Annotated in this window: 28 protein-coding genes; 12 read left to right on the top strand and 16 right to left on the bottom strand. The window is 66.2% G+C overall.

The genetic code is table 11. The features are described from left to right. Positions 1-452 precede the first annotated feature (452 nt). From QZ709_RS17780 to zapE, 4 genes are all read left to right on the top strand, one after another. On the top strand, positions 453-3,308 hold the full coding sequence (locus QZ709_RS17780) for a 2-oxoglutarate dehydrogenase E1 component (protein WP_294638798.1): 2,856 nt from the start codon (positions 453-455) through the stop codon (positions 3,306-3,308). A gap of 97 nt (positions 3,309-3,405) precedes the next feature. Further along, entirely contained in the window at positions 3,406-4,689 is a 1,284-nt protein-coding gene (gene odhB, locus QZ709_RS17785; protein WP_294638799.1) for a 2-oxoglutarate dehydrogenase complex dihydrolipoyllysine-residue succinyltransferase, read from the top strand. A gap of 119 nt (positions 4,690-4,808) precedes the next feature. Beyond that, the gene (lpdA, locus tag QZ709_RS17790; RefSeq protein ID WP_294638800.1) at positions 4,809-6,236 is read left to right on the top strand and encodes a dihydrolipoyl dehydrogenase; all 1,428 of its coding nucleotides are present in this window, start codon (positions 4,809-4,811) and stop codon (positions 6,234-6,236) included. Positions 6,237-6,410: 174 nt separating this feature from the next. After that, the gene (gene zapE / locus QZ709_RS17795; RefSeq protein ID WP_294638801.1) at positions 6,411-7,523 is read left to right on the top strand and encodes a cell division protein ZapE; all 1,113 of its coding nucleotides are present in this window, start codon (positions 6,411-6,413) and stop codon (positions 7,521-7,523) included. 1 nt (position 7,524) lies between these two features. On the opposite strand, the gene QZ709_RS17800 is transcribed toward zapE, so the two are convergent. Continuing rightward, entirely contained in the window at positions 7,525-8,292 is a 768-nt protein-coding gene (locus QZ709_RS17800; RefSeq protein ID WP_294638802.1) for a protein phosphatase 2C domain-containing protein, read from the bottom strand. Positions 8,293-8,394: 102 nt separating this feature from the next. Here QZ709_RS17800 and QZ709_RS17805 point away from each other — a divergent pair, with 102 nt between their 5' ends. Beyond that, entirely contained in the window at positions 8,395-8,598 is a 204-nt protein-coding gene (locus tag QZ709_RS17805; RefSeq protein ID WP_294638803.1) for a DUF465 domain-containing protein, read from the top strand. 12 nt (positions 8,599-8,610) lie between these two features. On the opposite strand, the gene QZ709_RS17810 is transcribed toward QZ709_RS17805, so the two are convergent. Further along, the gene (locus tag QZ709_RS17810; protein WP_294638804.1) at positions 8,611-11,202 is read right to left on the bottom strand and encodes a [protein-PII] uridylyltransferase; all 2,592 of its coding nucleotides are present in this window, start codon (positions 11,200-11,202) and stop codon (positions 8,611-8,613) included. An 89-nt stretch (positions 11,203-11,291) separates the two neighbouring features. Next, entirely contained in the window at positions 11,292-12,113 is an 822-nt protein-coding gene (map, locus tag QZ709_RS17815) for a type I methionyl aminopeptidase (RefSeq protein WP_294638805.1), read from the bottom strand. A 152-nt stretch (positions 12,114-12,265) separates the two neighbouring features. Between map and purL the strand changes: the two genes are divergently transcribed. Further along, complete coding sequence (gene purL / locus QZ709_RS17820) at positions 12,266-16,300, top strand: phosphoribosylformylglycinamidine synthase (RefSeq protein WP_294638826.1); 4,035 nt, start codon at positions 12,266-12,268, stop codon at positions 16,298-16,300. 2 nt (positions 16,301-16,302) lie between these two features. Here purL and QZ709_RS17825 read toward each other — a convergent pair whose 3' ends face one another. The 5 genes from QZ709_RS17825 to QZ709_RS17845 form a co-directional block, all read right to left on the bottom strand. After that, complete coding sequence (locus QZ709_RS17825; RefSeq protein WP_294638807.1) at positions 16,303-18,390, bottom strand: hypothetical protein; 2,088 nt, start codon at positions 18,388-18,390, stop codon at positions 16,303-16,305. A 121-nt stretch (positions 18,391-18,511) separates the two neighbouring features. Further along, positions 18,512-18,832 carry a DUF2322 family protein gene (locus QZ709_RS17830; RefSeq protein ID WP_294638808.1) on the bottom strand — a complete coding sequence of 107 codons (321 nt, stop codon included), beginning with the start codon at positions 18,830-18,832 and terminating at the stop codon, positions 18,512-18,514. 32 nt (positions 18,833-18,864) lie between these two features. Continuing rightward, positions 18,865-19,788 (bottom strand): ribose-phosphate diphosphokinase, encoded by a 924-nt coding sequence (locus QZ709_RS17835; protein WP_294638809.1) that lies wholly within the window; start codon positions 19,786-19,788, stop codon positions 18,865-18,867. 3 nt (positions 19,789-19,791) lie between these two features. Further along, positions 19,792-21,321 (bottom strand): thymidine phosphorylase family protein, encoded by a 1,530-nt coding sequence (locus tag QZ709_RS17840; RefSeq protein ID WP_294638827.1) that lies wholly within the window; start codon positions 21,319-21,321, stop codon positions 19,792-19,794. A 140-nt stretch (positions 21,322-21,461) separates the two neighbouring features. Then, entirely contained in the window at positions 21,462-22,385 is a 924-nt protein-coding gene (locus QZ709_RS17845; RefSeq protein WP_294638810.1) for a UDP-2,3-diacylglucosamine diphosphatase, read from the bottom strand. A gap of 196 nt (positions 22,386-22,581) precedes the next feature. On the opposite strand from QZ709_RS17845, the gene QZ709_RS17850 reads away from it, so the two are divergent. After that, positions 22,582-24,990 (top strand): TonB-dependent receptor, encoded by a 2,409-nt coding sequence (locus QZ709_RS17850; RefSeq protein ID WP_294638811.1) that lies wholly within the window; start codon positions 22,582-22,584, stop codon positions 24,988-24,990. A gap of 49 nt (positions 24,991-25,039) precedes the next feature. Here QZ709_RS17850 and QZ709_RS17855 read toward each other — a convergent pair whose 3' ends face one another. The 3 genes from QZ709_RS17855 to QZ709_RS17865 are packed head-to-tail and all read right to left on the bottom strand — an operon-like array spanning position 25,040 to position 28,633. Further along, positions 25,040-25,690: a response regulator transcription factor gene (locus tag QZ709_RS17855; RefSeq protein WP_294638813.1), complete on the bottom strand. Its 651-nt coding sequence runs from the start codon at positions 25,688-25,690 to the stop codon at positions 25,040-25,042. Beyond that, on the bottom strand, positions 25,687-26,652 hold the full coding sequence (locus tag QZ709_RS17860; protein WP_294638814.1) for an ATP-binding protein: 966 nt from the start codon (positions 26,650-26,652) through the stop codon (positions 25,687-25,689). The genes QZ709_RS17855 and QZ709_RS17860 overlap by 4 nt, the downstream gene beginning before the upstream one ends. Positions 26,653-26,668: 16 nt before the next feature. Further along, positions 26,669-28,633 carry a U32 family peptidase gene (locus QZ709_RS17865; protein WP_294638815.1) on the bottom strand — a complete coding sequence of 655 codons (1,965 nt, stop codon included), beginning with the start codon at positions 28,631-28,633 and terminating at the stop codon, positions 26,669-26,671. Between the two features lie 76 nt (positions 28,634-28,709). On the opposite strand from QZ709_RS17865, the gene QZ709_RS17870 reads away from it, so the two are divergent. Together QZ709_RS17870 and rpiA are read left to right on the top strand one after the other, a co-directional pair. Further along, entirely contained in the window at positions 28,710-29,510 is an 801-nt protein-coding gene (locus tag QZ709_RS17870; RefSeq protein ID WP_294638816.1) for a DUF1624 domain-containing protein, read from the top strand. Between the two features lie 35 nt (positions 29,511-29,545). Next, entirely contained in the window at positions 29,546-30,217 is a 672-nt protein-coding gene (gene rpiA / locus QZ709_RS17875) for a ribose-5-phosphate isomerase RpiA (RefSeq protein ID WP_294638817.1), read from the top strand. A gap of 50 nt (positions 30,218-30,267) precedes the next feature. Here the strand turns inward: rpiA and QZ709_RS17880 are convergent, their stop codons facing one another. The 5 genes from QZ709_RS17880 to QZ709_RS17900 form a co-directional block, all read right to left on the bottom strand. After that, entirely contained in the window at positions 30,268-30,930 is a 663-nt protein-coding gene (locus QZ709_RS17880) for a DUF4124 domain-containing protein (RefSeq protein ID WP_294638818.1), read from the bottom strand. Positions 30,931-30,956: 26 nt separating this feature from the next. Next, complete coding sequence (locus tag QZ709_RS17885; protein ID WP_294638819.1) at positions 30,957-33,008, bottom strand: M3 family metallopeptidase; 2,052 nt, start codon at positions 33,006-33,008, stop codon at positions 30,957-30,959. An 82-nt stretch (positions 33,009-33,090) separates the two neighbouring features. Further along, positions 33,091-33,954 carry a bifunctional methylenetetrahydrofolate dehydrogenase/methenyltetrahydrofolate cyclohydrolase FolD gene (gene folD, locus QZ709_RS17890; RefSeq protein WP_294638820.1) on the bottom strand — a complete coding sequence of 288 codons (864 nt, stop codon included), beginning with the start codon at positions 33,952-33,954 and terminating at the stop codon, positions 33,091-33,093. A 114-nt stretch (positions 33,955-34,068) separates the two neighbouring features. After that, positions 34,069-34,701, bottom strand: a complete 633-nt coding sequence (locus QZ709_RS17895) for a response regulator transcription factor (RefSeq protein WP_294638821.1) — start codon at positions 34,699-34,701, stop codon at positions 34,069-34,071. Further along, positions 34,698-37,286, bottom strand: a complete 2,589-nt coding sequence (locus QZ709_RS17900; RefSeq protein WP_294638822.1) for a PAS domain S-box protein — start codon at positions 37,284-37,286, stop codon at positions 34,698-34,700. Before QZ709_RS17900 ends, QZ709_RS17895 begins: the two co-directional genes overlap by 4 nt. 195 nt (positions 37,287-37,481) lie before the next feature. Between QZ709_RS17900 and aceE the strand changes: the two genes are divergently transcribed. From aceE to QZ709_RS17915, 3 genes are all read left to right on the top strand, one after another. Then, on the top strand, positions 37,482-40,181 hold the full coding sequence (gene aceE, locus QZ709_RS17905; RefSeq protein WP_294638823.1) for a pyruvate dehydrogenase (acetyl-transferring), homodimeric type: 2,700 nt from the start codon (positions 37,482-37,484) through the stop codon (positions 40,179-40,181). A gap of 111 nt (positions 40,182-40,292) precedes the next feature. Then, positions 40,293-41,966, top strand: a complete 1,674-nt coding sequence (gene aceF, locus QZ709_RS17910; RefSeq protein ID WP_294638824.1) for a dihydrolipoyllysine-residue acetyltransferase — start codon at positions 40,293-40,295, stop codon at positions 41,964-41,966. Positions 41,967-41,979: 13 nt separating this feature from the next. Beyond that, on the top strand, positions 41,980-42,263 hold a 284-nt coding region (locus QZ709_RS17915; RefSeq protein WP_294638825.1), incomplete at its 3' end, for a biotin/lipoyl-containing protein.

Here is a 42,263-nt window from a genome sequence, read left to right on the forward strand (position 1 = left end):
CCCTGATCAAGCGACCTATCTCTATATAAACCGAGCCGCCGCCTTCACGCAACACACGCGAAATCAATCTAGGGTTTGCCTCCTCCTCTGTGTTGCACCGTCGCTCGTAGACTACTCCATCCTGCTCGCCAGCATGCACCGGCGATCGGGACATGAGAAAGCCGGGCAACGCCCGGCTTTTTCTTTGGGCCTCTCCGAAGGGGATTCGCTCCAATGCTCGGGCGTTCTCAGGATTTCCGCGGGGGCCTGTGTCAAGCACTGGCTTCGGTGGTACAGTCGCGTTGGTTTTTGTTTACGGCCCTTCCCGTCGCCCTTGCTGGCGGAGCCCAGCGCCCTCACAGGCGCATGGCATTCAGCAAGGCGGGTCGCAATCCGCCAACCGGTCAAGCCGTGTCGCGGAAGGTTTTTTAACCAGCCAATGTCCCAGGAAACCTGGGAGTGAGGTGAGCGAAATGATGCAGCAGTTCAGGTCGAACTCGTACCTGTTCGGGGGCAATGCCCCGTACGTAGAAGAGTTGTACGAGGCCTACCTCGACAACCCGGGCTCGGTGCCCGACAACTGGCGTTCGTACTTCGACGCCCTCCAGAACGTTCCCGCGACCGACGGCTCCGACAGCCGCGATGTGGCCCATGCGCCCGTGGTCGAGTCGTTCGCTCAGCGTGCTAAGGCCAACGCCTTCATGGTCAAGACCAGCTCGGCTGATCTGGCTGTGGCGCGCAAGCAGGTGCACGTTCAGTCGCTGATTGCTGCTTATCGCTTCCTCGGTTCCCGCTGGGCGGATCTCGATCCGCTCAAGCGCACGGAACGCCCCAAGATCCCCGAACTCGAGCCGTCGTTCTACGACTTCACCGAGTCGGACATGGACATCACGTTCTCGGCCACGAACACCTATTTCACCAAGGCCGAGCACATGACCCTGCGCGAGATCGTGCAGGCCCTGCGTGAAACATACTGCGGCAGCATCGGCGCCGAGTACATGCACATCACCGACCCGGCCGAGAAGCGCTGGTGGCAGGAGCGCCTGGAAAGCTCGCGCTCCAAGCCCGTGTTCACGGCCGAGAAGAAGAAGCACATCCTCGATCGCCTGACGGCCGCAGAAGGCCTCGAGCGCTTCCTGCACACCAAGTACGTGGGCCAGAAGCGCTTCTCGCTGGAAGGCGGCGAGAGCTTCATCGCCGCGATGGACGAGGTGATCCAGGGCGCTGGCGCCAAGGGTGTGCAGGAGATCGTGATCGGCATGGCCCACCGCGGCCGCCTCAATGTGCTGGTCAACACGCTGGGCAAGATGCCGCGTGACCTGTTCGCCGAGTTCGAGCACACCGCGCCGGAAGACCTGCCTGCTGGCGACGTCAAGTACCACCAGGGCTTCAGCTCCGATGTGTCGACGGCCGGTGGCCCGGTTCACCTGTCGCTGGCGTTCAACCCGTCGCACCTGGAAATCGTGAACCCGGTGGTGGAAGGTTCGGTGCGCGCGCGCATGGACCGCCGCGGCGACACCCGCGGTGACACCGTGCTGCCCGTGCTGGTGCACGGCGATGCGGCCTTTGCCGGCCAGGGCGTGAACCAGGAAACCCTGGCACTGGCCCAGACGCGTGGTTACACCACCGGCGGCACGGTCCACATCATCATCAACAACCAGATCGGTTTCACCACCTCGGATCCGCGCGACCTGCGTTCCACGCTGTACTGCACGGACATCGTGAAGGGCGTCGAATCGCCGGTGCTGCACGTCAACGGCGACGATCCCGAAGCCGTGGTGTTTGCCACGCAACTGGCGCTCGAGTACCGCATGACCTTCCGCAAGGACGTGGTGCTCGACATCGTGTGCTTCCGCAAGCTGGGCCACAACGAGCAGGACACTCCGAGCCTGACCCAGCCGCTGATGTACAAGAAGATCGCGGCCCACCCCGGTACCCGGAAGCTGTATGCCGACAAGCTGGCCGCTCAGGGCATGGGCGAGACGCTGGGCGACGATCTGGTGAAGGCCTACCGTGCCGCCATGGACGAAGGTCGCCACACGGTGGACCCGGTGCTGACCAACTTCCAGCGCAAGTACGCGGTGGACTGGACGCCGTTCCTGGGCAAGAAGTGGACGGACGGTGGCGACACCGCCATCCCGCTGGCCGAGTGGAAGCGTCTGTCCGAGCGCATCACCACGCTGCCGGAATCGATCACCCCGCACCAGCTGGTCAAGAAGGTCTACGCTGACCGGGCCGCCATGGGTCGGGGCGAGATCAACGTCGACTGGGGCATGGGTGAGCACATGGCGTTCGCCTCGCTGGTGGCTTCGGGCTATCCGGTGCGCCTGTCCGGTGAGGACTGCGGCCGCGGTACCTTCACCCACCGTCACGCCGTGATCCACGATCAGAGCCGCGAGAAGTGGGACGAAGGCACGTACGTGCCCCTGCAGAACGTGGCGGAAAACCAGGCACCGTTCGTCGTCATCGACTCCATCCTGTCGGAAGAGGCCGTGCTGGCCTTCGAATACGGCTACGCCGGTTCGGACCCCAACAGCCTGGTGGTCTGGGAAGCCCAGTTCGGCGACTTCGCCAACGGCGCTCAGGTGGTGATCGACCAGTTCATCGCCTCGGGCGAAGTGAAGTGGGGCCGTGCCAACGGTCTGGTCATGATGCTGCCGCACGGCTACGAAGGCCAGGGCCCCGAGCACAGCTCGGCCCGCCTGGAGCGCTTCATGCAGTTGGCTGCCGAAAACAACATGCAGATCGTGCAGCCGACCACGGCCAGCCAGATCTTCCATGTGCTGCGCCGTCAGATGGTGCGCATGTTCCGCAAGCCGCTGGTGATCTTCACGCCGAAGTCCCTGCTGCGCAACAAGGACGCCACCTCGCCGCTGACAGAGTTCACCAAGGGTGAATTCCGTACGGTGATCGGCGAACTGAACGCCGACATCGACGCCAGCAAGGTCAAGCGCGTCATCGCGTGCTCGGGCAAGGTGTATTACGACCTGGTCAAGAAGCGCGAAGAGAAGAAGGCGAATGACGTGGCCATCATCCGCGTCGAGCAGCTGTACCCCTTCCCGCACAAGGCGTTCGCGGCCGAGATCAAGAAGTATTCCAACGCCACCGAACTGGTGTGGTGTCAGGACGAGCCCCAGAACCAGGGCGCCTGGTTCTTCGTCCAGCACTACATCCACGAGAACATGAGCGAAGGCCAGCGACTGGGCTACGCGGGTCGTCCCGCTTCGGCATCGCCGGCCGTGGGTTATGCCCACCTGCACCAGGATCAGCAGAAGGCTCTGCTGGATCAGGCGTTCGCCAAGCTCAAGGGCTTCGTTCTCACCAAGTAAGGTTCACGTGATCGGCGGCGCCCGCTGTCGTCTGGATCCGGCCCTTTGAAGCGGCCGGGTAGGGCAGACGCGCGCCGATCCCCAGGAGATACACATCATGGCTATTCTTGAAGTCAAGGTTCCCCAACTGTCCGAATCGGTCGCCGAGGCGACGCTGTTGCAATGGAAGAAGAAGCCCGGCGAAACCGTCGCGGCCGATGAAATCCTGATCGAGATCGAGACCGACAAGGTCGTGCTGGAAGTGCCGGCACCCGCCGCGGGCGTCATGGCCCAGATCGTGAAGAACGACGGCGAGACCGTGGGTTCCGATGAAGTGATTGCCCGCATCGACACCGAAGGCACGGCCGCCGTCAGCCCGCTGCCGGTGAAGGCCGTCGAAACCACGCCGGCCGCCGCCGCGCCGGCTCCGGCCGCTGCCGCTGCCACCGGTGGCAGCAAGGGTGACGTGGCCATGCCGGCTGCCGCCAAGCTGCTGGCCGACAACGGCCTGAGCACCGCTCAGGTGGCTGGCACCGGCAAGGACGGCCGCGTGACCAAGGGCGACGTGCTGGCCGCCGTGGCCGGCGGTGCCAAGCCGGCCGCGGCCCCTGCTGCAGCACCGGCTGCCGCCATCCCGACGGGTGTGCCGACCAAGGCCCTCCCGGCTGTCCAGGCCCCGACCGGCCCGCAGAACCTGGGCGATCGCCCCGAGCAGCGTGTGCCGATGAGCCGCCTGCGTGCCCGTGTGGCCGAGCGTCTGCTGCAGTCGCAGGCCACCAACGCCATCCTGACCACGTTCAACGAAGTGAACATGGCGCCGGTGATGGAGATGCGCAAGAAGTTCCAGGAGAAGTTCGAGAAGGAACATGGCGTCAAGCTGGGCTTCATGAGCTTCTTTGTGAAGGCTGCCGTGCATGCGCTCAAGAAGTACCCGGTGCTGAACGCCTCGGTCGATGGCAATGACATCGTCTACCACGGCTACTTCGACATCGGCGTGGCCGTGGGCTCGCCCCGTGGCCTGGTGGTGCCGGTGCTGCGCAACGTCGACCAGATGACCTTTGCCGAGATCGAAAAGAAGATCGCCGAGTTCGGTGTGAAGGCCCGTGACGGCAAGCTGGGCATCGAAGAGATGACCGGTGGCACGTTCTCGATCTCCAACGGTGGCGTGTTCGGTTCGATGCTGTCGACCCCGATCATCAACCCGCCCCAGTCGGCCATCCTCGGCGTGCACGCCACCAAGGATCGCCCGGTGGTGGAGAACGGCCAGATCGTGATCCGTCCGATCAACTACCTGGCGATGTCGTACGACCACCGCATCATCGACGGCCGCGAAGCCGTGCTGGGCCTGGTCGCGATGAAGGAAGCGCTGGAAGACCCGGCTCGCCTGCTGTTCGACATCTGATCGCCACGACGACCAGACATCCGTTTTTTGCGGCCGGGCGGGCCTCACGAGGGCTCGCCTGGCGTCTGCAAACCTGAAGAACGCCCGGAACTGCGACCGGGCAACCCCAGGAGACTCTCATGTCCCAACAATTCGACGTCATCGTGATCGGTGGCGGCCCCGGCGGCTACATCGCTGCCATCCGTGCTGCGCAACTGGGTTTCAAGGTTGCTGCGATCGACGAGTGGAAAAACAGCAAGGGCGGCCCCGCACCGGGCGGTACCTGCACCAACGTCGGCTGCATCCCATCGAAGGCGCTGCTGCAATCGTCGGAGCACTTCGAGCACGCATCGCTGCACTTCGCCGACCACGGCATCTCGGTCAAGGGACTCGAGATGGACGTCGCGAAGATGATTGCCCGCAAGGACAACGTCGTCAAACAGAACAACGACGGCATCCTGTACCTGTTCAAGAAGAACAAGGTCACGTTCTTCCACGGCCGTGGCTCGTTCGTGAAGGCCGCCGATGGCCAGTACGAGATCGCGGTGGCGGGTGACAAGCCCGAAACGCTGCAAGGCAAGCACATCATCGTGGCCACCGGCTCGAACGCCCGTGCGCTGCCGGGTGCGGCCTTCGACGAGAAGCTGATCCTGTCGAACGACGGCGCGCTGCAGATCAACGACGTGCCGAAGAAGCTCGGCGTGATCGGCGCTGGCGTGATCGGCCTGGAAATGGGCTCGGTCTGGCGTCGTCTGGGTGCCGAGGTCACCATCCTGGAAGGCCTGCCGACTTTCCTGGGCGCCGCCGACGAGGCCGTCGCCAAGGAAGCGCACAAGCTGTTCACGAAGCAGGGCCTGAAGATCGAGATGGGCGTCAAGATCGGCGACATCAAGACGGCCAAGAAGGGCGTGACCGTGGCGTACACCAACGCCAAGGGCGAAGCGCAAGAGCTGGCTGTGGACAAGCTGATCGTTTCGATCGGCCGCGTGCCCAACACCATCGGTCTGAACACCGAGCCGGTGGGCCTGCAACTCGACGAACGCGGTGCCATCGTGGTGGACGCCGACTGCAAGACCAACCTGCCCAACGTGTGGGCGGTGGGTGACGTGGTCCGCGGCCCCATGCTGGCGCACAAGGCTGAAGAAGAAGGTGTGGCCGTGGCCGAGCGCATTGCCGGTCAGCACGGTCACGTCGACTTCGACACGATTCCCTGGGTGATTTACACCAGCCCGGAGATTGCCTGGGTCGGCAAGACCGAACAGGCACTGAAAGCGGAGGGCCGTGCCTACAAGGCCGGTTCCTTCCCCTTCCTGGCCAACGGGCGCGCACGTGCCCTGGGTGACACCAATGGTTTCGTGAAGTTCCTGGCCGATGCGACGACCGACGAGATCCTCGGCGTGCACATCATCGGCCCGTACGCTTCCGAGCTGATCTCGGAAGCCGTGGTCGCCATGAACTTCAAGGCCAGCGCCGAAGACATCGCGCGCATCTGCCACGCTCACCCGAGCCTGAGCGAAGCCACCAAGGAAGCCGCCCTGGCGGTGGACAAGCGTACGCTGAACTTCTGATTCGGTGACGCATCAGGCCGTCAAGGGCGCGTCCAGCGCCTGTGGCGGGCCTGTCCGGCTCATGAAGCAAGGGGTGGTCTTGGCCACCCCTTTTTCTTGGGCGCCCCTCAGCGCGTTCGGCGGTTCTCGTTTACGCTGCGCGCTTTCGTCGAAGAACCTGCTGTCGTCTGCGCCATGCCCGCACCCGCCATCTCCGTCACCGAGCTCTATCAGCAAAGTCTGGCCGAACGCGGCTACAAGGCCGACGAGGCCCAGCTCAAGGGCATTGCCGCCCTGCAGCGCTGCCAGGACGAGTGGGCCAATTACAAGGCCAAGCGCGGCAATGCGCTGACCAAGATGCTGCGCTACCCGGATCTGCCCAAGGGCGTCTACATGTACGGCGGAGTGGGGCGGGGCAAGAGCTTCATCATGGACTGCTTCTTCAACGCGGTCCCGCTGGAGCGCAAGACGCGTCTGCACTTCCACGAGTTCATGCGCGAGGTGCACCGCCAGTTGCATGAGCTCAAGGGCGTGCAGGACCCGCTGGACGTGCTGGCCAAGCGCATGTCGCGCAAGCACCGCCTGATCTGCTTCGACGAGTTTCATGTGGCCGACGTGACGGACGCGATGATCCTGCACCGACTGCTGGACGCGATGTTCCGAAACCGCATGAGCATCGTCACGACCTCGAACTTCCATCCGGACGGGCTGTATCCGAACGGCCTGCACCGCGACCGCATTCTTCCGGCCATCGAGTTGCTGAAGCAGCAGCTGGAGGTGATCAACGTGGACAGCGGCACGGACTACCGACGCCGCACGCTGGAGCTGGCGCGGCTGTACCTGACGCCACTGAGCGACCAGACCGACACCGAGATGGCGCAGATCTTCTCGCAGCTGGCCGAGACGGCCGACGACAGTCCGGAGCTGCACATCGAGCACCGGGTGCTGAAGGCGCGTCGCCGCGCCGGTGGCGTGGTGTGGTTCGACTTCCAGACGCTGTGTGGCGGGCCGCGCTCACAGAACGATTACCTGGAGCTGGCTTCGCAGTTTCATACACTGATGCTGAGCAACGTGCCGCAGATGCCGGTGCGCATGGCGTCGGAGGCGCGGCGCTTCACCTGGCTGGTCGACGTGCTGTACGACCGCAAGTGCAAGTTGGTGATCTCGTCCGAGGTGCCGCCGGAGCAGCTCTACACCGAGGGGCCGATGTCGCACGAGTTCCCGCGCACGGTCTCGCGCTTGAACGAGATGCAGTCGAAGGAGTACCTGAGCGAGGAGCGCCGGGTGGTCGACACCTCGATCACCTGATTCAGGGGCGTGCCTCTACCCGGACGAGGGCCAGCGACAGGTTGTCGCCGCCGCCCCGGGCGCGATGTCGGGCCTTGCTGACCAGCATCTCGGCTGCCTCGCGAGGGGGCAGGGTGTGGACGATGGCCCCCAGCTCCTTGGGGGTGAAGTAGTGCCACAGGCCATCGGAGCACGCCAGCAGGCTGTCTCCCACAGCCAGGTCGCGGATGCGATGGACACTGACCGGGGGATCCTGCTGGGTGCCCAGGCAACCCGTCAGCAGGTTGGACTGCGGATGGACGTTGGCCTCTTCCTCGGTGATCTGGCCTTCGTTGACGAGCCGCTGCACGAAGGAGTGGTCCATCGTGCGGAACTGCATGTCCGGACCGCGGAAGTGGTAGATCCGGGAGTCGCCCGCATGCAGCACATCGGCCGACAAATCCGGGTTGACGATGAAGGCCGCGAGGGTGCTGTGCGGCTCTTCTTCGAAGGCGATGGCCGTGAGCTTGATCATGAGGTGGGCCTCATGCAGCAGCTGGGAGAGGATGGTCGCCCCTTCGTCTTGCGCCGGCACATAGCGGTCGAAGACCTGGCGCGCCGTGAGCACCACCTGATCGGCCGCCTTGCGACCGCCACTCTTGCCCCCCATGCCATCTGCCACCACGGCCATCACGCAGCCGGCTGCACGGGGGTGGGGCAGCATGCCGACCTGGTCTTGTTGGTAGGGCCGGTCTCCGCGGTGGATGCCTGTGGCCGCCACCAGGCGGAAACTGGTTGGTGCAGCAATCATGGGGAAAACTATAATCTGTAAAAGACCGTGTTCGAGGTCGGGCGATGCCTCGAATCATCCCTTGTTCACGCGCCCACACAGCGCGCCGCCGTGGCATCCCTGATGCAAGAAAACCTGCATTCTCCTCATCGCCAGTTGATCGAGCTGCGCATCGAACACGCCGACCTCGACAACATGATCGACCGTCTGGCTGAGCAGTCGCCCGTGGATGAGCTGTCCCTGCGTCGACTGAAGAAGCGCCGCCTGCTGCTGCGCGACCAGATCACCCGGCTGGAAACACTGCTCGATCCGAAAGAGCCCGCCTGACGGCGGGCAGGCTCAGGATTCGAGCGCAGCCAGCAGCTCGGTTTCGACCTTCAGCTGGGCCTTGTCCTGGCGCAGCACGTCGCCGGTCACCAGGAAGGTGTCCTCCACGCGCTCGCCAAGCGTGCTGACCTTGGCCAGTTGCACGTTGATGTGGTGGCGGGCCAGCGTGCGCGCGATGACGTACAGCAGGCCGGAGCGGTCACTGGCGGACACGGTCAGCAACCATCGTTGCGCGCGCTCGTCGGGACGAAGGCTGACGCGGGGCTGCACGGGGAAGGACTTCACGCGGCGCGACAGCCGGGCGCGTGACGGCTCATGCAGATCGGCACTGGACGCCACCGATTCGGCCAGCTGGGTTTCCACCAGCGCGATCAGATCGCGGTAATGCACGCCCTCGAACTGAACGGCACCGCCCGTGAGGATCTGGAAGGTGTCGATTGCGTAACCGGTCTTCGAGGTGTGGATGCGCGCGTCCTGGATGCTGAACCCGGCGCGATCGAAGTAGCCGCAGATGCGAGCGAACAGGTCGGGCCGGTCGGGCGAGTAGACGAGCACCTGCAAGCCTTCGCCGACGGGCGACAGGCGGGCGGCCACCACAGGCTTCTGGGTCTCGACGTGGCGCCACAGCATGCGGGTGTGCCAGGCGATGTCGGCGGCATCGTGGCGCGCGAAGTAGCTGGTGTCGAGCGTGCTCCACAGCTTCTGCTCGATGCCGTTGGGCATGAAGTACAGGGCCAGCGTGTGGCGCGCCTGCTGCTTGCGCGCTTCGATCTCGGCATCCAGATGCGGGCGGGCGCCGCCCAGCGCACGCAAGGTGAGCTTGAAGAGGTCTTCCAGCAGCTTGCCCTTCCAGGCGTTCCACACCTTGGGGCTGGTGCCCCGGATGTCGGCCACGGTCAGCAGGTACAGACCGGTCAGGAAGCGTTCGTTGCCGACGCGGCGGGCAAAGGCCTGGATCACGTCGGGATCGGACAGGTCTTCCTTCTGGGCCACGCGCGACATGGTGAGGTGCTCGGCCACGAGGAACTCGACCAGTTGTGCGTCCTCGCCGGTGATGCCGTGGTCCTTGCAGAAACGGCGCACTTCCACCGCACCGAGCTCGGAGTGGTCGCCGCCGCGGCCCTTGGCCACGTCGTGGAAGAGGGCCGCGACGTACAGCAGGTACGGCTTGTCCCACTCGGCCGCCAGTTGTGTGCAGAACGGGTACTCGTGGGCGTGCTCCGGGATGAAGAAGCGGCGCATGTTGCGCACGACCATGAGGATGTGCTGGTCCACGGTGTAGACGTGGAAGAGGTCGTGCTGCATCTGCCCCACGATGCGACGGAAGACCCAGAGGTAGCGGCCGAGCACCGAAGTCTGGTTCAGCAGGCGCAGCAGGTGGGTCTGACCATGGTCGGCCTTCAGGATCTGCATGAAGGCGGCATGGTTGGCCGGATCACGCCGGAAGGACGCGTCCATCACGTTGCGGGCGTTGTACAGCGCGCGCAGGGTGCGGGCCGAGAGGCCTTTGAGCGTCTTGTCCTGCTGCAGGGCGAGGAAGGTCGCGAAGATGGCGTGGCGGTCCTGCTCGTAGAGGTCGTCCCGGGCCACCTCAAGAAAGCCGCCGCGGTCGAAGAAGCGTTCGTCGATCGGGCGCATGGGCGCATCTTGCTGGCCCCGCACGCGCTCCTCGATGTTGAGGATGAGGATCTGGTTGAGCTGGGTGACGGCCTTGGCCGCCCAGTAGTAACGGCGCATCAGCGCTTCGCTGGCGCGCAGGGCCTTGGTGCTTTCGTAGCCGAAGCTGGTGGCCACGGCCGTCTGCAGGTCGAACACGAGGCGGTCTTCACGGCGGCCGGCCAGCTGGTGCAAACGGGTGCGGATGAGCTTGAGCAGGCCTTCGTTGCGTTGCAGCTGCCGGGCCTCGAAGGGCGTCAGCAGGCCGTTGCGGGCGAGTTCGGCCCAGTTGCGGCCCAGCCGGGCCGCGCGCGCCAGCCACAGCACCACCTGCAGGTCGCGCAGGCCCCCGGGGCTTTCCTTGCAGTTCGGCTCCAGTGCATACGGGGTGTCTTCGTACTTGGTGTGGCGCTGGCGCATTTCCAGCAGCTTGGCCGTCAGGAAGGCGGGCACATCCATGTGCTCATGGGTGCTGGCCTCCAGTTCGTCGAAACGGGTGCGTGTGCCGCAGATGAAGCGGGACTCGAGCAGGGCCGTCTGCACCGTCACGTCGCGCTGGGCCTCTTCGGCACACTCGGCCACGGTGCGCACGCTGGAGCCGATCTCCAGACCAATGTCCCAGCACGCGCTGATGAAGGCCTCGATGCGGGGGGCGCTGAGGTCTTCGCCGGTGACCGAGGGCACGACAGGCAGCAGCACCAGGACGTCGATGTCCGAGTAGGGGAAGAGCTCACCGCGGCCATAGCCGCCCACGGCCACCAGGGCGGCGCCGCGGGGCATGTCGGATGCCTCCCAAAGGCGCGTCAGGGTGCGGTCGACCAGCCGGGCCAGTTGGGTCAGCAGCTGGCATGCGGACGACGCGGTGGCCCGCGTGTCCTGGAACTGGGTCAGCAGATCGGTCTTGGCGGCGCGGAAGTCGCTGCGCAGGGCGGCAATGTCCAGGGTCATGGCGGGAGAGGGTACGGCAACCTGGCCCTGGCGGGCCCCGAAAAAAACAGGCAGTGCCCCGGGTTGTTGTGCCGGGGCTGGGCGCCGCGTCAGGCGCTGGCGGTCTGGGTGGCCTGGATGAACTCCGGAACGGGCGGGCTGCCGGCCGACAGGGTCAGCACCTCGTATCCGGTTTCGGTCACCAGCACGGTGTGCTCCCACTGGGCAGAGAGCGAGCGGTCCTTGGTCACGATGGTCCAGCCGTCGCCCAGCGACTTGATGTCCTTCTTGCCCGCGTTGATCATGGGCTCGATGGTGAAGATCATGCCGGGCTTGAGTTCTTCCAGCGTGCCGGGGCGACCGTAGTGCAGCACCTGCGGCTCTTCGTGGAACTTGCGGCCGATGCCGTGGCCACAGAACTCGCGCACCACCGAGAAGCCGTTGTTCTCGGCAAAGGTCTGGATGGTGTGGCCGATGTCGCCCAGGCGTGCGCCGGGCTTGACCTTGGCGATGCCCTTCCACATGGCGTCGTAGGTGAAGGCGCACAGGCGCTTGGCCGCGATCGAGCCGTTGCCGCAGATGAACATGCGGCTGGTGTCGCCGTGCCAGCCATCCTTGATGACGGTGATGTCGATGTTGACGATGTCGCCGTCCTTCAGGGGGCGGTCGTTCGGGATGCCGTGACAGACCTGGTGGTTGATCGACGTGCAGATCGACTTGGGGTAGGGCTTGTGGCCGCCCGGCGCGTAGTTCAGCGGCGCGGGGATGGTGCCCTGCACGTTGACCATGTAGTCGTGGGCGAGGCGATCCAGCTCTTCGGTGGTGACGCCGGGCTTCACGAACGGCGTGAGGTAGTCCAGCACCTCGGAGGCGAGGCGGCCGGCAACGCGCATGGCGTCGATCTCGGCGCCGGTCTTGATGGTGATGCTCATGGGCAGGGATTATCCGCAATTGGCGTGGGGTATGTCGCTGTCATGGGAAACACAAACAGAGGGGGTGGCGGGCTTTCCCGGACAGGGGCCGGTAAAATTCTCGTTTTTCCGCACGACCGCCCTCCGCCGTGACCGAACGCACCCCCGCACCGATGTCGACCCTGATGCACTTCGAGGGCGGCAACGCCCTGGCTCCCCACCAGATCCACGCGCTGCTGCCGAAGCTGCAGGCCATCAACCCGAAGATCACGGCCGTGCATGCGCGGCACGTGCACTGGGTGGCCGCCGACCAGGCCCTGGCCGCCGGTGAGGTCGACAAGCTGGCCGCGCTGCTGAACTACGGCGACGCCTATGAGGGGCCGCTGGACGGCGAGCTGATCGTGGTGGCGCCGCGCCTGGGCACGCTGTCGCCCTGGGCGTCGAAGGCGACCGACATTGCGCACAACTGCGGCCTGGCGATTCGCCGCGTGGAGCGCGTGACCGAGTACCGCCTGACGTTGAAGGCCGGTCTGCTGGGTTCGCTGACGGGCGGCGCCAAGGGCCTGACCGCCGACGAACTGGCCGCCTGCGCCGCGCTGCTGCACGACCGCATGACGGAAAGCGTGCTGCTGGCCCGCGACGAGGCCCGCCACCTGTTCGACGAGAAGCCCGGTCAGCCCATGGCCCATGTGGACGTGCTGGCCCGTGGTCGCGCGGCGCTGGAAGAAGCCAACGTGAGCTTCGGCCTGGCCCTGTCGGATGACGAGATCGACTACCTGGTGAACGCCTTCACCGGCCTGAAGCGCAACCCGACGGACGTGGAGCTGATGATGTTCGCCCAGGCGAACTCGGAGCACTGCCGTCACAAGATCTTCAACGCGAAGTTCACCATCGACGGCCAGGAGCAGGACCTGTCGATGTTCGGCATGATCCGCCACACCGAGAAGGTCAGCCCGCAGCACACCGTGGTGGCCTACTCGGACAACGCCTCGATCATGGAAGGCCACGCCATCGAGCGCTGGATGCCCGAGGGCTACACCAACGCGCCGCAGTACAAGGCCCGCGACGAGCTGGCCCACGTGCTGATGAAGGTGGAAACGCACAACCACCCGACGGCGATTTCGCCGTTCCCGGGCGCCTCGACCGGCGCTGGCGGTGAGATCCGCGACGAAGGCGCCACGGGCCGCGGCTCGCGTCCGAAGTCGGGCCTCACGGGCTTCTCGGTGTCGAACCTGCACCTGCCGGGCACGAACGAGCCGTGGGAGCAGAACCCCGTCGGCAAGCCCGAGCACATCGCCAGCCCGCTGCAGATCATGACCGAAGGCCCGTTGGGCGGCGCCGCGTTCAACAACGAGTTCGGCCGTTCGAACCTGGGCGGTTACTTCCGCGTGTTCGAGCAGACGGTGGGTGAGGGCGCCGAGGCCATCCGCCGCGGCTACCACAAGCCCATCATGATTGCCGGCGGCATCGGCACCATCAGCGCCGAGCAGACCAAGAAGGTCGTGTTCGGTGCGGGCACGCTGCTGATCCAGCTGGGTGGCCCGGGCATGCGCATCGGCATGGCCGGTGCGGCGGCCTCGTCGATGGCTGCCGGCACGAACGCGGCTGACCTCGATTTCGATTCGGTGCAGCGCGGCAACCCGGAAATCGAACGCCGCGCACAGGAAGTCATCAACCACTGCTGGGGCTTGGGCGCGAACAACCCGATTCTGGCGATCCACGACGTGGGGGCGGGCGGCATCTCGAACGCCTTCCCCGAGCTGGTGGACGGCGCCGGCAAGGGCGCGCGCTTCGACCTGAGCAAGGTGCCGCTGGAAGAAACCGGGCTGGCCCCGAAGGAAATCTGGTGCAACGAGAGCCAGGAGCGCTACGTCCTGGCCATCGCCCCGGAAAGCCTGCCCATCTTCACGGCGATGTGCGAGCGCGAGCGCTGCCCGTTCGGCGTGATCGGCACTGCGACCGAAGCGCTGGAACTGATCCTCGAAGACACAACGCAACCGCAGGCCGACAAGGCCGTGGACATGCCGATGGAGGTGCTGCTGGGCAAGCCGCCCAAGATGCATCGCGTCGTTGAGCGCGTGCAATGGGACGGCGGCCAGCTGGACCTGACCGGCGTGCAGCTGGAGCAGGTCGCGATGGACGTGTTGCGCCATCCGACCGTGGCCAGCAAGCGCTTTTTGATCACCATCGGCGACCGCACCGTGGGTGGCCTGAACCACCGCGACCAGATGGTCGGCCCGTGGCAGGTGCCCGTGGCCGACGTGGCCGTGACCCTGGCCGACTTCAAGGGCTTTGCCGGCGAAGCCATGGCCATGGGCGAGCGCACCCCGCTGGCCTCGGTCAACGCGCCCGCATCGGGCCGCATGGCCGTGGGGGAGGCGATCACCAACCTGCTGGCGGCACCGATCGAGCTGCCGCGCGTGAAGCTGTCAGCCAACTGGATGGCGGCCTGCGGTGAAAAGGGCGAAGACGCCGCGCTGTACGACACCGTGAAGGCCGTGGGCCTGGAGCTGTGTCCCGCGTTGGGCATTTCCATCCCGGTGGGCAAGGACTCGCTGTCGATGCGCACCAAGTGGAGCGACAACGGGGCCACCAAGCAGGTGACGGCGCCTGTGTCGCTGATCGTGACCGCGTTCGCGTCGATCGCAGATGTGCGCGGCACGCTGACGCCGCAGTTGGTGACGCAGGAAAACGGCCAGCCGCTGGACACCACCCTGATCCTGGTGGATCTGGGCGAAGGCAAGAAGCGCATGGGCGGCTCGATGCTGGCCCAGGTGCTGAACCAGTTCGGCAACGAGGTGCCGGACGTCGACAACCCCGAGCTGCTCAAGGCCACGGTGAATGCGGTGAACGCCCTGCGCGCCGATGGCAAGCTGCTGGCCTACCACGACCGGGGTGACGGCGGCCTGTGGGCGACCGTGTGCGAGATGGCCTTTGCCGGCCACACGGGCGTGAGCATCAACGTCGACATGCTGGTGACGGAAAGCGCCGGCATCGACGACAGCCGCGCCGACTTCGGTGACTCGAAGAACTGGGCCGGCCAGGTGGGCGAGCGCCGCAACGAGCTGACGCTCAAGGCGCTGTTCAACGAAGAACTCGGCGTGGTGCTGCAGGTGCGCACCGCCGAGCGTGACGCCGTGCTGCAGGTGCTGCGTGCCCACGGACTGAGCAAGCACACCCATGTGATCGGCAAGCCCAACCTGAAGGGCCAGGCCGCGCAGGAAGTGCAAGTGTGGCGCGACGCCAAGGCGGTGCTGACGGCCCCGCTGGAGCAGCTGCACAAGACCTGGGACGAGGTGAGCTGGCGCATTGCCCAGCTGCGCGACAACCCGGCCTGTGCCGACAGCGAACACGCCGCCGTGGGGACGCCGGCCGATCCGGGCATGAGCCTGCACCTGACCTTCGACCCGCTGGACGACGTGGCCGCGCCTTTCATCCACAAGGCGCGCCCGAAGGTCGCCATCCTGCGCGAGCAGGGCGTGAACTCGCACGTGGAAATGGCCTACGCCATGCACCTGGGCGGCTTCGACACCTTCGACGTGCACATGAGCGACCTGCAGGCCGGCCGCGCCCGTCTGGACCAGTTCCAGGGCTTTGTGGCGTGCGGTGGCTTCAGCTACGGCGACACGCTGGGCGCCGGTGAAGGCTGGGCCCGCTCCATCATGTTCAACCCGCAGCTGGCCGAGCAGTTTGCGGCCTTCTTCGGTCGCACCGACACCTTCGCGCTGGGCGTGTGCAATGGCTGCCAGATGCTGGCGGCGCTCAGCCCCATCATCCCCGGTGCGCAGGACTGGCCGAAGTTCACCCACAACCAGAGCACGCGCTTCGAAGCGCGCCTGAGCCTGGTCGAGGTGCTGGAGAGCCCGTCGCTGTTCTTCCAGGGCATGGCCGGCAGCCGCATGCCGATCGCCGTGTCGCACGGGGAAGGCTTTGCCAACTTCGCCCAGCGTGGCGACCAGGCCAAGGTGCACCGCGCGCTGCGCTACGTGGACAACGCCGGTGCGCCGACCGAGGTGTACCCGTTCAACCCGAACGGCTCGCCCGAAGGCCTGACCGCGGTGACGACGGCCGATGGCCGCTTCACGGCCATGATGCCGCACCCGGAGCGCGTGTTCCGCAACATCCAGATGAGCTGGACGAGCGGCGACAAGAGTGCTCCGAGCCCGTGGCTGCGCATGTTCCGCAACGCCCGCAAGTGGGTGGGCTGATCTCAGCCTGACGCAGTGCCGGGCCGGGCCGAGGAGCCCACCCCGGCGCTGTGCCGAGGGGCCGCATACCACGCGTCCCAGGCACAAAACAGGCTCCATCCGAGCTGTGCGGTCCAAGCCTGCACCAGAATGCGTGGGGCGATGTCCGCCGAGCCGTGCCACCACACCCAGCTGGCGCGCACGGTGATGACGCTGGCCCAGCCAGCAGCCACAAGGAACATGGCGAGGCCCAGGCCGGCTCGACGTTGCAGCCACTGCGCGCTGCCGGGCACGGCAAACGACGCCAGAGCGGCCAGAACGGCAGGAACGGGCGTGCCCATGGTGGTGCGTGCAGGAACGGTGCGCCGCGGTGCGGCTGCACGCACGCGCAGCAGCGCCACCACACGCCGCGCAGTGATGGCCGAACGCACGGTGCCCTCGAGAACCGCGCCATCGCGCAGCCTCAGTCGCAGCCAGCCGTCATCCGCAGGTTGACGCAGCATGCGCGACCAGAAAGGCAGGCTCGCAACGGCGGGCAGGCTGGCGCGAACGATGTCCGCCCTGGCAACGCGGTGCTCCAGAACGCGACGGCCCAGGGTCACCTTGAAGCACAACAGGCGCCGATCCGTGAGGACCATCCACCGCTGGCCGCCCAGCGGCTGCAGGATGAAGGTCTCGCGTACTTGTTCTCCGGGCTCCAGGATCGACGCCAGGGTTTCGTCGCTTTGCAGCCAGCGCACGGCCAATGCGTTCAGCAGGCCTTCGGCCCAAGAGGCCTCCGCCAGTCGCTTCATCTGGCGCTGCGCCGCGTACAGAAGAACCACCAGCCCGGCCAGCATGCCGATGGCCACGGCCCACAGGGTCAGGCGCGCCATGTCGGGGCTGCTCGGGACATTGGCTTGCCAGTGATGCAGCACCGCCCGCCAGACCACGAACCATGCCGGCAGGATGAGCCAGGGCCAGCTGGCGCGCAGCGCCGCCTTCCCGAGCGCCGGGCCCGCCAGCACCGGCGTCCCCAGGGTGGCCAGTCGCACGTGCATGCTGCGCACGTGCGCCGATTGAGCCAGTCGCTTCTGCCAGGCCAATGCGGCCAGTGCCAATGCGAGGCCGAGCACGCCAACGCGCAGGCCCCAGAGATGAAGCCGGTCGTAGCCCCGACGCTGCGTGAGCAGCGCCGCGAGTTCCGCCCGGGTGTCGGTGTTGCCGAAGTCGCTCAGCTCGGTGCGGTCGAGGCCGAATCGCCGCACACGCCAGGTTGCGCCGTCGACCACCAGCAAGGCGTCGCGGCGCCAGGCCAGGTCCTGAGGCTCTGCGTCGTCGGGCAAGGGCAGGGCCTGCTCGCTGCCATCCGGCCAGACATGGACGACGCGCCCGATCTGCATGCCGTTGCGCATCCGGGCGACGCTGGCCAGTGGCCGGACGGCGCCCTCGGACTGCGGAACCGGCGCCGCCCAGCTGAGGTACCGTGCTGCCGACTCGTTCTGCGTCAACGGGATACGCTGACGCTCCTGCAAGGTCTGCGGGTCGAGCTCGACCAGCGCGAATCGGTTGGTGTCCGTGGTCCACAACGCGGACGGCGTCCACCACAGGCCGTTGGTGAACCGGTACAGCCCGGGTGGGGTGACGCCGCGGAATCGCCCGTCGGCCTCGAACACCAGCACACGGTGGCCGCCTGCCGTGGCCACGGCAATCGATCCGAGCGGGCTGACCGCCAGGGTCATCGGGTGATCCAGCAGCCCCTTGAGGTGATCGGGCCATTGCAGGACGGTGCGTTCGCTGAGACGCCGGGTGCCCGTGTCCAGCCAGTGCACCACCGGGCTGCCGTTCTGGCTGACGAGCAGCCGTTGACCCGGCGCCGGCGTGATGGCGGCCGGGCGATCCGGCAGACCGAGCGAGGTGATGGGAACGCGCGCCAGCACGGCACCGTCGGTATCGAGTTGCCAGAACGCCTGGTTGACGCCCAGCCAGACTTGGCCATCCGGCATGGCAGCCAGGGCCTGAGGGCCTTGCAGGCGCCCAGCTTGTTGCTGGGCCCAAAGGCTGACGGCAATGGCCGCCAGCGATGCCAGCACGGCAATCCATGCCAACTGGCGAAGCATGCGCTCGGCCATCTCTCCCTCCCGAATCGTGTTCTTGTGTCGGCTCACTATACCGACAGCACGAAGGGGGAGCGGATGCAGAACCGGACACCTGGCAGCCGATCACCCCGGCTACGCAGGTCGGACAGGGGGCTCAGGCCGCTTGCGGAATCAGGCGAGCGGTGTAGCCCTGGCCTGATGTGATCACCGCCAGCAGGCGATCGATGTTGGGGTGCTTGCCCGGGTTGGCACGCGAGTCGGCCGTGTGCTCGGCATAGATCTCGAGGCCTTCCTCGGCCGCGGCCACATTGATGCTGCCGTGCTTGGCGGCCAGTGCGGCATACACCGCGAGCGAGCCGGCCTGGCCAGGCTTGTTTTCGATGCGGGCGGCCACCTGGCCGGCTGCGTCGATCAGTTCCAGGGCCGCGAGGTGGGCGACCGGGGGCAGTTGCTTGAGGTTGTCGGCAAAGGCCATGGTGAGCAAGCTCCGGGGGCGGAGCACAGGGGTCAACGAGGGGCCGTATTGTGCCGCAGCGCCTGTTGCACGGTGCGCACGGCCTGAGCGAGCAGCGGGGCCATCGGCGCGGCGTTGCTCGGGTGGGCGATGCAGTCGGTGCTCCACACGTGACGGATGCCGGCCTGCTGCATGAAGCTCAGCGCATCGTCGGCAAACAGGGCGTGGGTCACGGCGGCGTCCACGGACCGCGCGCCAGCCGCCAGCAGCAGGCGCGCCGCTTCGGCCAGGGTGCGGCCCGAGCTGGCCACGTCGTCGATCAGCACAACGGCCTGACCGCGCACGTCGAGTTCAGGCAGCGTGATCCGCACATCGCGGTCGCCGTGGCGGGTCTTGGTGCAGACGCCGTGGCGCCAGCCCCGACCGGCCGCTGCGCTGTCGATCCACTGGGCCGATTCGGCATCCGGGCCGATGAGGACCGGCGAGGCATGATGGGCCGCCACGAGCTCCGCCAGCATGGGTGCGCCCGACAGGGCGAGAGCGTGCCGGACGGGCACGGCCTCGTCCAGCGTGGCCACGCGGTGCAGATGGGGATCGACCGTGATCACCGCGTCGAACAAGTCGGCCAGGAACCGCCCCACGATCCGCTGGCTGACGACCTCGCCGGGCCGGAAGGCAATGTCCTGCCGCATGTAGGCGAGATACGGTGCAACCAGCGTCAGGTGGACGGCGCCGAGCTGTCGGGCCTGCCGGGCGAGCAGCAACAGCTCGATCAGCTTCTCGTTGGGCCGGTCCAGGCTGCGGTAGACGATGAGGTGGACGGGCAGGGTGCCTGCCTCGTCGACCGGCAGGCGCAACCGCCATTCGCCATCAGGGAAGCGGTGGCGCTCGACCTCGGCAGCTGTCACGCCGAGCTCGGTGGCCAGGCGCTGGGCGGGGCCCGCTTCGTCGGCAAAGTGGAGCAGCAGGTCTGGCATGGTTCAGAACTCCACGTGCAGGGCGGTGAACTCGGCTGCGCTTCCCAGCGTGAAGCCGTTGGTGCGCTCGCACGCCTGCCGGGCAAAGCCGAGGTCGGTCGGGAAGGCCGCGTGCACGCGGTACAGCGTGTCGCCCGCCTTCACGGTGTCGCCCAGCTTGTGCAGCAGGTCGACGCCGGCGCCTTGCACCTTGGGCGCGCCCGCAAGCCGGGCAATGCGAGCGAGGTGCAGGTTGTCGATGCCCGTGACCATCCCATCCTGGGGGGCCGTGACCTCGAAGGTGAGCGGGGCGAGCTCGGGGTGCTCCGGATCGAAAACGCGCGCGCCCTGGGCTTCGATGATGGCCTGCATGCGCTCGAGCGCCCGGCCTGATTCCAGAATGTCCCGCGCGATGGCATAGCCTTCACCGCCGCGCACATCGGGGTCGAACTCCAGCATCCGGCCGGCCAGCCGCAGCGACTTCTGACGCAGGTCGTTCGGCGCACGCGGGTCATTGCGCAGCACGCGCATCACGTCGCGCGCCTCCAGCACCGGGCCAATGCCGTGGCCGATGGGTTGGCGGCCGTCGGTGATGACGACGTCGATGGTCAGCCCCATGCGGCGCGAAACGAACTCGAACAGCTTGCGCAGACGCTGAGCCTCGGGCACGGTGCGGACCTTGGCCGTCGGCCCCACGGGGATGTCGAGCAGCAGGTGGGTGGAGCCCGCCGCCACCTTCTTCGACAGGATGGAGGCCACCATTTGCCCCGGCGAGTCGATCGACAGCGGCCGCTCGACCGAGATGAGCACGTCGTCCGCCGGCGACAGGTCGCTCGTGCCACCCCACGCCAGGCAGCCGCGGTGGGTGTGCACGATCTCCTGCAGCCGCTCGAACGGCGGCTCGACGTTGGCCAGCACCTCCATGGTGTCGGCCGTGCCCGCGGGCGAGGTGATCGCGCGCGACGAGGTCTTGGGGCACAGCATGCCGTGTGCTGCCACGATGGGCACCACCAACATCGACGTGCGGTTGCCCGGGATGCCACCGATGCAGTGCTTGTCGACCACCGGATGCGCCTTCCAGTCCAGCCGCCGGCCGACGCCGGCCATGGCTGCGGTCAGGTCGTAGACCTCTTCGCGGTCGAGTTCGCCCTGATTGGTGGCCACGACGAATGCCGTGAGTTCGATCTTCGAGTAGCGGTGGTCGACGATGTCGCGCACGATGGCCTGGTAGTCGGCGTGCGTCAGGCGCTCGCCCGCGATCTTGCGGTGCAGCGCCGAGATGGAGGAGGGGGGTTCGGCCTGGCTGATGGTGGCCGGGTGTTCGGACGGCACGCCGATTTGAGCGAAGGCGTCTTCCGACAGGCCCAGTTCGTCGGGCCCCACGATGCAGGCGTCATCGACCACGTTGAGCGTGGCCAGAATGCGCCGTCCGTTCGCGCGCACTTCCACCTTGGACAGCGCCTGGAAGCCTTCTGCGCGGTAGATGGCGCATTCGCGGTGGAGGTAGGCGACGTTCTCGCGGTAGGTGTCGATGGCGACGCGTTTCAGTCGCAGCGGTGTGGGCGTCTCGGATGCAGGTGCGGGCGCAGCGGATTCAGGCAGAAGGGGCACGGTGACAAGAGCAATGTCGGAGAGGAACAGGGCAACATCTTCGCTCGATTCCTGCAGACGTCGTGTCGGGGCACCTCCGCTTGTCAGCCAGCGCTTGATGTGGCGCAAGCGTCCACGGCGGTCGGTTGCGGGCGTGTGGCGAGGCCCGCCATGTGCGGTCCCCATTCCACGATGGCGAGGCTGCCATCCGGGTGCTCCACCAGTGCCGTCAGGCTCTCGACCCAGTCACCATCGTTGCAATAGAGAACCCCCCCGATGTCTCGGATCTCGGCATGGTGGATGTGGCCGCACACCACGCCGTCGACCTCTCGGCGTCGCGCCTCCCGCGCCAGCGCCTGCTCGAAGTCGGCGACGTAGCTGACTGCGCGTTTTACCTTGAGCTTCAGGTACTTCGACAGTGACCAGTAGGGCAGCCCCAGGCGTGCACGCAGCGAATTCAGGTGACGATTGAGCTTCAGCGTGAATTCGTACAGCGTGTCGCCGACCAGGGCGAGCCAGCGGGCGCACTGAATGACGCCGTCATACAGATCACCATGCGTCACCCACAGGCGACGGCCATCGGCCAGCGCGTGGATGCACTCGTCCCGGACTTCGATGCCGCCGAACGCCTGATCCAGAAAGTGCCTCGCGAACTCGTCGTGGTTGCCCGGCACGAACACGACGCGGGTGCCTTTGCGTGCGTGGCGCAGCAGCTTCTGAACCACGTCGTTGTGGGCCTGTGGCCAGTACCAGTGGCGTCGCAGTTGCCAGCCGTCGATGATGTCCCCCACCAGGTAGAGCGTCTCGCATTCCAGGTGACGAAGGAAGTCGAGCAAGGCATCCGCCTGGCAGCCCGGCGTGCCCAGGTGCACGTCCGAGATCCATGCCGTGCGCACCTTCAGCGCGGCACGGGCGGGGGCGCCTGCTTCACCGGAAGAGACGGGTGGCTCGGGGGCCCCGCTGTGCCCGCTTCGATTGAAGCCGGCTTGCCAGGCGCGCATCAGAGGGGTCGTGATCCAGGGCCGCATGGAGCGGATGGTGGTCGTGACCGATGACACGGACGCGACACCGGTGTGACGCTTCGGTGATCGGCAGCGTCTCGGGGTTATCCCGCCGTGTCACGCCCTGACACAGGGGTAAGGGAATTTTTCCCTGTGTGGGCCATCGCCCGATGCGGACACTGCGAACGTCAACAAAAAACGCGTCCAACGACGAGGAGCCTCCGTGCGACAGTCCGTGCACAACCCGACCGTGTCCCCGCGCCAGCCCCATGCGCTGATCCGTCCCCATGCTGTGGCGCTGGCCTGCAGCATCCTGTGTCTTGCGCAAGCTACCGTGGCCGCAGAGGCCGCACCCGCAGAGTTGCCCATGGTGGCTGCGGTCAGCACGACACCGCTGCCGGGCATCGGGTTGAGCCGCGCCCTGTTTCCGGCGCCAGTGCAGTCGGCGCCCGCTCGTGAACTGCTCGACAGCGGTGCACTCGATCTCAGCGAGTTCCTGAACCGCCGTCTGGGTAGCGTCCATGTCAACGAGGTGCAGGGCAACCCGTACATGATGGACGTGAACTACCGGGGCTACACGGCGTCGCCCTTGCTGGGCACACCGCAGGGGCTGTCGGTGTATGTGGATGGTGTGAGGCAGAACCAGGCCTTCGGCGATGTGGTGCTGTGGGACCTCATTCCCAAAGCCGCCATTGCAGGCGTGACCCTGATGCCCGGTGCCAACCCACTGTTCGGTCTGAACACCTTGGGCGGTGCCCTGTCGATCGACACGAAAGATGGCCGTCGACATGCGGGCTCGGTGTTGGAGCTGGGTCTGGGGCAGTACGGACGCACGAGCCTGGGGCTTGAACACGGCGGTGCCAACGACAAGGGGCTGGACTGGTTCGTGGCCGGCACGGCATACCGTGAAAGCGGCTGGCGAGAAGACTCACCCACCCGTGTCGGGCAGTTTTTCGGCAAGGTGGGCTGGCGCGAAGGCGCCACCGACGTCAGACTGAGCTTGGCACATGCCGATTCCAATCTCACTGGCAATGGGCTCCAGCAGCAGGAAATGCTGCGCGCCGACCACAACAGCGTCTTTACCAAGCCGGATCAGACCCGCAATCGCGCCACGCAGCTGAACCTGCAGCTCAAGCACGCTCTGTCGGACCAGGCCGTGCTGACAGGCAATGCGTACTGGCGGCAGACGCGCACGCGGACCTTCAACGGGGATCTGAACGAAGAAGTGATCGGCGCGGGGGCGACGCCGGAGGACTGCGTGGCCGAGGCTGCCGTCAACGGCGAGCCGAACGAGACCTGCTCCGGCATCGCGACCCGCACGCGCACAAGTCAGCGCAACATGGGGCTGCAGGGGCAACTCAGCCTGCAGGGCACTCTGGCGGGCATGCGCAACCAGGGTGTCCTGGGTGCGGCCTTTGACACCAGCCGGCTCAACTTCACGCAGGGCTCCCAGTTCGGCTACCTGAACGCCGACCGCTCCCTGACCCTGGTCGATGCCTACGCCGACGGCACGCAGGATTCCGAGGATGCCTTCGACGCCCGCGTCCGGCTCAAGGGCCGCGTGTCGACGTGGAGCCTGTTCGGGAGCAACACGCTCTCGCTCAGTGACCGCTGGCACGTCACGGCGTCAGGCCGCTTCAATGACACGCGCCTGAAGAACACCGACCAGCTCTTCCCGTACAACAACGCCACGACGCAAGGCGAACAGCGGGGCTCACTGGACGGCAACCACCGTTTCCGTCGCTTCAACCCGGCGCTGGGCGTGAGCTTCACCCCCAGCCCGACCTACAACGTGTACGCCGGCTATGCGGAGAGCAGCCGCACACCGACCTCGGTCGAACTGGGTTGTGCCGACCCGGAATTCGGCTGCCGCCTGCCCAACTCCATGGCCGGTGATCCGCCACTCAAGCAAGTGGTCTCCCACACGTGGGAGGCCGGCGTGCGTGGCGTGCTGCAGGGCGGATGGAACTGGAACCTGGGGGCCTTCCTGGGCGACAACACCGACGACATCCTGTTCGTGGCCAACAATGCCTCGACCGGGTACTTCAAGAACTTCGGGCGCACACGCCGTCAAGGCCTGGAAGCCGGCCTCTCTGGTCGACAGGGTGCCTGGACGGGTGGCTTCAACCTGACATGGATGAAGGCAACCTATCAGAGCCGCGAAGAAGTGGGCAGCGAGTACCACAGCAACGCGAACACGGACAACGCCATCGTCGTGAACCCCGGTGACCGCATCCCGCTGATTCCGTCCCAGCTGCTGAAGGCCCATGTGGCTTACGACCTGAGCAGCGCGTGGCGTGTTGGCCTGGACATGCAGGCCAGCGGAGGCAGCTATGTGCGCGGCAACGAGGACAACGCCCACCGTGCCGACGGGGTCACCACCTTCGGCTCGGGGCGCTCGGCAGGCTATGCCGTGTTCAACCTGCACACGCGGTATCAGTTCGGCGAGGGCGTCAGCGTGCGCGTGGGCGTGAACAACCTCTTCGATCGTCGCTACGCCACGGCGGGGCAACTGGGCGCCCGGGCCTTCACGGCCAACGGCTCGTACACCGACGCGGGCGGCATCGGCACCACCTTCTATGCACCGGGCGCGCCGCGGACGGTGTGGCTGACGCTGCGTTGGGCGCTGTGATACGGCCCCACCCGGGGCCGAGGCTCCGGGGTGCGCGCAGGACGGGCCGTCAGCGCGGCTGACGCCCGTCGATCACGCCGTGCCTCAGTGCCAGGTGCACCAGCGCCGCCGAGGTCGAGACACCCAGCTTGTCCTTGATCTGGGTCTGGTTGTTGGCCACCGTCTTGGGGCTGAGGCACAGCAGGCGAGCGCACTCTGCGGGCGAGTGGCCTTCCGCCAGCAGGCGGAAGATCTCGAATTCCCGCTGACTCAGCGCTGCCAGCCGGTCGGCTTCATCCTGTTCGGCGCGGTTGAGCAAGGCGGGGGAAATGTCCTCGCTGAGGTAGCGCCCCCCGCGGTCCACGGCGCGCACGGCAGCCACCAGGCTGTCTGGCGGCGCGTTCTTGCTGACGAAACCGCGCGCGCCGCTGTCGAGTGCGCGTCGCACCATCTGCGCGGAGTCGTACATGCTGCACACCAGCACACGGGCCTGCGGGTCCCGCGCCAACACCTTGCGCAGCAGTTCGATGCCGCCTGCACCGGGCAACGACAGGTCGGTCACCAGCACGCTGGGCGACAACTGTTGCCACGCCACACTGCCCTCGTCCACATCGGCGGCTTCGCCCACCACGTGGATGTCGCCGTCCTGTTCAAGCAGGCGCCGGTACCCGGCCCGCACAACAGGGTGGTCATCAACGAGGAGCACGCGAATCCGGTTCATGTCTGAGCCTCCCTCCAGGGCAGATCGGCTTCGATGAGCAAGCCGCCGCCCTCTGCGGGGCGCAGAGCAAGCGTACCGCCCAGCGCGGCAACGCGCTCGCGCATGCCGATCAGGCCGTGGCCGCCGCGCCGCGAGGCGTCTGAGAGCGTGCCCGCGTCGTTCAGCCCGCAGCCGTCGTCCACGATGCGCAGGCGCACGGCATGCGCCACTGGTGAAGGGGTCAGCGTGATCTGCACGTGCGTGGCGCCGGCATGCCGGGCCACATTGGTCAGCGCCTCCTGCACCAGGCGGTAGACCGTCACGGCGACGTCGTCGGGCAGCCGGGATCCTGAGCCCGAGCCCAGATCGGCCACGCCCCGCGGCACGAACGCACACCCGATGCCCGTCTGCGTTTCCCAGCGCTCGCACAGCGCCTGCACGGCGGCTTCCAGCCCCAGGCTGTCCAGGTCAGGCGGCCGCAGACGGTCCAGCATCTGTCGGACCAGCAGGTGCAGGCGCTCTGCCGACTGGTCGATGCGCGCCGCGCTGTCCTGCATCGCGGCGTCTGCGGTGGCGCGCCCGATGTAGCGGGCGTCGGCTCGGATCGCGGTGCAATGCTGACCGAACTCGTCGTGCAGTTCGCGGGCCAGCGCGCGGCGTTCCGTGTCCTGCACGCGGATGAGGGCCTGTGCCAGTTCGCGGTTGTCGGTCAGGAGTTTCTGAGCCTGCTGTTCGGCTGCGATGCGGGCGGCCAGCACCTGGCGTCCTTCGTGAACCCGACGCCAGCTGAACCACACCAGTCCGAGCGACAGGCAGACCAGCGACAGCGGCACCTCGTCCAGCTGCCAGCGTTCGTGCATGCGCGTGAAAGCCAGCACCTGCTCGAACAGTTCCACCTGGCCCGCCAGCAGGAAAAACGACAGCACGACCACCGCCACGGCGATCGCGTCCCGATGCCATCCTCCTGAGGTCTGCAACTGCATGCCTGCCTGCCGTTCGTCAGGCGCCCGGGCGCGTGCGGTAGAACTGGATGGGTGCCGCAGCGACCTGGTTGAGCACCGATTTCTTCATCTTGCCCACCACGTGCATCTCGCAGGGCTTGCAGTCGAAGCGCAGCGTCAGCTTCTCCTTGCCGTTCACCAGCTGAAGCGGCGCCGCCTTCACCGTGCCCTGCACGCCTGTCACGCCTTTGGCCTGCTTGGGGCACAGGCTCAAGGAGAAGCGCACGCAGTGCTTGGTGATCATCAGGCTGACTTCGCCCAGCTCTTCATGGCTTTCGTAGGCCGCCTCGATCACCTTCACGCCATGCTGGGCGTAGAAATCGCGGGCCGCGTGGTTGTAGACGTTCGCCAGGTAGGTCAGGGTGTCTTCCGGATACGGCACCGGCGGGTCGATCGGCTCGGCGCGTGGCAGGCGCTGCAGGGCGGCTGCACGTGCGGCTTCCAGGGCGGCCACGGCATCGCGGCGCAGGCTGTTGAGGATCGACGCCGGCACGAACCAGGGCTGAGCGATGCTCAGGGTCAGTTCGTGCGCCTGGAAGATCGTCGTGCCCAGCTTGCCCAGGTGCTCGCGCAAGGTGGCTTCGGCCCGCTCCGGATTTTGCGCGGGCTGCTTGTCGCACACCACGCTCGCGTCGCCCACATGCCCGGTTTCGTCCGTCAGCGTCAGCTTCAGTCCCTCGGCCGTGTCGGCCAGGTTCATCCACAGGCCGATGCGGCGCTCCGCCGACTTCTTGCCGAGCAGGTTTTCCCAGGCGCGATCGCGGTTGCGGTTGATGGCCACACCCGACTTCAGGTCGGGCAGGGCCGCGATCTCTTCATTGGGGAACACGCGCCACAGCCGGCCCGCCTTGCCCACCGGCTCGGCCGTGTTCACCTGCACGCCCACGATGTCCTTGGTCAGCGTCAGGTAGTTGAGGCCATCGCCGTTCTCGATCGATTCGGCCTCCTCGGGATTGAGGGCCACGTCGAACCAGCGGTCGCCCACCTTGGCCACCTCGCCGATCGGCAGGCCCAGGTGCTTCGGGCTCTCGAACGCGCCGATGTCTTCCTTGCGGCCGTTCACGAAGTAGTCAGTGCTGCCGCGGTTGAAGTTGCGGTCCGGGTCGGGCTGGAAGAAGAAGGTGCACTCGCCGGCCGAGGCACGCGCCAGTTCCGGGCGCTCTTCCAGGATCTCGTCGAGCAGCACGCGGTAATGGGCGGTGATGTTCTTCACATAGCCCATGTCCTTGTAGCGGCCCTCGATCTTGAACGAGCTCACGCCGGCGTCGATCAGTGCGCGCAGGTTGGCGCTCTGGTCGTTGTCCTTCATCGACAACACGTGCTGCTCGAAGGCCACGACCTGGCCGCCGTCGTCCAGCACGTTGTAGGGCAGGCGACAGGCTTGCGAGCAGTCGCCCCGGTTGGCGCTGCGGCCCGTGTGGGCGTGGCTGATGAAGCACTGGCCGCTGTAAGCCACGCACAGCGCGCCATGGATGAAGAACTCGATGTTGGCGTGCGTGTTCACCGCGATGTCTCGGATCTGCTTGAGCGTCAGCTCGCGCGCGAGCACGATCTGGCTGAAGCCCACGTCCTGCAGGAACTTCGCTTTTTCGACGGTGCGGATGTCGGTCTGCGTGCTGGCGTGCAGCTGGATGGGCGGCAGGTCGAGCTGCAGCAGCCCCATGTCCTGCACGATCAGCGCGTCGACCCCGGCGTCGTACAGCTGCCAGATCAGCTTGCGGGCGGGCTCGAGTTCGTCATCGCGCAGGATGGTGTTCAGCGTGGTGAAGATGCGCGCGTGGTAGCGGTGGGCGTGCTGCACCAGCCGGGCGATGTCGCTGACTTCGTTGCTGGCATTGCTGCGCGCGCCGAACGAGGGTCCGCCGATGTAGACGGCATCGGCCCCGTGGTTGATGGCCTCGATGCCGATGTCGGCGGTCTTGGCGGGGGCGAGCAGTTCGATCTCGTGGCGGGAAGCGGGCATGGCAGGCGCAAAGAGCAAAGGGGACAGCAGCGCGCAACCCGGAGGGGCAGGGCGCCAAACCGCAGATACTAACGCCATGGTCGCCCGTTCCGCCCTTCATCCCCTCGCATCGCCCCGGTTTGACCGGCTGGACCGCCTTCGTGGCCTGGCCCTCTTGTGGATGGCCGCCTTCCATTTCTGCTTCGACCTGGCCAACTGGCGGCTGATCCAGGCGAACTTCTACGCCGACCCGCTGTGGACCACCCAGCGCACCTGCATCCTGTCGTTGTTCCTGCTGTGCGCCGGGGCAGGGCAGGCCATTGCGGTGCACCAGGGGCAGACCTGGGCGCGGTTCTGGCGTCGCTGGGCGCAGGTGGCCGGTTGTGCGCTGCTCGTCACCCTGGGCAGCATGGCGATGTTTCCGCGCAGCTTCATCTACTTCGGCGTGCTGCACGGCATGGCGGTGATGCTGCTGGTGGCGCGCCTGACCGCGGGCTGGGGACGGGGTCTGTGGGTGGCGGGCGCAGTGGCCATCGTGCTGCCGCACGTGTTCCAGCATCCGGTGTTCGACGCAGCGTGGCTGGACTGGACCGGGCTCATGACCCGCAAGCCCATCACCGAAGACCACGTGCCGCTGCTGCCCTGGCTCGGCGTGATGTGGTGGGGGCTGGCTGCCACGCAGTGGATGCTCGCCCATCGACCCGGCTGGCTGCAGGGCTCGGATGCTGCGACACGCGCTTCAGGCGACAATACGCACCCCGCCCAGACGCCCCTGTTTCCGCGTGTGTTGAGCACGCTGGGTCGCTGGAGCCTGACTTTTTACATGGTGCACCAGCCGCTGTTGATCGGTGCGCTGGCCGCCTGGATGACGCTGACCGGCCGCGCAATCCCGGCCTGAGGCGTTGCTCCATCCCTCACCGAAGGACGTTCCCGATGACGCAAGACGAACTGAAGACCCTCGTGGGCCGCGCGGCCCTGGATTACGTGCAAGCCGGCAGCATTGTGGGCGTGGGCACGGGCTCGACCGTCGACAAGTTCATCGACGCGCTGGGCGAGGCGCTCAAGACCGACCCGAAGCGGGTGGTGGGCGCGGTCTCCAGCTCGGTGCGCAGCACGCAGCGCCTGGAGGCGCTCGGCATCCCGGTGCTGCCCGCTGAAACCGTGACCGAACTCGGCGTCTACATCGATGGCGCCGACGAGATCGACCACGGCGGCAACATGATCAAGGGTGGCGGCGCCGCCCTGACCCGCGAAAAGATCGTCGCCGATCTGGCCCGCCAGTTCGTCTGCATTGCCGACGAATCCAAGCTGGTGCAGGTGCTCGGCAAGTTCCCGCTGCCGGTCGAGGTGATCCCGATGGCCGCTGCCCAGGTCATTCGCGCCTTCGCCAAGCTGGGCGGGCAGGGCAAGGTGCGCGAGGGCTGCACGACCGACAACGGCAACCTGATCGTTGACGTCACTGGCCTGCAGATCACCGATCCGGCGCGCTTCGAATCCGATGTCAATCAGATTCCCGGCGTGGTGACGGTGGGTGTGTTTGCCCGCAACAAGGCCAGCGTCTGCCTGCTGGGCACCAGCCAGGGCGTCAAGACCCTCCAGTTCTGACGCCGCCTCGGTGCGGTGGGTGCCGCACCGGTGGACACATCACTGGCTGATCAGAACCGGAACCCGGGGGGCGCGCTGCCGCCCCGGTTCCCATTGCCTCCCGAGGGCACCGGCTGCACCGGCTCCACCGTGGACATGGGGCGGCCGCCCGTGCCAGCGGCCCCCGACGCCTCACCGGCCACGGGCGCAGGCGCGACCAGTGGCTGCGGTGCAGGCCATTGGTAGGTGGCAGGCAAGGCCGACTGCGCCGGGTAGCCCGCAGCATCCAGATAGGACACCCACTCGCTGTGGGAATAACCCTGCAGTTGCTTGGAGCCCACGCGCAGCACCGGCAGCCCGTCGGTGTTCTCGGCGCGCTGTAAGGCCTTCGCGTCTTCCGCCGTGGTGACCGTTTTCTCGGTGAAAGGCACACCGCGCGCTTTCAGCATCTGGCGACCCGCGTCGCACGGCGCACATCCCCGTCCCGTGTACAGCACGACCGGATAGCGGCCGACCACCTGCTGCAGGGCGTAGGGCAACCTGTCCGCGGAAACCGGACTGCCATCGGCCTTGAGCGCCTGCGCTGGCTGATTGGGCGGAGGTCGGTCGGTGTAGGTCACCTTGCCATCTGGTCCGACCACCTTGTAGAGGGCCCAGGCGGGCAGGGCCAGCATCAGGGCCGAAGCCCCGAGCAGCAGGGATGCCGGGATGAACAGTGCAGGTTTGCGGTACATCGATGAGACGGTGTGGGCGTATGGGTTCAGCTCATGCCCTGGTGGCGCAGCAACGCATCGATCCGGGGCTCACGACCGCGGAAGGCCTTGAAGTTGTCCATGGCCGCGCGGCTGCCGCCGGCTTCCAGGATGGCTTCACGGTAGCGACGGCCCACCTCCGGGTTGAGCACGCCGAGCGCGTTGGTTGCCGCTTCTTCAAACGCCGCATAGGCATCCGCCGAGAGTACCTCAGCCCACTTGTAGCTGTAGTAGCCGGCTGCGTAGCCACCTGCAAAGATGTGTGAAAAGCTGTGTTGGAATCGATTGAAAGCCGGGGGAATGTTGACCGCCACTTCCTTGCGCACGGCATCCAGTACCGCTTGCACATCGGCCTCGCAACCCGGCTGAGCGTGCAGGCGCATGTCGAACAGCGCGAACTCGATCTGCCGCAGCGTCTGCATGCCGCTCTGGAAATTCTTGGCTGCGGTCATCTTGTCGAACAGCGTACGCGGCAGGTGCTCGCCCGTGTCCACGTGGCTGGTGAGTTTCTGCACCACGTCCCATTCCCAGCAGAAGTTCTCCATGAACTGGCTGGGCAGCTCGACCGCATCCCATTCGACGCCGCTGATACCCGCCACCCCGATGTCGTCGACCTTGGTCAGCATGTGGTGCAGGCCATGACCGAACTCATGGAAGAGGGTGGTGACGTCGTCGTGCGTCAGCAGGGCTGGCTTGTCACCCACGCCTTTGGCAAAGTTGCAGACCAGATGGGCCACGGGGGTCTGCGTGGCGCCGTTGTCCGGGCGCTTCCAGCGGCCACGCACGTCGTCCATCCACGCACCCGGGCGTTTGCCAGGACGGGCGTAGGGGTCGAGATAGAACTGGCCGACAAGCTGACCAGCGCGCTCGATGCGGAAGAAGCGCACCGACTCGTGCCAGACCGGGGCGGTGTCCGGCTTGATCTGAACCTCGAACAGGGTTTCGATCAGGCCGAACAGGCCCTTAAGCACCGTCGGCTCGGTGAAGTACTGTTTTACCTCCTGGTCGCTGAACGCGTAGCGGGCTTCCTTGAGCTTTTCGCTCACGAAGGCTACATCCCAGGCCTGGAGGTCGTCGATGCCGCATTCGTCCTTGGCGAAGGCGCGCAGCTCGGCCATGTCCTTCTCGGCAAACGGGCGGGCCCGCTTGGCGAGGTCCAAGAGGAAGTCCATGACCTGTTCCGGGCTGGTGGCCATCTTGGGCACCAGCGAAACCTGAGCAAAGTTCTGGTAACCCAGCAGCTGGGCCTCTTCCTGGCGCAGGGCCACGATGTCACGCATCAGGCCGGAGTTGTCCTTGTCGGCCGGACCGAACTCGGATGCGCGGGTGCTGTAAGCGCGGTAAAGCGTCTCGCGCAGCGGCCGATGGGTGGCGTACTGCATGACCGGCAGGTAACTCGGCATATGCAGGGTGAGCTTGTGTCCGTCCTTGCCTTCCGCTTCTGCTGCGGTCCGTGCGGCGGCCACGACGTCGGTCGGCACGCCGGCCAGTTCGTCGGCCTGCGCGTAGTAGGCGTAGGCGTCGGTGGCGTCCATCACGTGCTCGGAGAAAGCCTGCGACTTCGCCGCTTGTTCCTCCTGGATGGCCGCAAAGCGTGCTTTCGCCTCGCCCTGCAACTCGGCGCCACCCAGTACAAATCCGCGCAGCGCGTTGTCCAGCGCCCGCTGACGGGCGTGGCTGAGGCGCTGCTCGGCGGGCAGTGCCTGTTGCGCCTCGTTCAGGGCCTTGTACTTGGCGTAGAGGCGTTCGTCCGAGCCCAGGCGGGTGTAGTACTCGGTCAGGCGTGGCAGGTTCTCGTTGTAGGCCGCACGCAGCTCGGGGGTGTCAGCGACGCTGTTGAGGTGGCCCACGGCGCCCCAGGCGCGCCCCAGCTTCTCCGTGGCGACATCCAGCAGCAGCGACAGGGCGTCGTAGTCGGCCGGCACGTCGGGACCGGTCACCTTGGCCAGGGCTTCCTCGGCCTCGGCCAGCAGCACGTTCATGGCGGGCGTGACGTGCTCTGGCTTGATCTGGTCGAAAAGCGGCAGGCCGGTGGTGTCAAGCAAGGGGTTGGTGCTCATGGTGTCCTTCAAGGGGCCACGGGTGGCGGCCCCCCGTTGTGTCGCTATGGAGACTGCCCGAGGGCAGTCGGTCGCTTCGGCGTCAGGCGCGTTGGGCAGCGGTACGCTCGGCTGCTTCCATCGTGTTGACGAGCAACATGGTAATCGTCATCGGGCCGACCCCGCCGGGCACGGGGGTGATGTAGCCAGCCACCTCCTTGATGCCTCCGAAGTCGACGTCGCCGCACAGCTTGCCGGCGTCATCGCGGTTCATGCCCACGTCGATGACCACAGCGCCGGGCTTGACCATGTCGGCCGTGAGTACGTTGCGCTTGCCCACGGCGGCCACGACGATGTCGGCCTGGCGGGTGTGGTGGGCCAGGTCTGCCGTACCACTGTGGGTGACCGTGACCGTGGCGTTGGCCTGCAGCAGCATCATGGCCATGGGTTTGCCGACGATGTTCGAGCGGCCGATCACCACCGCGTGCTTGCCCCGCAGGTCCTTCATGCCGATCGATTCGAGCATCTTCATGCAGCCATAGGGCGTGCAGGCCTTGAAGCCGACTTCGCCCACCATCAGGGCGCCAGCGCTGGCGACGTGGAAGCCATCGACGTCCTTGAGGGGCGAGATGGCCTCGATGACCTTGTGGTCATCAATGTGCTTGGGCAGGGGCAGCTGCACCAGGATGCCATGGATGCTGGGGTCGTTGTTGAGCGCCTCGACGCGGGCCAGCAACTCGGCCTCGGTCATGCTGGCATCGTACTTTTCCAGCACGGAGTGAAAGCCGACGTCTTCACAGGCCTTGACCTTGTTGCGCACGTACACCTGGCTGGCCGGGTTGTCGCCGACGAGCACGACGGCGAGGCCCGGCTTCATGCCTCGGGCGGTCAGGGCAGCGGCGCGTTCGGCGACCTCGCTGCGGAGTTGCTTGGACAGGGCGTTGCCGTCGATCAGTTGGGCGGTCATGGGTACTCCAGGGCAGAAGGGGGGTAATCGGAAAGCGGAAAGGAAAAAGGCCGCTGAGGGCGGCCTTTTGATACGAGACACGGGAAGGGTCGACCGGTCTCCTGTCAGATGGGTTTACTTGCTTGCAGCCGGGGCGTTGGCACCCAGGGCGATCTTCAGCAGATCGGCCACCGTGTTGGCGTTGAGTTTTTCCATCACGTTGGCGCGGTGGGCTTCCACGGTCTTGATGCTGATGCCCAGGTCATCGGCGATCTGCTTGTTTAGGCGGCCGGCCACGATGCGTTCCAGCACTTGCGCCTCGCGGGTGGTCAGGCGGGACAGCAGGGCTTCCCGGCTGGCTGCTTCCTGCGACTGCGAGAAGGCCGCACGAGCCTGATCCAGCATGCGCTCGACCAGGGCCACCAGCGCGTCTTCCTTGAAAGGCTTCTCGATGAAGTCCATCGCGCCCTTCTTCATGGTGTTCACGGCCATGGGCACGTCGCCGTGGCCGGTGATGAACACGATGGGCAGCGGGGACTTGCGCTCCAGCAGCTTGTCCTGCAACTCAAGGCCACTCATGCCGTCCATGCGGATGTCGGCGATCAGGCAGGCGACTTCACGCGGATCGAATCGGGCCAGGAACGATTCGGCGGAGTCGAAGCAACGCACGCGGTAGTCCTTGCCTTCGAGCAGCCATTGCAGCGAATCGCGCACGGCCTCGTCGTCGTCAACCACATACACGGTGCCTTTTTTCGGAATCAAGCTCATGGGTTATCGGCAAGCAAGTCGTTGGAAGGGGGCGGGAGGGAGTCCTGGAACTCCTCGGTACCGACCGCATCGATGGGTAGGGTGAAGATGAAGCTGCACCCGACGACCATGGAACCATTGTAGAGGTTCTCTGCCTTGATCCGGCCGTGGTGTGACTCGATGATGGAGCGGCACAGACTGAGGCCGATGCCCAACCCTTCCGCCTTGGTGGAATGGAAGGCTTCGAACAGCCGTGCCAGCATCTCTTCCTTCATGCCCGGACCGCTGTCCAGCACGGCAAACTCCACGACCTTGCCCTGGTCGTCCAGTACCTTCTGCTGAACCCGCAGGTCGATGTGGCGACGTGATTGCGGCATCTGCGCACCGTCGATGGCCTCCGCCGCGTTCTTCAGCAGGTTCAGCAACACCTGCTCGATCAGGATCGGGTCGGCCATGATGGTGGGCAGGCGCGGCGCGATCTGGGCATTGAGGGTGACCCGGCGGCGCTTCATCTCGAACACCGCCAGCTCCATCACGGCGTCGGTGATGTCGCGCACGCGCGCGGGCTGCCGCTGAGGTTCGCTGCGCTTCACGAACTGCCGGATGCGGTGGATGATCTGACCGGCGCGCTGAGCCTGGCGCGAGGTCTTGTCGAGCGCGCTGATCAGCTGTTCGTTGTCGATGTTGCCCGATCGCACACGGCTCATCATGCCGCTGCAGTAGTTGGAGATGGCAGCCAGCGGCTGGTTCAGCTCGTGGGCGACGGTCGACGCCATTTCGCCCATGGTGATCAGCCGGCTGGTGAACTGGGATTTTTCGGCCTGGCGCGCCGCAGCCTCTTCAGCCTGCTTTCGGGCCGTGATGTCGGTGGCGATCAGCATTTGGGCCAGGTTGCCGTCGGTCCACTGAACATAGCGGGCGCGTACATCGAACCACTTCTGCACGGTGTCGAGGAACACTTCGCGGGAGTCGCTGCCGGCAGCGGTCAGCTCCTGAGCGGGCAGGCCGCCGAAGCTGTCCACGGCTTCATCGGCCTCACCTTCATAATCGGGCTGCAGCTCGCCGCCGGTCAGCTGGGCGTGTGCATCGGGATTGCCGCCGAACCACAGGCGGTAGGAGCGGTTGGCGAACAGGAGTTCACCGCGTTGCACGGACATCACCGACACGGCGGCGTCCAGCCCTTCCAGCACCGTGGTGAAGCGTTCGTGTGCGGCAGTGAGCTGGTCGCGGACACGCTTGGCCTCGGTGATGTTGGTGATCGATGTCATCCAGCCGGTCTGATCGCCCTGGGCGTCGATCAGCGGCGAGACGTACATGCGGGCATCGAACTGGCTGCCGTCGCGCCGCTGCATCACCACCTCGATGCCACCCATGGGGCTGCGACCCAGCAGTTCCTGCTGGAACATGCGGTTGAATTCGTCGATGCGGTCCTTGGGCCAGTAGGGGTAGGGCGGGACGCAGCCCAGCAACTCGGCCTCCGAGAACCCGGTCATGGCGCAGAAGGCCGGGTTCACGTAGGTGATGCGGCCTTCGAGGTCGATGGTGCGCATGCCGGTCAGCATGGAGTTCTCCATCGCACGCCGGAAATTGGTTTCCTGCACCAGCGTTTTCTGGATCTGAGCGCGGCGACGCATGTGGCGCAAGGTGCCCATCAGTGTCCACACCGTCAGAGCCGAGAGCGCCACCACCATCCAGAACAGGGTGCTGCCGATCAGGCTGGACGAGGTGCGGAACCCCATGCCCCGGAGGATCAGGCCGTTGCCGACCGGGGTCACGATCACTTCATGGACGAAGGTCGGCTTTGCCGAGCTTTCGGTGTGGCTGCCCACGGTGCTGGTGAGCGTTTCGCCGTCGAGCCGCACCAGCGCCATGGCGTGGCGGCTGGCCACCTCGCGCGGCACCAGGTAGCGCATCATCGCTTCGAGCGAGTATTCGGTGACCACGGTGCCGACGAAGCCGCTGCGGTCGATCAGGGGGATGTGGACCTGGATGACCTTCGTGGCCAGCGGATTGGTGTACGGCTGCGAGTAGACGGGCTGACTTCGCTCGCGGGCCAGACGGAACGCGCTGTGGGATTCCTTGACGTCCTGAAGAGGGTTGTAGACATCAAGCTGGCGGCTGAACTGGTCGAGGTCCATGCCCTGGCCGGGCTCGAGCAGCATGCCCATGGTCGACTGGCTGGCGCGGATCTGCTCGTTGGCTTGCACCCAGGACACGCTGATCACTTCCGGGCGGGCCCGGACGAAATCGGCCGCCTGCTTCATGAACTGGTCCTGGTTGACCGTGCGCATGGAGATATCGCGGGCCAGTCGGAGCAACTGCTCCTGGTTTTCGATCAGGCGCAGGCGAATCTGCTGCTGCACGACCTCGGTGTCGCGCTTGACCGATTCCTGCTCCCGTTCGATTTCTTCGTTACGCAGGTACCAGAACGCCGCGGTGATGGCCGCGAGAAAGAGCAGCACGGAGACCAGCGGGCCAAGGGTGGCGTAACGGTCCTGCTGACTGGGGCTCTGTTTGCGCCACCAGCGCCAGAACAGGCGCGTGGGCTGTCCGGCTGTGGTCATCACGGGTACCACCTGGCTGTGGCTGGAAGACGAAAAAGGCATGGCGGGATTATCAGTGCGGACTCCCACATCGGAATCGGGGGGAAAGCCGGCTATATTGCCTGGGTTTGGCGCCTCGCCACCCCTGGGGTGTCAAACGACATCGTGACCCGATTCCTCGCGTTTATCCACGTGTTCGGAATCCGGCCAAGTGCCCATACTGGGGCGCAAGGCCACTTACACCAGGAGACTCACCCCATGTCTGCCCATGATCCTTTGCCGTCCGCCTCGCTGGACCTGGATCCCCAAGAAACCCGCGAGTGGCTGGACGCCCTGTCCGGCGTCATCGAGACAGAGGGTCGCAACCGCGCCCATGACCTGCTCGAGACCGTGCTCGACCACGCCCGCCAGGCCGGCATCGACATGCCGTTCTCGGCCACCACGGCGTACGTCAACACCATCCCGGCCGAAGACGAAGCGCGCTGCCCCGGCAACATCGAGATCGAAGAGCGTCTGCGCGCCTACATGCGCTGGAACGCGATGGCGATGGTGGTGAAGGCCAACCGGCACAACCCGGAAGACGGCGGTGACCTGGGCGGTCACATCGGTTCGTTCGCCTCGCTGGCGCACATGTTCGGCGCCGGCTTCAACCATTTCTGGCACGCCGAGAGCGAAGGCCACGGCGGTGATTGCATCTATTTCCAGGGCCACGTGTCGCCCGGCGTCTACGCCCGCGCCTTCCTGGAAGGCCGCCTGACCGAAGAGCAGCTGCTGCATTTCCGCCAGGAAGTCGATGGCAAGGGGCTGTCGAGCTACCCGCACCCGAAGCTGATGCCGAACTTCTGGCAGTTCCCGACGGTGTCGATGGGCCTGGGCCCGCTGATGGCGATCTACCAGGCGCGCTTCCTGAAGTACCTGCATGCCCGTGGCATTGCCGACACGTCGAACCGCAAGGTGTGGGTGTTCTGCGGCGACGGCGAGATGGACGAGCCGGAATCGCTGGGCGCGATCGGCCTGGCCGCCCGCGAGAAGCTCGACAACCTGATCTTCGTGGTGAACTGCAACCTGCAGCGCCTGGACGGCCCGGTGCGTGGCAACGGCAAGATCGTGCAGGAGCTGGAAGGCGAATTCCGCGGTTCGGGCTGGAACGTGATCAAGCTGCTGTGGGGCAGCGACTGGGATCCGCTGCTGGCCAAGGACAAGGATGGCCGCATGCGCAAGATCATGATGGACATCCTGGACGGCGATTACCAGGCCATGAAGGCCAACGACGGCGCCTTCGTCCGCAAGAACTTCTTCGAGCGCGACCCGCGCGTGGCCGAACTGGTCTCGAAGATGACGGACGAGCAGATCTGGGCGCTGCGCCGTGGCGGCCACGACCCGCAGAAGGTGTACGCCGCCTACCACCGTGCAGTGAACCACAAGGGCCAGCCGACCGTGCTGCTGATCAAGACGGTCAAGGGCTTTGGCATGGGCAAGGCCGGTGAGGGCAAGAACACCGTTCACCAGACCAAGAAGTTGACGGACGACGACATCCGCTACTTCCGCGATCGCTTCAACATCCCCATCCCGGACAGCGAGCTGCCGAAGATTCCGTTCTTCAAGCCGTCTGAAGACTCGCCGGAGATGAAGTACCTGCACGAGCGCCGCAAGGCCCTCGGCGGTTACCTGCCGAGCCGCCGTTCGCGCGCGGAGGAGCAGTTCACCATTCCGCCGCTGGAGACGTTCAAGGCTGTGCTCGAGCCGACCGCGGAAGGCCGCGAGATCTCGACCACACAGGCCTATGTGCGCTTCCTGACGCAGCTGCTGCGTGACAAGGAGCTGGGCCCGCGCGTCGTGCCCATCCTGGTCGACGAAGCCCGTACCTTCGGCATGGAAGGCCTGTTCCGCCAGGTCGGCATCTACAACCCTGCGGGCCAGCAGTACACCCCGGTCGACAAGGACCAGGTGATGTACTACCGCGAGGACAAGGCCGGCCAGATCCTGCAGGAAGGCATCAACGAAGCCGGCGGCATGTCGAGCTGGATTGCGGCGGCCACGAGCTACAGCACCTCGAACCGGATCATGATCCCGTTCTACGTGTACTACTCGATGTTCGGCTTCCAGCGCATCGGTGACCTGGCCTGGGCGGCCGGTGACATGCAGGCGCGCGGCTTCCTGTTGGGCGGCACATCGGGCCGCACGACGCTGAACGGCGAAGGCCTGCAGCACGAAGACGGCCACAGCCACATCCTGGCCGGCACCATCCCCAACTGCGTGTCGTACGACCCGTCGTTCGCGCACGAGGTGGGCGTGATCCTGCACCATGGCCTGAAGCGCATGGTCGAGAACCAGGAGAACGTGTTCTTCTACCTGACGCTGCTCAACGAGAACTATGCGATGCCGGGCCTGAAGCAGGGTACGGAAGAGCAGATCCTCAAGGGCATGTACCTGCTGGACGAAGGCCAGGCCGGCAAGCCGGCGGTGAACCTGCTGGGTTCGGGCACGATCCTGCGCGAGTCGATCGCGGCCAAGGCGCTGCTGGAGTCCGACTGGGGCCTGACCGCCAACGTGTGGAGCTGCCCGAGCTTCAACGAACTGGCCCGCGACGGCCAGGACGCGGAGCGCTTCAACATGCTGCACCCGCTGGAGACGCCGAAGCTGTCGTTCGTGACGCAGCAGCTGCAGCCGTTCGACGGCCCGGTGGTGGCCTCGACCGACTACATGAAGAACTACGCCGAGCAGATCCGCCCCTTCATCCCGAAGGGCCGCAGCTACAAGGTGCTGGGCACGGACGGCTTCGGTCGCAGCGACTTCCGCAGCAAGCTGCGCGAGCATTTCGAGATCAATCGCCATTACATCGTGGTGGCCGCGCTGAAGGCGCTGGCCGAAGAAGGCAAGGTGCCCGCGGCCAAGGTGGCCGAGGCCATCCAGAAGTACGGAATCAAGGCCGACAAGGTCAACCCGCTGTACGCCTGAGCCCGTCACGGGCTGCCGATGCCGGCCGTGTGTGTGAGCTTGCCCTGTGGCAGGTTCGCGCCGGCCGGTCCACGATCCATTCAATTTCTTCGTCCGTGACGGAGCACAAACATGGCATTGATTGAAGTGAAGGTCCCTGACATCGGGGACTTCGACGAAGTGGCGATCATCGAGGTGCTGGTGAAGGCCGGCGACACCGTGAAGGCGGAACAGAGCCTGATCACGGTGGAAAGCGACAAGGCCTCGATGGAGATTCCGTCTTCCCACGCTGGCGTGGTGAAGGAACTCAAGGTGGCGCTGGGCGACAAGGTGAGCGAAGGCTCGGTGGTGTTGGTGCTGGAGTCTGCTGAAGCAGCGGCTGCAGCGCCCGCTCCGGCGCCTGCAGCGGCCCCTGCTGCAACTCCGGCCCCGGCCTCGGCTCCGGCAGTTCCTGCTGCCGCTCCCGCGCCCGCCGCAGTTGCATCGGCCGGCCCCATCGAGGTGGTGGTGCCCGACATCGGCGACTTCGACGAGGTTGCCGTGATCGAGCTGCTGGTCAAGGTGGGCGACACCGTGAAGGCCGAGCAGAGCCTGATCACCGTCGAGAGCGACAAGGCGTCGATGGAAATCCCGTCGTCGCATGCCGGGGTGGTCAAGAGCCTGCTGGTGAACCTGGGTGACAAGGTCAGCAAGGGCAAGCCGATCGTGGTGCTCGAAGGCGCTGGCGGTGGGGCTGCGCCTGCTGCTGCACCGAGCGCACCGGCTGCGCCAGCGGCCGCTTCGGCACCAGCGCCGGCTGGCGCGCCGGCGGTGGCCAGCGCCCCGGCTGCGCTGCCTGCTCATCAGCCTGGCACGCCGAGTGCCGCGCTGCCCCATGCGTCGCCCAGCGTGCGCAAGTTCGCGCGTGAACTGGGCGTGCCGCTGGTCGAAGTGAAGGGCTCGGGCCCCAAGGGCCGCATCACGCAGGACGACGTGCAAGGCTTCGTCAAGGGCGTGATGTCGGGCGACACGCAGACCGCCGCGCAGAAGGCCAAGGCGCCTGCGGCCGCACCCGCCGCGGCAGGTGGCGCGTTCCCGGGGTTGCTGCCCTGGCCGCAGGTCGACTTCGCCAAGTTCGGCCCGGTCGAGCGCAAGGACTTGTCGCGCATCAAGAAGATCTCGGGCGCCAACCTGCATCGCAACTGGGTGGTGATCCCGCACGTCACCAACCACGACGACGCCGACATCACCGATCTGGAAGCCTTCCGTGTTCAACTGAACAAGGAGAACGAGAAGTCGGGCGTGAAGGTCACGATGCTGGCTTTCATGATCAAGGCGGCCGTGGCGGCGCTCAAGAAGTTCCCCGAGTTCAATGCCTCGCTGGACGGCGATCAGCTGGTGCTCAAGAACTACTTCCACATCGGCTTTGCGGCAGACACGCCGAACGGCCTGATGGTGCCGGTGATCAAGGATGCCGACAAGAAGGGCATTCTGCAGATCAGCCAGGAGATGTCGGAGCTGGCCAAGAAGGCCCGCGACGGCAAGCTCAGTCCGGCCGAGATGCAGGGCGGATGCTTCTCGATTTCGTCGCTGGGCGGCATCGGTGGCAAGTACTTCACCCCCATAATCAATGCGCCGGAAGTGGCCATCATGGGCGTGTGCAAGAGCACCATCGAGCCGAAGTGGGATGGCAAGGCCTTCCAGCCGCGCCTGATGCTGCCGCTGTCACTGTCGTGGGATCACCGCGTGATCGACGGCGCCGCCGCTGCCCGCTTCAATGTGTACTTCGCGTCGCTGCTGGCGGATTTCCGCCGCATCGCGCTCTGATGAGGAGCACGACATGGCAATGATCGACGTGCAAGTGCCGGACATCGGTGACTTCAAGGATGTGGCCATCATCGAGGTGCTGGTGAAGCCCGGCGACACGGTGAAGGCTGAACAGAGCCTGATCACGGTGGAAAGCGACAAGGCCTCGATGGAGATCCCGTCGTCGCATGCCGGGGTGGTCAAGGAGCTGAAGGTCGCGCTGGGTGACAAGATCAACCAGGGCACCGTGATCCTGACGCTGGAAGCGGCAGAGGCTGCGGCTTCGGCACCGGCAAACGCATCTGCACCCTCAGCTGC

The sequence above is a fragment of the uncultured Aquabacterium sp. genome (assembly GCF_913773725.1).
In the GTDB taxonomy this organism is placed as follows: Bacteria; Pseudomonadota; Gammaproteobacteria; order Burkholderiales; family Burkholderiaceae_C; genus Aquabacterium.

What these genes read in the sequence shown, in the direction of transcription:
- QZ709_RS17860 (WP_294638814.1), bottom strand. Translation starts at nt 26,652, where the DNA reads ATGCAGTTGCAGACCTCAGGAGGATGGCATCGGGACGCGATCGCCGTG.
- QZ709_RS17835 (WP_294638809.1), bottom strand. Translation starts at nt 19,788, where the DNA reads ATGCCAGACCTGCTGCTCCACTTTGCCGACGAAGCGGGCCCCGCCCAG.
- QZ709_RS17845 (WP_294638810.1), bottom strand. Translation starts at nt 22,385, where the DNA reads ATGCGGCCCTGGATCACGACCCCTCTGATGCGCGCCTGGCAAGCCGGC.
- QZ709_RS17855 (WP_294638813.1), bottom strand. Translation starts at nt 25,690, where the DNA reads ATGAACCGGATTCGCGTGCTCCTCGTTGATGACCACCCTGTTGTGCGG.
- odhB (WP_294638799.1), top strand. Translation starts at nt 3,406, where the DNA reads ATGGCTATTCTTGAAGTCAAGGTTCCCCAACTGTCCGAATCGGTCGCC.
- QZ709_RS17830 (WP_294638808.1), bottom strand. Translation starts at nt 18,832, where the DNA reads ATGGCCTTTGCCGACAACCTCAAGCAACTGCCCCCGGTCGCCCACCTC.
- QZ709_RS17885 (WP_294638819.1), bottom strand. Translation starts at nt 33,008, where the DNA reads ATGAGCACCAACCCCTTGCTTGACACCACCGGCCTGCCGCTTTTCGAC.
- aceE (WP_294638823.1), top strand. Translation starts at nt 37,482, where the DNA reads ATGTCTGCCCATGATCCTTTGCCGTCCGCCTCGCTGGACCTGGATCCC.
- QZ709_RS17865 (WP_294638815.1), bottom strand. Translation starts at nt 28,633, where the DNA reads ATGCCCGCTTCCCGCCACGAGATCGAACTGCTCGCCCCCGCCAAGACC.
- zapE (WP_294638801.1), top strand. Translation starts at nt 6,411, where the DNA reads ATGCCCGCACCCGCCATCTCCGTCACCGAGCTCTATCAGCAAAGTCTG.
- purL (WP_294638826.1), top strand. Translation starts at nt 12,266, where the DNA reads ATGTCGACCCTGATGCACTTCGAGGGCGGCAACGCCCTGGCTCCCCAC.
- lpdA (WP_294638800.1), top strand. Translation starts at nt 4,809, where the DNA reads ATGTCCCAACAATTCGACGTCATCGTGATCGGTGGCGGCCCCGGCGGC.
- QZ709_RS17895 (WP_294638821.1), bottom strand. Translation starts at nt 34,701, where the DNA reads ATGAGCTTGATTCCGAAAAAAGGCACCGTGTATGTGGTTGACGACGAC.
- folD (WP_294638820.1), bottom strand. Translation starts at nt 33,954, where the DNA reads ATGACCGCCCAACTGATCGACGGCAACGCCCTGTCCAAGCAACTCCGC.
- QZ709_RS17780 (WP_294638798.1), top strand. Translation starts at nt 453, where the DNA reads ATGATGCAGCAGTTCAGGTCGAACTCGTACCTGTTCGGGGGCAATGCC.
- QZ709_RS17805 (WP_294638803.1), top strand. Translation starts at nt 8,395, where the DNA reads ATGCAAGAAAACCTGCATTCTCCTCATCGCCAGTTGATCGAGCTGCGC.
- QZ709_RS17900 (WP_294638822.1), bottom strand. Translation starts at nt 37,286, where the DNA reads ATGCCTTTTTCGTCTTCCAGCCACAGCCAGGTGGTACCCGTGATGACC.
- QZ709_RS17870 (WP_294638816.1), top strand. Translation starts at nt 28,710, where the DNA reads ATGGTCGCCCGTTCCGCCCTTCATCCCCTCGCATCGCCCCGGTTTGAC.
- rpiA (WP_294638817.1), top strand. Translation starts at nt 29,546, where the DNA reads ATGACGCAAGACGAACTGAAGACCCTCGTGGGCCGCGCGGCCCTGGAT.
- QZ709_RS17825 (WP_294638807.1), bottom strand. Translation starts at nt 18,390, where the DNA reads ATGGCCGAGCGCATGCTTCGCCAGTTGGCATGGATTGCCGTGCTGGCA.
- aceF (WP_294638824.1), top strand. Translation starts at nt 40,293, where the DNA reads ATGGCATTGATTGAAGTGAAGGTCCCTGACATCGGGGACTTCGACGAA.
- map (WP_294638805.1), bottom strand. Translation starts at nt 12,113, where the DNA reads ATGAGCATCACCATCAAGACCGGCGCCGAGATCGACGCCATGCGCGTT.
- QZ709_RS17880 (WP_294638818.1), bottom strand. Translation starts at nt 30,930, where the DNA reads ATGTACCGCAAACCTGCACTGTTCATCCCGGCATCCCTGCTGCTCGGG.
- QZ709_RS17800 (WP_294638802.1), bottom strand. Translation starts at nt 8,292, where the DNA reads ATGATTGCTGCACCAACCAGTTTCCGCCTGGTGGCGGCCACAGGCATC.
- QZ709_RS17810 (WP_294638804.1), bottom strand. Translation starts at nt 11,202, where the DNA reads ATGACCCTGGACATTGCCGCCCTGCGCAGCGACTTCCGCGCCGCCAAG.